This is a genomic window from Moorella humiferrea (genome assembly GCF_039233145.1).
Classification (GTDB): domain Bacteria; phylum Bacillota; class DSM-521; order Neomoorellales; family Neomoorellaceae; genus Neomoorella; species Neomoorella humiferrea.
The window spans coordinates 331,610-389,280 of sequence record NZ_CP136419.1 but is presented as its reverse complement, the minus strand read 5'-3'; the positions used below and the strand labels follow the sequence as shown (position 1 = coordinate 389,280).

The window sequence follows — 57,671 nt, the reverse complement described above, 5'->3', positions numbered from 1 at the left end:
CTGCTCAAAGCTGAGCTTGGAATAGGTATTATCGCTGGCTTTATTACCAATACTCATCCCGCCGTTACCGTGGTCGGTAAAGGCCACCACCAGGGTCTGGCCGTCTTTTTTGGCAAAGTCCAGAGCTTCCTTCACGGCGGCATCAAAGGCCAGGGTTTCGCTGATGACGCCTACAGGATCATTGGCATGGGAGGCCCAGTCGATTTCACTCCCTTCAACAAATAGGAAGAAACCGTCGGGATCCTGGGACAAAATTTCGATTGCCTTGCGGGTCATCTGCGCCAGGCTGGGCTCTTTAGCCGGGTCGCGGTCAAAGTCATAGGCCATGGCATCGTCGGCAAAGAGGCCCCACACCTTAGAGGCCTTAGTTTGTAGGAGTTCCTGGGTATTGCTGACAATGGTGTAACCCATATTTTTCAGCTCATCTAACAAGTTTAAACCATCTTTGCGTGTACCGCCCTGCTCTTTAGGTAAAAGGTACTTTTTACCGCCACCAAAAGCAACATCTATCTGTTCGTAAACCTGCTGTTTCCCAATTTCTTCGTAATTACTGCGGCTGTGCCAGTGGGAAGAGAAGGCTGCCGGTGTGGCATGCTGCAGGTTGGAGGTGGCAACTAAACCTGTCGCTTTGCCCAGGAGTTTGGCTCCCTCAAGAACGGTAGCCAGGGGCCTGTACTGGTCGCCGGCGTTGAGGGAGGCCGCTCCCGGGACGGTAACACTAGCGGCGGCAATACCGATAAATTTGTCGTTTGACTTATAGCCGGTGGCAAAGGCTGTGGCTGCCGGGGCGGAGTCGGTTATAAGAGATTCCGCTGAATAAGTACGGACCGCGCCGCTGACCATCTCATCAAGGGCCAGGGGACCACCCTTGTACCAGCGGGCCAGGGTCGTATGGCTGGCACCCATGCCGTCCCCAACCAGGATAATGACGTTTTTGGCCGTTGCCGCTGCTTCAGCCGGCATCAGGGGCAGGAAAACAGCAGCAAGCAAGGTAACTACCAGGACCAAGGAAAACAATTTTTGGTAACAACTACGAGTAACCCGTGGGCCGCAAAAGGGCATTGACAAAAACCTCCCTGTTAAGATTTGGTGCCTATATCATAGCAAAGGGAGTTTAAGATGGAGTAAAGCCGAAGTTGTCCCGTTTTAAAAATAAGGTAAAATATTTGTTAATTGTCAGCCTTACAGCCAGCTTGCGGGTTAAAATTAGTTAAATCCATTTCAGGTTTTAAAGGAGGCTATCGCTTGCTGCAGCCCGGCGGACATTTCCTCAAGGGTACTGGTTTCAGTATGTAACTGGCGTACAGCCTCTTCTTGATGTTCCAGAGCCGCCATTACGCCGGCAGTTAACCCGGCTGTTTGCCGGGAGATGGCGGCTATTTCTTGCACTGCCTGCTTTAGTTCCTGGCTGCCGGCCGAAATCTCCTGGATGGAAGCCGATATATCTTCTACCTGCTGCAGGACTCCTCCCAGGGCGGAACGGATGTTGGTAAAATCAATTTCTGCCTGCCGCACTACCTTGCCACCAATTTCCACCTGCCGCCTGGCTGCCGCCATGGCATTTACCGTATTACTAGATTCCTCCTGGATTACCTGGACCTTACGCGTAATATCCCGAGCTGCCTGCCCCGCTTCCTCGGCCAGCTTCTTTACTTCTGCGGCCACCACGGCGAAACCCCGGCCCAGTTCTCCTGCCCGTGCTGCTTCAATGGCGGCATTCAGAGCCAGGAGGTTGGTCTGTTCGGCAATACTGCCAACCACGCCGACTAAATGGCTGATTTCTTCCACCCTGCCCGTCAGGCTGGTGATAAATTGCCCCAGGTTGTCCTGCTGCGCCTGAATGGCATCCATCTGGCTGGTTACCTGGTTCATGCTCCTCGCCCCCTGGGCAGCAATATCACCCATCCGCGAACCTTCCCCTGCTATGGCCAGGGCGCGGCCGGCAATCTGCTCCATGCCAGCGGCAATTTGATTTAAAGTCTCTACAACTACGTTTACACCTTCAGCCTGCTTCTCTGCACCTGCTGCAACCCCGGCCAGAGCCGCTCTTACTTCACCGCTTGCCTTTTGGACCGTCGCTGCGCCGCTAGCCAGCATCCGTGCCACACCGGTTACCTCGCTGGCACTGTCGCTAATTTTCTTAACAATCTCTTTTAACCCCCCAACCATCAGAGCAAAAGTAGCACCGAGCCTGCCGATCTCGTCTTGCCCCCTGCTTTCAACCTCGACATTTAATTCTCCTCTGGCTACCCGGCTCGAAACTTCCACCAGGTTTTCCAGGGGGCGCATCAGCCTGCCGGCCAGGCTTCTGGCCAGCAAGAAGGCAAAAATAGCAATTATACCTAGCGCGCTCCCCAGAAAAATGCTTATACCCTTGGCAGCCGCCATAGCTTCGGCTACCTTTCTTTCTACCACCACGCCCAAGCCGATTTCTTTCAGGGGTAAAAAAGCGCCAAACACTTCCTGCCCCTTGTAATCACGGTACCTTCCCGTCCCACCTCTACCGGCGGCAATTTCACGAGCTGCAAAGGTTTGAAAACTGGTATCTGCCACCTCCTGGCCGGAGATCAATAACTTCCCTTGTCCGTTTAAAAGGTAGACCGAAGATATATCAGTATGCGCGCCCTTCAACACGTCTTCCAGCGTCTTAAGGGCAAAGTCGCCCAGAAGTACACCCTTTATCTTCACGCCGTCAGGGTTAACGGGTACGGCTATAGTAAGAAAAGTTGTCCCATCAGGGGTCGTTTCCTTGATAACCGTTTCCCCCTTTAACGCCCGCTCTACCTCTTCTCTACCCGCCAGGCTGGCCCCATCATTTCTGTCTGTGGCCGCTATAATCGAACCATCGTCCCCTACCAGGGTCAGGGTTTCTCGCTACCTGAAGATAAAAACCCTTCGACACGCGAGCTTTTTGAAAAAACGCAGGCTTTTCGCGAGAAGGCCCAACAATTACTAAACCGTAGATGCCGGGAAGTAAAAATTAAGCTGCATGCCGGTTACGCCCACCTTGCTCCTGGTCCTGGCCAGGAAGTTGAAAGCCGGATTTATGGCCCGTGCCAAAAGTAATACCGCCCTGGGCTGGGGCAACGGTGACGACAGCATGCTCCCGACCTCATTGATATGCTGCTCAAGAGGGGCCGGTAAAATGAAAGGCGGGGTCCCCATTCTGAAGCCGGACCCCGCCGTTATGTTTTTTTATGCAACTTTTTTACCCCCGCTTTGCTGCTCTTTCCTTATCTCGGCGATCTTTCGTTCTACCTGCTCCTGCATCTGCCGCAGCTCATACGGGGCGTCTACCACCTTTTCCAGCACATACAGGCAATCTTTGAGGAGGGTTACCAGTTTTTGCCGCATATTCATTACCTCCCTGGTAATTTGTTCTTGGCAATTTTTATTGTAACCCTCCCAGATTAAAGACAAATAAAGTCTGCGTTATATCTTGTTTAAAATTTTAAAGTCCTTATCGGCGATACCTCACCCGCGCCGCCAGTCGGGAACGCCGCATGAAGTAGTAGGCTAAAAGTAGTATGGGAGGTGTGGTAATCTGGGTGAGGGTAAAGAAACCCAGGCCCCAGTGGGGAACGATATATCCCCAAACATCCAGAGGATTGTCCCGCACCGTTTCTTCAACCACGGCTCGCAGTATCTGATGATAGAAAATGAAAGACCAGAACTGGTAGCCGGGCGGAGGATTTTTACTCTGGACATAAAAATAGCGGGCTAGAAGAAGCAGGCCTATGGCCGAGCCGATGACCTGGGCCGGCCAGCGTCCGAACCAAAAATCGGTGGGCCGCCCTAAAACCTCCTGGTTAAAGATGTTGGCAATGCGTACCAGAAAATAGCCGAAGGACAGCCCGGGGACCACCAGATCCGCCAGCAGGTTGGCGTCGACCCTTTTAAAGCGGGCGTAAAGCCATCCACCTAAAAAGCCGCCCAGAAGACCGCCGTGCCAGGAGAGGCCTCCTTCATATATTTTCAGTATTTGCAGGCGGTCGGTTACAAACCATGAGGGGTAATTAGCCAGGACGAACATCAAACGCGCGCCGACGACGCCGCAGACGATGATAATTATGGCCAAATTGAGGAGAAAATCTTCATCCAGCCCCCGCCGCATCCCCTCCCGGTAAAGGTACCAGGAGCCTACCAGGAAGGAAAGGGCCATGAAGATGCCGTACCAGCGCACTGCTATGGGACCTATCTGGAAGGCGATGGGATTAAGATCTACTAACAAGTTTATTCCTCCATTGTTAATAATTGGCTCACAACTAGTATAATCCGTACCGTTTTTTAAGGCAACCGGCGAATTAAATAATTATATCGCTTTTTTTGTCGTTACGCGCGGCCACCCGGCCGCCCTTGATGACACAAACCTTCTCCACCTGCCCGATGATGGCTTCCGCCGGACTGCTTGCATCCAACAGGACCAGGTCCGCGCGGCCACCTGCTTTAATCCCGTAATCATTAAGACCAATGGCGGCGGCGGCATTGTAGGTGCCCATTTCCAGAACCTTTTTCAATTCAAGGGGCGTACCCATCTGCAACACCTGGGCGGTGATCAGTGCTTCTTCCAGCATATCGGCATTGCCAAAGGGACGGAAGGCGTCGCGAATGTTGCCGGAAGCGTAGGCGACGTTCACCCCCGCCGCCTGCAGCTCCCCGACCCTGGTGACGCCGCGCCGTACCAGACCCCTGTCCTGGCGACCCATCAGGTAGAGCTCGCAGGAAGGTAAAGTAATGACGCTGATGCCCGCATCCTTTACGGCGGCGATGGCTTGAGCGGCCCTGGCGTCGTCCACGGCCGCCAGACCGCAGCAGTGGGAAGCCACCACCCGCCCCTGGTACCCCGTCTGGACGGTTTTGGCCGCTATATATTCCAGGGATGCCACCGTTGGGGCATCGGTTTCGTCAACGTGGAGATCGATGGGGACGTTATACTTCCCGGCCAGGGCAAAGATGTAATCCACCCACTCACGCATGCCCTCCGAAAGGTAGGGAGCGCCCCCCAGACCGTCGGCGCCGAGGCGCAGGGCCTCTTCCAAAAGTTCCTGCAAAGGCGAAGCCGGTACCGGCTCCCCCTCCCCGGCCATGGCGAACACCTGGAGTTCGACCTTGCCGGCAAACTCTCTTTTAAGCTCTAAAGCCGCTTCTATCCCTCTGAGGCCCAGGGCTTCGCTTACCGTGATGTGGGCGCGCATGGCGGTTGTGCCGTGGCTCAAGGCCATCTTCAACACCCGACGGCCGCGGTCAAGAAAATCGTTTTTTTCCATCTTCCGGCTGCGCCGCTGGAAGTCTTCAATGGCTTCCGCCAGGGAAGCGACGCCTTCTCGCGAGGCCGTCAAGGCCTTATCCAGGTGGGTGTGGGCATCGACAAAGGCAGGTATCAAAAGCCTGCCTGCCGCATCAATCATCTGCCGGGCGGACCCGGCCACTCCTCCCCCGGCGGCAACGATGTAGCCGTCCTTGATGGCCACATCGACGGTTCCCGGCTCATCCATAAGCCGGGCGCGCCTGATTAACAAATCATTCAATCTTTATCTTCCTTCCTGACAATTATATTGGTTTACACTTAATCCAATCTTAATCCTACCACAGGAAAATTTGACGGTCAATAAACAAGGAGTTTCTCGTTTTTTGCCGAATTATGCTAGTTAACCTGGGAAACTATGGACGGATATGGAGAAAGGTGGTATAGCAGTTTGGATCTGAACGTCATCCTGGGATTGATTATCGGCTTCGGCTCCTTAATCGCCGCTTTTATCCTTGAAGGCGGCGAGCCCGGCGCCCTTCTGGCCGTTACGGCGGCCATGATCGTTTTCGGGGGCACCATCGGCGCCACTATGATCGGTTTCAGCCGCGACGAGATTATGAACGTCCCCCGTCTGCTAAAAATTGCCCTGAAGGAAAAGCCCTTTGATCTGCCCAAGGCTATCGATACCATCGTCAATTATGCCGTTTTAGCCCGCAGGGAAGGCTTTGTCCGCCTGGAAAAGGAGCTGGAAACCATCGACGACTCCTTTCTGCGTACCGCCCTGCAGCTGGTGGTGGACGGCACCGATCCCGAACAGACTCGCAATGTGTTAGAACAGTATATTTACGCCACCGAAGAACGCCACGCCACCGGCATCAGCATCTTTGAAGCCGCCGGCGGCTATGCGCCCACCATGGGAATCATCGGCACCGTCATGGGTCTAGTTCACGTCCTAAGTAATATCAGCTCGCCGGATAAACTGGGGCCTTCCATAGCTATGGCCTTTATCGCCACCCTCTACGGCGTTTCTTCCGCCAACCTTTTATGGCTGCCCCTGGCCGCCAAACTCAAAAACAAGGCCGGTAAAGAGCGGATTTACCAGGAAATGGTCCTGGAAGGGGTGCTGGCCCTGCAGGCCGGCCGCAACCCCACCCTCATCCGCAGCACCCTTCTCGCCTTCCTTTCACCGGAGGTACAGAAAAAAATCCTAGGAAGGAGCGGCGGAAAGGAGGAAGGGACCGGTGGCCAGGCGCGGCGGCGAAAAGGTTAAACACGACAATAAAGAACGTTGGCTTTTGACTTATTCCGATCTCATAACCCTTTTAATGATTTTTTTTGTGGTCATGTACTCCATCAGCAGCCTCAACGCCCAGAAAATGGCCGCCCTGGCCAGTTCCCTGGCCCAGGCCTTCCTCGGCGCGCCGGCGTCTGGAATTTTTCCCGAAGGCGGCCTGCCGTCCCTTGTTGCCGGTACGGAGCCGGCCATGGACAGCGGCACTGGACTAGAAAATAACGAAGAATTAACGGAACTAGCCGGGGTAAAGGCTAATCTGGAACGATACATAACCCAGGAAGGCCTCCAGGATCAGATTACCCTGACCAACCAGGAACGGGGCCTGGTTGTCAGCATGTATGATACCATCCTCTTTCCCCGGGGCTCCGCCGAATTAACCCCCGAGGCCCGCGCTCTGCTCCGCCAAATTGGCAGGGCCCTGGCCGGCTTGCCCAATTACCTGCGGATCGAGGGCCACACCGACAATCTGCCCATTCATACCAACCTCTATCCTTCCAACTGGGAGCTGTCGACGGCCCGGGCCATCAGCGTCGTTAAAGTGCTGATAAACGACGCCGGCATTAACCCCGAACGCCTTTCAGCGACGGGCTACGGCGAGTACCGCCCGGTAGCCCCCAACGACGGGGAAGCCAATATGGCCCGCAACCGCCGCGTCGACATCGTTATTTTAAAAGAGGCCTACAACGTTACCGAACCCCACCAATAAAATTGCAAAGCGCCGGGTCGAGTACCGGCGCCTCTTTTTTACTATGCTCCTGCTCGCTTATTCCTGCGGCCCAAATTGGGATAGAGGATGGTGCGTTTTTCCCACGTCCGCAGCACGACATGATCTTCATTACGGGCCAAAACGTACTGGGGTAAAATGGGCGTCTTGCCCAGCCCATGGGGGGCATTGATTATATAGGTAGGTACGGCCAGACCGGAAGTATAGCCGCGCAAATGCTCCATTATCTCCACGCCTTCTTCAATGGTAGTGATAAAATGGGTCGTGCCTTTGACCGGTTTGGCGTGGAAGATATAATAGGGCCGTACTCGGATCTTCAACAGTTCCTGATTGAGTTTTTTCATTATAAAGGGATGGTTGTTGATGCCATTTAACAGCACCGCCTGGTTCCCAAGGACCACCCCGGCCTGCACCAAGCGGTCGCAGGCAGCCTTCGCCGCCGGCGTAACCTCCCGGGGATGGTTAAACTGGGTATTGAGGTAGATAGGCGGGTGCTTGGCCAGTATCCGGCATAATTCCGGCGTGATACGCTGGGGCAAGGTGACCGGTACCCGGGTGCCTAAACGCTTTATTTCCACATGGGGAATGTTGTCCAGCTCCGTTAACAGCCAGTCTAAGGTAGCATCGCTCAACATCAAGGCATCGCCGCCGGTGATGAGGACGTCGCGTATCTCTTCATTCCGGCGAATGTATTCAATAGCCTGTTCCAGCTCGCGGCGGCTGCGGCTGCGGTCTACCTCCCCGATGTTACGCCGGCGCTGACAGTGACGGCAGTACATGGCGCACTGGTTGGTGACGTTGATGATCAGCCGGTCGGGGTAACGACGGGTTATAGCCGGCGCCGGTGAGGTCAACTCTTCGTCCATGGGATCGAGAACTCCTACCTCATCCTCCAGCTCGGCCGCGCCCGGCAGAGCCTGGCGGCGAATGGGACATTCGGGATCATTTCCCATTAAGGACAGGTAATAGGGCGACACGGCCCAGCGATAGGTACGTTCGACGCGCAAAATAGCTTCTTTCTCTGCTGCAGTAAGGGGGATTAATTCCTCCAGGACGGCCACCGAGGTAACCCGGTTCTTTAACTGCCAGCGCCAGTCCTGCCAGTCGTCTTCCGTAGCGCCGAAATATGCCATTATCCGCCGACGGTTGGCCTCAATTTCATCAGCCGCTTCGAAACCGCTGGGGATGGAAGCCCTGGCGTCCAGGTAATCTACAATCCTGGCCTTCAACTCGGCCGCCCTCTGAAGAGCAATTTCCCTCTTGGTCTCTCTACTCATCAGCCTCCCTTTGCTGGGGTAAATACTCATAATGTTTACCTCCTTTCACAAAATAAAACCCCGGTTGAACCGGGGTTTTGGGCGCACGAAAATTAAAGGGGTACATTACCTCTTTCACTTTCCACGCTTACGAAGTTAGCTGACGGGTTCGGGTCGAAAGCTAACCCTACCCCGCACCCGGTTGGTTTTAAACCGGAGGCGGGGATTCACCCCAAAGAATTGGTTCCCCCGTTCCCTCGATCAAGGGATTCAGCGTTTACGTATTCTGTTGTTAAATAATTTTAACATATATCCTTATACTTGTCAAAGTAATTTTATACCATTTATTTCCATGAACGGCGCCAGCAATAATACAGCGAAGCGACGGTGACCGTCAATGCCACCAAGATGAGAAGGGCATCCAGCCACCAGGTGGCATAACGGCGGTAAAGGTGCCACCATCTAAAGATGAAATGGGCTCCCTTCCAATTGGCGTATTGCCAGGCCAGGGTCCAGGTGAAGGCGCCCAGGGCCGAATAAAGGGCATAGGGGCCCAGATTCATCCCTACAACTCCTGCCGTCAAAATAGTGGGCGTCCTGATGGGCCCGAACCAGCGAGCTAAAATTATAACCGCCGCGCCGTAACGGCTCAGCCACTCCCGCGTCAAGGCCAGGCCTTCCTCTTTCCAGCCGCGGCGAAAAAGGCGTGTCATCAGGCCCCGCCCGGGCCTGGCCCCCAGCCAGTAGCCCAGCAGGTTGCCCAGGAGATTGCCAAGGCTGCCGACAGCAACCGCCGCCCAGAAATTCATTTCGCCGCGGTCGATTAGATAACCGGCGGCCAGGAAGACGGGCTCAAAGGGGACCCCCGGAACGCCCATACCCTCGACGAGGAGCAAACCGAAAAGGGCTATGTAAACATGCAAAGCGTTCACTGCCCCGCCCCGCCCGCTCCCCGATAACGCGCCACCACCGTCCGGGCGCCGTAAACCTGTTGACCGACCCGCACGGTGATCTCCACGTCCCTTGTAAAAATTATCAGGTCTACCTGGGACCCCCGCTCTATAAAGGACACCTTCTGCCCCCGGGAAACGACCTGGCCGGGAGTGATGAAACACCGGATCTTGTTGACAAACTTGTCGGCTATCTCCACTAGGGCAATTTTAACGTCGCTGTTCTCGAGAAAAATGGTCATCCTTTCATTGACCAGCCGGTAGCGATGGGCAAATAAATCAACTGCCCGGCGAAGATAGGTCAAACGAATATATTCCCATAGATCTACCATAGGTAAATTTATCTTCGCCGGGGTATGGACCATGCCCTCCACCCGGGCATCGATGGGGGCATAATTGAAATGAACGTCCAGGGGCGACATGTAAATGCCCACGATCCAGCCCTCTTCACCAAACCCCGGCGCTTTCATTATTTCCGTAATGGGAATGGGGCGTCCCAGTTTTTCCGCGACCACCCGGCCGTCGGCAAAGGGTTTGACGTAGACCACTTGGCCGTCGGCCGGGGCAAGAATAAGCCCTTCTCCTGCAGGCGCTATGCGTAACGGATCGCGATAAAACCATACGTGGCGCAGGTACCAGAAAAGCACCCCAACGGCAAGAACGATGACCACCAGGATTTTTCCCAAAGTTACCATTCCGACCACACTTTCTTTAAATTATACGGCATTTTGGGAAGGTAATAACCGCAAAAACCGGCGATCATGAGCGGCCATCTCACTTTATACGGCTTCACCGGACGGGGAACAAAAAGACCGTTACGGTAGCCGTTGTCCAGGGCAGAATACACGGCCAGGGTTCCCTGCCGCAGCCAGAGGTCCTTGACGGCTTCGGCCGGAGGATGACGAAAGAGGTCTTCCGGCAGGGGAAGCAGCCGGGTTAATTCGCGGTAAATCGGGCGCAGTTCCTCAACATATCCCTCCTTGGCCGCTTTTAAGCGCAGACGGTTATAAACCTCTATATCACCGGGATAATCAGCGTCGACAAGTAATATGGCCTGAATGCATTCCAGTAGAATCCGAATGCGGTCTAAATCCCATACCGGGTCGAAGACGCGTATTTCCAGGGTACCCAAGCGTTTAGATTCGATTAAATCCTGGAAGCGGTAGCGCCTGTCTTCCCGCAGGGGCCCGATGGCAAAAGCCTCGGCCCAGCGATAAGAACAACCGTAAAAGCGGTTGCCGGCAATGGGCGAATTAACACTCAACAGGGCCAGAAGGGGTAAAAAATAGACGAGGTTGCGGTAGGCCCGCTCGCGGTCGGGAAAACCGCTTATATGAACATGCATGCCGCTAACGTTGGTGGGCTCCTCCCGGTCAAAAAGGTGCCCCACCGGAACGATGAGACCCGGACAAACGCCCGCCAGTTCCCGGCGGCGGCGGCGCAAGTCGGCTAAAAGGTCGGGTATGTTTCTAAAGGTGCCGGTGGAAATCTCTATACCGCTCATCAGGCCGAAACGCAGGTCCTTGCCCCGGGTAAAATTGCAGGCAGTGTGGGTATAATAATCGGCCGGGTCCTGCCAGAGGAGCCGGGACAGGTAATACAGGGACTGCAGGGTCGGCCGCTCCGGCTCGGTGATGAAAACTTCTTCTTCCAGACCAAAGAGGAGGGCGGCCATCTATGCGGCGCCCCCGTTCACGTGTAAAAGACGCCAGGGAATACGGTCGAGGGGAATTTTACCCACGGAAGTGGCGGCTTCAAGCATCAAGAAATGCTCCCCCGGCGGGAGTAAAGCCGGCAGGGTGAGCTCAATGCCGTTCTCCCGGTAGGTAACGGCAACATCGACAGGGTCGTACTCCTGGGGCCGGACCAGCCACATAGCCTTCTTGCCGCCCGCAGGTACCTGCAGCACAAAACGCCGCAGGGGGCCTTCGGCATTTATCATATAAAGACTGATGGTGTACCTCACCGGGAAACCGGGCCGACCCCATGTGTCCAGGCGCAGGCGAAGGGTGCTGCCGTCCTGCAAAAGGTAAACCGCCTTTAAATCGCCTCCCTGTTCGAGTTTACGGACCAATTGATCCCCGGCGGGGTCGGTGGCTATCCGGGCCGCTTCGGACCAGGTAACGCCGCCGTGGGCATGGGAAACCTCTCGATTTTCCACCCGGGCAAAAACCTCATTGGGCCGTTCGAAGTTGGCCATAAAGGTCGGTATAACCAGGGCCTGGGATTTATAAGCGGCAATGGCCTTTTTTTTACGCTCCAAATCCCCGGACGCCAGGGGTAATTTATACCAGGTCATATTCCCGGCAAAGAAATAGCGCGGGGGCAGTAAGGGTTTATCTTTACGTTCCATTACGGGGAACATCTGCCAGGAACCGCTGTGGATGATAAAGGTATACACTTCCGGCCGAAAAGAAGGATCTTCCCCTTCCACCCTTCCCACGGCGGCCAGGGTAAAGGCACCCGTCGCCCAATGGTCCGAATGGCTGTCGCCGGTATCGGTTACGTATATAGCGGTAGGCCGGTATTCTTTTAAGATGGTCACCAGGTTATCCAAAAGGGACGCGGCGGTGTATGGCTCCCCGGGGGCAAAGGCTAGTTTATAGGCCACCCTCGCCTGGCGGGTACAGGGCGACGTATACGGCCTGTCGCCGTCCCAGAAGTTCAGCCACAGGGAGGCGAGACCGCCGTCGGGATAACCTAAAAATATGACGTCTTCGCCTTTAACGCCCAGGATTGCTAGGGCGTTTAAAGCTTCCTTCTGCCGCAGGAAGCCGTACTGCAAAAAATCGGCAGGCCCCGCCGGCAAAAAACCGTTGTATTTCTCCACGCCCCGCCGGAAGCCGTCCCCATTGGTCATAAAAACAACCTTGACGGCATCGCCCCGCTCCCTAGCCTGGGCTATAAGGCCGCCTGCCCCGAGGGTTTCGTCGTCGGGATGGGGGGATATGACAAGCAGGCGCTTGGCATTGTCCTGGAGCTCCAGGGCAGGCAACATGCGCGCTTCGGCTGCCGTAGCCCGCACGGTCAGGAAGTGGTAGTTCAAGGCCATGCCGAGCAGGATTGTCAAAATAATGAGCAGCGCCGGACGGGTCTTAATTTTTCTGCCCGTCAACCGGAGGAGGTAGACGAGTATATCCTTGTACATGCCCAAGCGGGCGACAAGGCCGCGCCACAGGCCCCGCTTTTCTTCTTTCATTACGTGAGTCATGTTAACTAAGGGGACTTTCTTCACCCGCCATCCCCTGGCCCGAGCTTCGCCGGTCAAAAGCACTTCGATCTCAAAGCGGCTTTTTTCCGCGCCTACCGTTAGAAAAAGCTCTTTACGTATGGCCCGCTGCCCGGAAAGGTGGGGAGCCACCACCTGGGCCAGGTCGGTGAGGGACCTGCCCCGGCTGAAGATGCCCACCGTCATATCGGCGCTTCCGTCCAGCAAAGGCGCGATTAAGGCTTCTACGTGGGCCGCCGTCAAGCCTTCCAGGTCGGCATCCAGGAAAAGGAGGATGTCCTCCCGGGCCGCCCGGGCGCCGACGGCCATGGCCGCCCCTTTACCACCGTTGGTCGCCAGCTCGATAACCCGGGCGCCGTGGCGGCGGGCCACCCCCGCCGTTGCGTCAATGGAGCCGTCGCTCACCACGATAATCTCGGTAATGTCGGTCACCTGTTTCAAAGTTTCGATGACTTTGCCTACGGTGGCCGCCTCGTTGTAGGCCGGGATAACGGCGCTGACGCCCTTTCGCGTGCTGCTTTCCATTTGGTTCTCCCCTGAAGAAGGGTTCGTATTATATAGGTCCCTAGTATTTTCGCCACTGGCCTAAGAATTTCCTTCTTCAGACAATATTATTGCCCTGGAATTGCTCCAGGGCAACATATTTAAGCTATTTTTAAGCTATTTTTGCCTGTTTCTCTTGTCTCTCTCCGGCCTTCAACTCGCGGTACCAGCGTCCGTGATGCTCGCGGGCAAATTTGGCGGATACTTTACCGGACAGCATACCGTTTATCGACTCGCGGGAATTGGGGTGACCCAAGGCCAGGTAAACATGGCCCAGGAGAACGCCGCCCATAAGCAGCGCTCCGGCCGAATGCAGGGGCAGGGCCCAGGAGACCACGGCCGGTGAAAAACTGTCCCTGAGGAGCAGGATCCAGCCGGTGGCGGCCATCAAGATAGAACCGAAAATGGTAAGGAGGGAATTGAGTTTTTCGCCGGCGTTGAACTTGCCCTGCTCTGGTAGTTCCGCTTTAAGGCCGAAAAACTCCCGGGGAAAGGCGAAGATAAATCGGAAATCATCCCGTCCCCATGTAAAACATTCGCGCAGCCACTGCAAAAACGTCCGCGGCGTGCCCAACAGAAGAATGATTACCGTTAGGAAGGTAAAGGGATAGGCCATGGCGTGATGGATGCCGCGAAAGAGGCGCAACCCGCCCGGTCCCAGCAGGCCGGCATAGCCGCGGAAGACCAGGGCCAGCCCGGTGAGGAGCAGGACCACGAAGGTAATGCCATGACTCCAGTGACCCAAACGCTCAAATAGATTAAAACGTTCCACCTTTTCCTCAGTCATTCTTGCCGCCTCCTTTGATATTGTTGATGACCAAACCGGCGATAACGGCGCCGGCCGCCAAACCCATTACGGTCTTGCCCCCGGGATGAACGATGTCCTGCCAGACACGCACGGCTCCCGGCTCTTGGAAATTAGCCGGCAAGAAGGAGGGATCCAAATTACGCGGTGGGACGTAGTATATGGAAGTGCCTTTAATCTGCACGGCTTTTTTCGAGGCTATGGCTTTGGATATTTCACTTCCTTTATCCTCTAAATCGCCGAAGATCCTGGCCGCGGCCATACAGGTCGCCACACAGGCCGGCTGCTCGCCTTTTTCGATAAAATCGTAGCAGAAATAGCATTTTTGCACTATTTGGTCCTCGGGATTAAAGCTGCGGGCGTCATACGGGCAGGCCTGCTGGCAGTAACGGCAGCCTATACATTTTTGCTCGTCGACTACCACTATACCATCGGCGCGTTTATAGGTGGCTCCCGTAGGACAAACTCGGGCACAAGGGGGATCGTCGCAGTGCATGCACTGGGTGGTTATCACCCCGCCTTTTACCTTGGGAAAGGTCCCAACTTCGTAACGATGCACCCTGGTAAACTGTACTGCAGGCAGCAAATCCCATTTGGTCTGGCAGGCCACGGTGCAGCCGTGGCAGCCTACGCAGCGCGTCAGATCGATCAGCATTCCGTATTTAGCCATCTACACTCACCCTGCCTTCCGCACCGTCACCAGGGTTTCACACTGGGCCGCCGCCCCGGAAACCGGTGCCGTGATAATGGGGATTAAAGCGCCGCCGTTGGCCCCACTGTTATAGGCCAGTTTCCTCAACGGGACACCGCAGCCAAAGCCGTGGGCCAGGAACACGGCCTCGGGGTGAATACACTCGGTGACCCGGGCCTTTACCTTGACGCTGCCTACCTTGGAGGTTACTTCCACAACATCCCCGGTTTTAATGCCCAGCTTGGCGGCCCGGGCCGGGTTAATCCAGAGTTCATTCTCCGGCATGAGGGCATGGAGGTAGGCATTGTTGTCGGTAGTGGTATGGGTGTGCATGGGCACATGGCCCTGGATGAAACGAAATTCATTTTCCTTCGGCTCCACCAAAGGCGGTTCCCACGCCGGCGTTAAGGTGCTGCCGGCCTTGACAAAGGCCTGACAAGCCAGCTCGATTTTGCCCGACGGCGTCTTGAGTTTGGTGTAATCGGGCGGCTGGGCTGCTACTTCGGCCACACCGGTACGGGCAAGTTCCGCCTGGGTCAATCCCAGGGGAGCCAGCATGGCGTCGTTGTACTGTTCGAGGGTAAAGTTGAAGTACTCCCCTAAACCGGCCGCCTTGGCTATACCACCGATAATCTCCTCCGCTCCCTTAGTATCAAAGAGGGGCTGCACCGCCGGCTGGCGCAAAATCACCTTGTTGCCCGCCGTCATCAAGGGGTCATAGCGCTCCAGGTAAGTGGCTTCGGGGAGCACATAATGGGCATAATAGGCCGTATCATTCATCTGGATGTCGATGGCGACCACCAGCTCTAACTGCTTCAAGGCTTCAATAAAGGCCGCCGAGTTGGTGCTGGAGCGTACCGGGTTGAGATGCTGGATGACGACTGCCTTAACGGGATAGGGTTTATCCTCCTTGACCCTTTCGGGGAATATCTGAATTATGCCGTGGGCTTTATTTAAAGGCCACTTTTCACCGCCGGCCCCGTCCCAGCGCGGCGCCACCGCCGCAGGGGGCTTGGGGCCCATAAGGGGTCCGGGATCCCCGAATTTAATGGTAGGAGGAAAGCTCAGGCCGCCTTTGGCGCCGAGGTTACCCAGAAGGGCGTTCAGGGCGGCTACGGCCCGGGCCGTTTGGACACTGTTGTAGTACTGGGATCCGGTAACGGCATGCCAGCCGGGATCTACGGCAGCCGCCGGCTTGGCCGCCGCCAGCTCCCGGGCGATGCGGGCGATGGTCGCTGCGTCGATCCCGGTTATTTGGGCCGCCCATTCGGGGGTGTAGGAAGCGACTCCGGCCTTCAGCTCTTCAAAACCGACAGTCCGCTCGGCTACAAAGGAAGCGTCATACAGGTTCTCCCGAATGATGACGTTAATCATGGCCAAAATCATGGCCAAATCGGTGCCGGGCCTGATGGGCAGCCACTCGTCGGCAAAGTAGGCAAAATCGTTAAAGCGTGGATCGACGGCCACCAGATGGGCGCCTTCTGCTTTGGCTGCCACGATTTTTTGTATATCGGGGTTTTTAATACCCCCGGTGAGGTTGCGGCCGAAGGCGATGTAGTACTTGATATTGCGGTAATCCACCCCGGGAACGCCGCCGTACATTTGTTCAAATGCCACATTTCTGCTGCTGTAACAGGTCGGACCATGGCCGGTGTAATTGGGTGAGCCGAAGGCGGCCATAAAATGCTTCTCCAGAGGGGAGATGAGTTCCGGATGGGCCAGCCACACGAGGGTTTGGGGGCCGTAACGCCCTTTAAGTTCTATGAGCTTTTCTCCTATTTCCTTAAAGGCCTGTTCCCAGGAAATGGGCTCAAATTTGCCGTCACCGACCCTCTTCAGAGGACCCTTTAAGCGATCGGGATCATACAAGGTTTTGGTACCGGCATTGCCCCGGGCGCACAAGCGACCGCCGCTCTGGGGATCTTTGGGATTTCCGGTCAAACGCCAGACGCGCCCATCCTTCACATGGGCCAAAACACCACACTTTACCCCGCACATCTCGCAGATGGTAGGTACGACTTTAGTGGCGGAGGCTTCCGGCGCCTCAGCCGCTTCCGCCCCTTTCAAAGGGACCAAACTGCCGCCGAAGGCGGCCACGGCCCCGGCCACCAGCGAGCCCTTGATAAACGTTCGCCTGCTTATCTTTTGTTCTAACATGCCTTCACCTCCAAGTTCTGCTAAGAAACTGTTGTTATTAACACTTAATTTAAAGCCAGTGATTGCCCTCAGTGTTACTTTCACAATATATTTTATTGCTTTCGTCCCGCTTCTCCTGCAGCCGGGCCAAGGGGCATTAAAGCCCGAGGGGAGCTGCGGCAGCTCCCCTCGGGCAAAGAATCATGCGGCCTCACGGCCTTTTTGTAATTCAATTGTCTAACGGTATTTTCGAGGGCCATCAGACTATTCGATAGTTATCACAATTTAGAGCAGAAAACGCAGCAGCAACCTGCTTCCCACATATGCCCCGCTGATCAAACCCAGGCCAAAAAGCCACCCGTGGAGGGAGAAAGAGGCTATACCGTTAAAAAAGGCGCCGATATTGCAACCCATGGCAATCCTGGCGCCGTAACCCATAAGGAGTCCTCCGGCCACGGCCGCCGCTATCAGGGGCCACCGCCTGGGCCGATGCAGGCGGAATTCCGAACCTGCAAGGGACCCTAAAAAAGCGCCTATCACCAGCCCCACATCCAGGAGGGTACGGGGTTCCCCCAAAAAACCCATCTCCAGGGCCTGTCTGTGGGCCGGTAAATTGTAATAATACCAATCGGGTAAAGCCCCCTTAAATATCTGCCAGATCCAGGCCCCCCAATAGCTGAAGGCCGTAGTAATACCCCAGGGCTGCCCGCCGCGCCAGGTAAGGAGGACATCCAACACAGCCAGGGCTATTCCCCCGGTCCAGTACGACCAGGGTTGGGCCCACAGGCGGCGCAGCTGGTAGGGCTGCCGCTCCCGTGGTGCCGGAGTGAAATCGGGAAAAAACCTTTTTTCCAAACCCATAAGGGCCAGATAAATCGCCCCCAGGGCCAGGAGCTGGAAGGCTAGCGCCGGCCCCCAGCCAATAATGTGGGGGAAAAATATTATCGGCGAACGGCCGATGCTCGCCCCCTGCCACCACTCGAAATCATGGCTTCCCCAAAGGGAACCGCCGATAAAGGCGAAGAGTACAATCCACTGCTGCAGGTGACCCTCGCCCACCCGCATTAAATTGCCACTGGCGCACCCCCCTGCCAGGACCATCCCCGTACCGAAAAGAAGCCCGCCGGCTAAGGTATGCCACCCCGCCGGGTGGACATCGGCCAGGGGCAACCCCGTCCGGGCCACCAGGGTCATACCTATCACAGCCGTCATTAAGGCGATTACTACCGCCCTGGCGACGGAGGTGTTGCCGGTGATAAAGGGATCGCGGAAGGCGGCAACGAAGCAGAAACGGCTGCGCTGGAGGACGAAGCCGAAACCCAGCCCGAAAATCCATGCCTCTCCTAGGCCCGGGCCACGGCTCTTTAGCCACCAAAAGACCGCCAACGCAAGCAGGGCTGTAATGAGGGCATAAGGTTCCTGGGAGCCGAGAAGCCTGCCCTTCATCCTTTCTTCGGCCATGCTTATCCCGCCTGTTTCAAAGATGATATGTTATAATAAATATGATAAGCAGCCGGCAGGGAGGCCCGTTCCATGAATCTCAACCATCTGAAAGCTTTTTGTACGGTAGCCCAGGTTAAATCCATTTCCGAAGCAGCCCGCCTCCTGCACATGTCCCAATCTTCCTTAAGCTATCAAATTCAGCTTTTGGAAAACGACCTCGATGTCGAGCTTTTCACCCGTACCACCAAAGGAGTAGAGTTGACGGCCCTGGGGGAAATAGTTTATGAATACGGCCAGACCTTCCTCCAGCTGGCCGAAAACCTCAAACGGGACCTCAACAACTGGAAGAGCGGCCATGAGCACCTCGTCGTCGGCGCCAGCAGCAGCATCGGCAGCTATGCCCTGCCCTGCACCATTTACAGCTTTAAAGAAAAATATCCCGACGCCAACATTAAGCTCCTGGTCGGCAACCGGGAGGAAACCATCCAGAAGCTACTGGACAAAACCATCGACATCGGCCTCATCGAGGGGCCCGTCGATCAGCCCGGCCTGGCCACCCGCGGGATCGCCGAAGATGAGTTGCTCTTAATCGTTCCTCCTGCCTGGAAGGGCCCGGAGCGTGTTACCCTGGAAGAGCTATGCCGCCTGCCAATGTTCCTCAGGGAAGAAGGTTCCGGCACCCGCGGGGTGATTGCCCGCGCCCTGGCCACCCAGGGCCTGACGATAGCCAACTTGAACGTAGTCCTGGAATTAAATTCCAACGATGCCATTAAATCAGCCATTACCGCCGGCCACGGCGTTTCCCTGCTCTCCCGTTTGGCTATCAGACGGGAAATTCATGCCGGTACCTTAAAGGCCCTCCAAGTGGAAGGTATCTCTTTTCGCAGTACTTTTCACATCGTTTATCAGGCAGGCCGGCCGGCTACCGGGTTGCAAAAAAAATTTTTTCGCTTTCTTTTAACCAACAAAAAGGCCTTTTGTTGAGTCTAAAGGCCTCTGCCGTTTTGCTATACCTTCTCGATTACTACCTCCCAGACGCCATGGGCCACCTCCCTAACCTCAACACGGTGGCCCATTTTTTGCACCGTCTCGGCCAGGGACCGGCTGGTGCAACTGTGGTCGCTGGTGACGATCAACAAATCGCCGGGCTGCAATTCTTTGAGCTTAACCTTGGTGCGCACTATGGGTATGGGACACATCTCCCCGCATGTATCCAGCCGGTAGACAGCCATACAATCGTGCTCCTGCGAGTTTTAATATAAATTCGCTACCGGGATACCGAAATCCTCCCCAAGCATAGTTCTTCCTCAAAAGACCCTTGTCGCTTAAAAATATACATCCAGCCTTACAGGCACGGCATCGGCCAGGCAGGCCGCCTTCAGGCTGATGCGGCAGCGGTAAGCATAAATTTCTACCCCGGCTTCGGCCGCTTGCCGCAGGGCCCGGGCAAAAAGGGGGTCGGTGGATTCATTAGGAGCAAAAAAATCCGCATCCTCCCGTTGGATAATAAATACCACCGCCGCTCTGCAACCCCTATACTTTAGACCCATCAGTTCTTCCAGGTGACGGGTGCCGCGGGCTGTGGGAGCATCGGGGAAAAGGGCAACATTGCCATCACTTACCAGGGTTACCGACTTTACCTCTACATAACATGGCGGAAGCTCCGGTTCGCTCCCAGTAAGTAGAAAATCAAGGCGGCTGGAGCCTGTTTTGACTTCGGACGTCAGCTCCCGATAACCTATAAAGGGTACCAGTTTACGGCCATGAAAAGCGGCGGCAAAGAGGCGATTCGGCAGGCGGCTATCGAGGGATATAAAAATGCCGCCACGGTAGGCCAGCACTACATCATAGAGGGTCTTGCGCCCGGCAGATTCTTTAGCCGGAGCCAGGAAAAGCTCGGTTCCAGGCAGTAATAATTCTGTAAGACGTCCGGGATCGGCCAAAAAGGCCGTAAAGGGCCCTCCCTCCCCTTCCGCCACTACGGTAAAACGGTTGGGTCGGGAAAGAAAACGGGCTTTAACCAGATTTTCAGGCAATTTAACCATAGGCCGCCTCGAACTATTTTATAGTAATATTCCGGCTGTCACTGACGATGATGACTGTACCGTGTTCATCGGTGCGATAAATCTTTACGCCCGCCCTTTGCAGACGTTCCAGTACTCGGGGATCGGGATGGCCGTAATCGTTGCCCTTGCCGACGGATATGACGGCGTATTTGGGCGCAACTGCCTTTAAAAATGCTGCCGAAGTAGAACTGGCGCTGCCATGATGGCCGACCTTCAAAACATCGGCCTTCAAGTTATAGCCGGCAGACAGCATCTCTTCCTCAGAAACCGTCTCCGCGTCACCTGTGAAAAGAAAGGCCGTATTCCCGTAAGCAATCTTAAGGACGGCACTGTAATTATTGAGCTCATCATATGAATTACTGTTCGGCGCCAGAAACTCAGCAGAGAGACCCGGTATATCCATCTTTACCCCGCCCCTGGCCCGGATCCTCGTAGCACCGCTTGCCTTTACGGCATTGATAAAATCCTCAAAGGTCCGGGTCGTGGTGACGGCATTGGGCATATAGACGGCCGCCACCGGAATCTCCTTAATTACGCTGTCAAGGCCGCCTATATGGTCCTCATGGGGATGGGTAGCCACTACGGCCGCCAGTTCTTTAACGGCCTGGGATTTTATGTAATTAACGACCTTTATACCATCGTCATTATTACCGCCGTCAATCAAAATGGCCTTCCCTGCCGGAGTTTGTATGAGTATGCTGTCCGCCTGCCCCACATCGATAAAATGGACCTTTAACTCCCTCCCATCCCCCGGAGGAGGTGCGCCAACAGTTCCTCCGGACGAACAGGCCGTCAAAAACAATATAAAGGCCAGCAGCGCAAAAATGATAAAACGCTGAACTCTATGCATCAAAAAAATCCGCAAGTAGATTTTGAACTCCCCTTTTCTTTTTTTCCGTCGCTTCGCGGTCGACGGTAGCCGTAAGGATTATAACGTCCCCTTCCCCGGCGTCCCGGGGCAAAACACTTCGCGGCAGGTTAAAGGTCATGCCGTCTTCAGCTGCAATTACCGCCCATCTTCCTTCGAAGCGGTCAATGATAAACAAGTTTTGGCCCCCTTTCTTACGATTTAAGTATACCATAAGTTCGTTAATTATTAAGTCCCTGGAAACGTCGGAAGTAGATATGTCCAGTTAAATCAACCACAATTGCCTTTATTTGCCTGTATTTGACTTTATTTGACTTTGACCTTTTTTGACTTTGAACATAAAATGAAAGTGAAACTAAAACAAAATCTTTCAAGGGGGGATGAGGCTATGTTCGGTTTAGTACCTTTCTACGGCAGGAGAAGGGGTTTAAGGCCCATGTTCTCCGAGATTGAAAATTTTATGGAAAGGATGTTTAACGAGGATCTCTTTTGGATCCCGGTATTCGGCCAGCCCTTTAAAGTAGATATTAAAGAAAATGAACGCGAATATGTCCTCGAGGCCGAACTGCCGGGTTTGGAGAAGGAAAATATAAATATTACTTATGAAGACGACACCCTAACCATTTCCATCAAACGCGATGAAATCGTGGATGAGGCACGGGAAAATTTTATTCGCAAAGAGCGACGCAGCGGCAGCATCGAACGCAGATTTTATCTGGAAGGTGTCGACGAAGAAAAAATAACCGCCAAATACAAAAATGGCCTCTTAACGGTAATTTTGCCCAAAAAAGAAGCTGGCTTCAAACGAGGCAAAAATATACCCGTAGAATAATCTAAAACCCAAAGGCGGCTTCCTCTACCAGGAGGCCGCCTTTTTATTACTTTAAGATGCTTCCTTGGCCACCCCGGCCATCAACAGCCCCAAGGTGCGTTCGTCGGCTTCTTCGGCCTTTAAAACTTGCATTATCCGACCCTCATATATCACGGCGATACGATCTGATAGACTCATAACCTCCTCCAGGTCTTCCGATATCAGCAGTACTCCCATGCCTTCGTCGCGGGCTTCCATCAACTTTTTGTGGACGTATTCGGTGGCGCCCACATCCAGCCCCCGGGTCGGATAAGCGGCAATCAATACAGAAGGTCTGCGGGTGATTTCCCTGGCCAGAATCAGGCGCTGGATATTCCCACCGGACAGCCTTCCAGTCGGTGTATCCAGGTTAGGAGTCTTTATCCCGTAACTTTCTACCAAAGAAGCCGCCTGCCTTCTTATGCTCTGATTCTGAAGGAAGATGCCTCGGGCGTAGGGCGGCTGGGCATGATCCTTTAGGATTAGATTTTCCCAGATGGTAAAGGAGGGGATGGTCCCTACGTGCAAACGGTCTTCGGGAATAAACCCCAAACCCTGTTTGATAATCCTTTCAGGTGCCTGGTTGGTAATCTCTTTGCCGTTCAGGACAATCTGGCCTTTATCTGCCCTTCTCAGCCCGCTTATAACCTCGGCCAGCTCTTTCTGGCCATTACCTGATACGCCGGCTATTCCCAATATCTCGCCGCCTTTGAGTTCCAGGGAAAGCCCCTTAAGGGCCGGTGTTCCCTTATTCCCAGTAACCCACAGCTCTCTTAAACTAAGCACCGTTTCGCCAGCCGGGGTTCTGGATTTATTTTTCTGGAAGGCGAGTTCTCGTCCTACCATCAGGCGGGCAAGTTCTCTGGAAGTAGTTTCGGCTGTTCGGATGGTAGCCACTACTCGGCCGTCCCGCAAAACCGTAACCCTATCACTTACCGCCATAACCTCGTTTAATTTATGGCTTATAAATACAATAGGGCGGCCCTGTTTAGCCATATTTTTCAGCAGCGCTATAAGCTCACCGGCTTCCTGGGGAGTTAACACGGCGGTAGGTTCATCGAGGATGAGAAGGCTGGCGCCCAGATATAATGCCTTAATAATCTCCACGCGCTGCTGTTCCCCTACGCTTAACTGCCATACATACGCATCCGGAGATACTCCCAGACCATAATTTCGCGAAATTTCCTCGATGTCCCTGCGAACCTTTTCCAGGTCCACAAATATCCCTTTGCGCGGCGGGGAGCCCAGGGCTACGTTTTCGGCCACGGTAAGGGTGGGCACCAGCATGAAATGCTGGTGCACCATCCCTATACCCAATTCCATGGCCTTACGGGGAGAGGTAATTTGGACGGGCTGTCCGTTTATCAAGATTTCACCGTCGTCCGGCTGATACAGACCATAGAGGATGCTCATCAGAGTGGTCTTGCCGGCTCCGTTCTCACCCAACAGGGCCAGGACTTCACCTGAATTTATCTCCAGATTTACATTATCGTTGGCCAATACACCGGGAAATCTCTTGGTAATGCCGCGCATTTCCAGGTGTTTAATTTCCTGCATGTGGCTTCCCCTTTACTTCTGTTGCTGTTTCTGCCCTTGTTCCTTGGGAAGTTCGATCTTAAGTTCCCCACTTGCTATTTGCTGCTTTACTTTCTCTACCGCGTTCTTGGCCTCTTGAGGAATTTTATCCGCCAGTTTGCTGTTAAATTTAAGCTCCAACGTTCCATCGCTGAAGGAAAGCGTCAAGTGTTCGCCACCAAGTACGCCTTGTTTTCGTAATTCTATCATCTTGGTAACTACTTTTTCCCAATTATAAGCCTGGGCCGCCAAGACTGTATCGGGTGCCAGGCTGCTTTGGTCCATATCGGTCGACAGCCAGTATTTCCCGCGCTCGGCCACTGCCTTAATGGCACCGACCGACTGCTGCGAGGATCCCGTCAATATATCGGCACCGGCATCCATATGGACTTTGGCCAGCTCTCCGGCGCCCACAATATCGCCAAAAGAACCGGTATAGGCAATGCGTACCTGGGCTTTGGGGTTCACGGCCTTAACACCCTGCTCGAACCCATAATTATACTTAATTGCGTCTCCGGCTTCCACAGGGCCTACAACCCCTATTATTCCCGTCTTGGTCATATACCCTGCCAGCATACCCAGTAGGTAGGCTCCTTCCTGGGCCTGGGGATCATAGGCAAATATGTTGGGCGCCGTCTGGAAACCGGTTCCATAGGCAAAGGTGGTTTTAGGAAAATCAGCGGCGATTTCCCGCAGCACACTCTGGTACTGGGCACCATGGGCGATGACTATATCATACCCCTGGCTGGCATATTGTCTGATTGCCGCGCCGGCGTTTACAGCGTCTCCCAGCCTCTCACTAACGGCTATTTCTACTTTATCTTCTCCCATCTTTTTCTGCACGGCCTTTAGGCCCTCATACATGGACTGGCTCCAGGCCATATCATCCACAGTACTGGCGACTACCATAGCGATACGCACCTTTTGGGACTGCTGGGCCTGTCCTCCATCTTTTTGTCCCTCTTTTTGACCCTGCCCTGACGGATTGCCCCCGCACGCCGCAACCAGGGCCATCATAAACATCAACACAAGTACACCTATAACCTTTTTCCACTTCTTCATCTTTGGACCCTCCTTAAATTAATATATAAAATTTGCCTTTTACCCTCGGGTTCCGCGTTCATAGGGCTTACCCAGGGCGGCCGGCGCCCAGACGCGTCCGAAGGATACAGCCAGGGCAATTATAGTGATGACATAGGGCAGGATAACTGCCATCTCGTATGGCACCTTAATACCCAATACCTGAACCCATAATTGGAATGAACTGGCTATGCTGAAAAGAAGGGACCCGGCCAGAATTCCCAGGGGACTCCAGCGGCCAAAATATACAAGGGCTACAGCGATGAAACCCCGGCCCGCCGTGATATTATCGGCAAACATATTAGCCTGTCCCACAGTCAGAAAAGCTCCGGCCAGTCCTGCCAGCATTCCCCCTAAAATAAGGCACTGATATCTTATGCTATCAACGCTAATGCCCAGGGTATCTGCTGCTTCAGGGGTGGTACCTACGGCCCTGACCTTTAGCCCCCAAGGGGTCTTATACAAAACTATCCAGCTTACAGGCACGAGAATGTAGGCCAGATACACCAGCCAATTGTGTTGAAATAATATGGCACCAATATAGGGGATATCACCTAAGATTGGAATTTTCAGCGGCCGCAGACCTTCAATCGTGGTAATGAAGCCAAGGTAAAGCCGGAAAAGAAGCCCCGAAAGGCCCCATCCAATCATATAAAGACCAATGCCGCTAATGCCTTGTTCTGCTTTAAAGGTTATACTGACAACGCCCATGAGAGCGCCCAGCAAAGCCCCGACAGCTAGACTGACCAGTATTCCTAAGTAGTAATTCCCCGTCTGTAAAGTTACAAAAAATGCCATGAAGGCCCCCAGGAGCATAATGCCCTCTACTCCCAGGTTGAATACCCCTGAACGCTGGACGAACATTTCACCGATGGCGGCCAGTAAGAAGGGAGTAGCCAGGCGGATGCCCGTAGCCATAATACCAACAAGTAGTCCTTGACTTATAACCGCATCTCCCATTACGCCTTCGCCCCCCCTTCACCCGTAGATTTGGAACGAGCGGCACCACGCCGGCACCAGAAGCGCTGCAGCAATTCAGGTTTACGCATTATGAGGTCACTGGATACAACGAAAAGTATGACCAGCCCCTGGATAGCCATAACAATAGCTGCCGGGACCCTCACGGACCGCTGCATCATGTCCGCTCCCAGTATCAGAGCGCCCATAAGTATTGACGCCGGTATCGCTCCCAGTGGATGCAGGCGCCCGAAAAGGGCGGCCACAATTCCGCTAAATCCATATCCGGCCGAAAGGGACTCTAAGGAACGATGATGGACTCCCAGTACCTCCACCGTACCGGCCAGCCCTGCCAGGGCACCGGAGAGGGCCATGGCCAGTACCAAATAGAACTCGACTTTGATCCCTCCATAACGCGATGCCTCCGGACCGGCCCCTACAGCGCGCATACGATAGCCAATAGTAGTACGCCACAGGAAGATATAAACAATGGCGGCGAGAATAATGGCTAAAATAAAACCGACATGCAAGCGCGTTCCTGGAATCAGGCGGGGCAACCATATATGCTGTGGCACCATCGCCGTTTGAGGTACACCCGTTCCATATGCTAATTCCTGAGGATCGATTAACGGGCCACGGATGAGATAAGTGTACAGTTGAAGGGCGATGGAATTTAGCATAACGGTACTTAGAATCTCATTGACGGCCAGACGCGCTTTAAGCCATCCGGCTATTCCTCCCCAGATTCCTCCGGCCACACACCCTACCAGAAAAACTACAGGAAAGAGTAACACCGCCGGCCAGTGGGAAAAATATAGGGCTACCGCCGAGGCAGCTACGGCGCCCATGAGTATCTGCCCCTCGCCGCCGATATTTAAAATGCCGGCGCGGAAGGAGATAACTATACCCAGACCGACCAGGAGAAGGGGCGTAGCACGCACCAAAGTTTCGGTAATCCCAAATTCACTGCTAACGGGACCGCTAAACATCACCCCATAAGCCTTAAGGGGATCTGCCCCGGCAACCAAAATAAGCACCGCCCCTGCCAAGAGGGCGGCAACCAGGGCCCCCAGGAGAACAGCTATTTGTACTAACCATTTTTTAAATGACCAGTCGATCCCTCACCACTCCTTATTAAATTATGCTAAATTAAGAGAAGAAGAGATTTAATTTAGGTAAAATTTAATTTATATTTATTCGACATTAATATTTTAAATCCTGCTACAACGAAGCTACTTTTAAATATTTTTATGTGGAACTACTTCCAATATCCCTCATGCACTTTCACGGCCTCTTCTTCCAATTGTGGCAGTGGCCCGACTACAATGATATCTTTCTGGCCGCTGGCAAACACCTGGCGGCAGGGGAGATCAAGGGTGGGATTCTGGGGATGGCTGCCGGTTAATTGCCGCAACCGTTTTTCACTTATGACGTACACCACTCTACCTACATTGCCCCAGTAAATGGCACCCGAACACATAGCGCAAGGCTCGGCAGACGAGTAGAGGGTGCACTGCCAAAGAAAGTCTTTACTATACAGTTGAGAGGCTTTACGCATGAGGGCAGCCTCGGCATGCCCGGTGCAATCCCTTTCGGTTATTTCAATGTTTTCTTGTTCAAGGAGGATATTCCCATTAATATCAACCAGCAGGCAGCCGAAAGGAGTGTTGCCATGTTCCCTGGCACACCGGGAAATGGCTATAGCCCTCAAGACATACTCCTTTTCTTTCTCCCAATCAAAGCCCTTCCAACGCCTGTCTTCCAAATATTATCACCCGTAAACAGAAAGTTTGATGTGGCAGCCGTTTTTTATGATAACACGCCTTAAAAGAATTGCAAATAGCCAAGTCTAAACCCGGCCGTAAAAATTTCAAAGGAAGCATTACTTAAAAAGCGGCTCCCCCTACCAGGAAGCCGCCTTTAACAGAGCATTAAACCTTATTGCATGCTCCAGTTCGTCGCCCATTGCCAGAAAATAAGTGTCTCTGACCAGTTGATCGGTGCTGGAAACGATAATTCCTTTATAAAAATCTGCCGCCTCCAACTCATCCTTAAGGGCCTTTAACAAACCGTCTTTATAGGTGCGGTACTGAACGGGTTCAATGTTATATTGGGGTATCCTGTCGGTAAAATGCTTATATAATCTGGTGAATGCTTCTAAATGTTCTAATTCATCTTTGTAGGCGTGATTTATAAAGTCCCTGTGCATTTCATCCGGGGCTTCCCTCATCAGGCGAGAATAAAAATCCGCCGCGGTAGCCTCGGCGACGATAGAATCGTATATATGCTGCACCTGCTTCTGAAAATCATGGGGTCCCAGCACCGGCATTTGGGGAATCATGAACTGCCATTGGTTATAAGGTGGTATCCCAGGTTGGTAATGTTTCATGATAAACCCCTCCAGGATAATATCTACTTCTTATATGAAGTATATGCCGGTGCCGCAATTGTGTGCTTTTAGGCCACCCTCATTAAAAACGCCTTCTTCTTATTCACCGCCTTATGCCGGAGGGTTGTGGCCGTCAGCCACGCCCGCAGGCACGTGGGGAAGTCTGGCCGACGGCTAACGGCCGGAAGGCCGGGAAGCGCCGCGGCTATAAAGACTCACGGTAACATGTCAATGGCCAATAAATGGAAGAGACGGGACCGAGGCCCTTAACAGTAGTTAGGGTCTGAGGAGGGTCACTCCTTTATAATCTAGGCGTTAAACTCCCCCAAAATTTTCGTTGCCTATAATGAAGAAGCGGCCAATGCTGCTCAGGTGGCCTTCCCGGAAAGGATTTTAATCATCATGACACCATCTGCTTCAAGGCATTTTTGAGGGCCTTTTTAGCTCAGGGAAAGGACAAACGCTTCACCTGTGTATTACGAATTCGGTATGACCTAATAAGCGAAAACCTAACAAGGGTAACGGATTACTTTGGATTACCTTGTCCCAGCCAGGTTAAAGGAAAACCCATTTTAACACTGGCATTCTTAATCTCCGGATCACCCGTCACTATAGCAGCATTATTTTTTAACGCCGCAGCAATGGCATAGGCGTCGGCGTAAGATAAGGCACAGGAAGCCTTTACTCTGGCGGCCACCAGCGTTAAATCTTCGTCACCTGCCAAAAACTCCACTGGCCAGTTTTTTACCGTTTCCAAGACCCTTTCAGCTTCTATTTCCCCATATTTCCGGTGTACCCGGTAATATACTTCACCTAAATTTATCCACGTCATGAATAGCCGCACGATGTTATCCCCGGCCTTTTTTAGTAGCGAAGCTACTTCATCAGCTCCAGTTTCGTCTTCCAGGTAACAAATGACAGCATAAGCGTCAAGGACAAAATTTTTATGGTAACTGCTGTTCATGGTCTTCCTCTAATTTACGTTCTTCCCGCTTATAGGCGGTATGGGTTTTTGTCAATGATTGTTTTGCTTTCAACATGCCTCGCGCCCCTCTAACCGGGTCAGCCGGGGCAGGGGTAATAACGATTTGACCTTCCTTCTCTGTAATTATGGCCCTTCCAGGTGCTTGGAGGCCATATTTCTGGCGTAAATGAGCAGGGATAACCACTTGACCCTTAGCGGAAATCTTCACCATCGGCATTAACCCTCACCTCTCTTTTGTTTTACCTCTAAATTTATTGTAAAACTTAATGATGAAAAATACAACCTTAGATCTACATTGTGCGTGTCAAAGGTTTATAGGCGAGGGCTCCGAAGGCACGCATAAAATCTATGTTTGCGGGCTTGTGCAAAAAGCAAAAAGTGTTTGAATACCGTGCTTTGCTGCTCCTCTAATTCTCTGCGAGTAATCTTAAACCTTTTAAAACGAATCTTTTGCTATGTTTGCCTGTAAAAGTTCTTCTGCAATCAATTCTGTATACAACTGCTGGCTCGCATCCCTTGTTTCCCCTCTCCAGTTAATGAACGGCTGCTGGTACAACTGTCCAATATTTTGCATAGCCACCCTCGTTTCATAAATCACTCGCTCTTTCGTATAAGGAGCCGGGGGCCAGGTAATGCTTTTGTATTCGTCCCCGAAATAAGCAGTTATTGAGGCAAAACGCTCAACCGGGAAATCATTGTATGCCAGAAAGACAAAGCCCGAGCCGTAAGGCAATTGATCCGGTTTTAAGCGTTCCTTGCCGTAAGGCATGCACGCCATATATAGAAAAGCTCGCAATACTTCTTTATCCGTTTCCTGATTGACGCCCTCTACCACAATCATCCCCTGGTTTTCAGGCCAGTAGAGAGGCTTCTTGCGTTGATGATAATCTCCTCTGATATCTTCAACATTTGCCCCGTTTGCATTAAAAATTCTGAATTCCAGTCCCTGGTCGTTGGCAAATTTTTTCAATACCCGGAGCACATGTTCTTTGCCTTTAGCATCCGTGTTGATTACCAGCATGCGTTTAACACCAAAGACAGCAGACAAAAATGTTTCTAATAGTTCATCGGGAGATGTTACAACCCGAATCTTAGAACGATCAACTTTAGACCACCTTTTGATTATCTCCTTTCTTCTTTCATTATCCATTTTTGAAGCCTCCTTCGGTTGAACCTATTCCTGGCTCTTACTCCCATAACCTTTCTCTAGTTAAAAGGAAAAAGGCCTTCTCTTGCTCATCATAGCCGATTGGCTTGCCGATGCGTTCCAGAATTCTTATGTCACGCTGGACCGTGCGCACAGAAACCTTAAACTCCTTTGCCAGTTCCCTGGTCTTAACAGGCCCTTTTTGAAGCCTTTTCAATATCATCAGGATACGGGAAATCCGTTCTTCGCACTGCCTGGCAATACGTTCCTGGCGATTTGCAGACGTTTTCTGTTTGAGGATGCTCAACCGCAACTTCTGCAGGTCTGCAAACAATCCAGGATCAACTTTTACACATGACGGCAGCGGCGACGGCCAGTGCGAACATGGCTTCTCGACAAATATAACTTTAAACTCGCTTGAGTCGTGTTCCTGCCACAACTCAAAAAGAAGTGCCGCGTCTTCCTGACTTATCTCCTGAGGATTTACAATTGCCATAAACGCTGGTATTGCTATCAGGTCCTCAATAACACTGCATTCATATACTTTTACATTAAGCTGTGCGGCCACATCACAAATCTGGGCGCTGAAGTCGTTTTCCAGGCCAAAGATAAGAATTGTGTCAGTTGCTGAATAGTATTCATCCCATGCAAAGGGTTTTCCTGTCATTGGATTTAACATCGGCAGTCGCCTCAATCATCCAAAATCTTTTCTTTTTTATACCACAACATGGCGACATGGTTTTGGCGTAAAAATGTTACAGAAAATAATACACCCCACACTTCGGGAGGAACTGGCCGGGCACCGTTAGACGCCCTGGGTGAAAAGGGAAACCTGTCTTATTTCAACTACCACGCAGGGGACGCCGTTCTTTGGCCCCCGACCGGCACAAGACGAAGCCGTGCTGGAGAAGCGGCCGGGCGGAGGCCGGCTACAGCGGAGCGCGGGGCCGGGGCCTGTCGGGCGTCCTAAAACGAGGAGTAAACCTTGAGACCAGGCCGTGGGCGGTACCTAGTGGGATGTAAAGGTTTTCATGCTGGGGAAAGGGGTAAACTTGCTTTTTGTCCGCCGCGACAAAGATAGAGACGTAATCTGCTGTATGAGAAGAAATAGCACTTCAACTTGATTGTTGTGCGCAGCGGCCAGGGAAAAATCGTGGACGCCATGCCGCCGGGTTCGAACTACTTCGAACTACCTTATAGTTAAATAAAATTGTCGTCTAAATCATCTTCCGTTTCACTAATTGGTATTCGTAAAAGACTTAGCACCATTCCCAAACGCTCAAAGGCTACAGACTCTTCCACTATTACTACATCTTTTGGCGCCCCCTGGCACCAAGCAACTGCCGGTAGTTGTTGTGGCCCAGAAGATAAAGTTCCCTGGACAAAATATTCGTAGGCATAAGTCCATTCGTGAAGTCTACCTTTTTTAATCCAGTAGGGAAAGGTTTTGGATTTAACGAACCACTTAACTTCCCCTGCTTCTGAAAGGATTACTGCTGCCTTCTCAGAGGTTAATTCTATTATTTTTATCGCAGTTGCTGCTAAAGAGGTGCCGTACACTTCGCTTATTTCTTTAATGAGATTAAAGTCAGGTGGATGTTTAAGGTATTTCTCTACTTCGACTGCCGGCAAAAGAAACTCGGCCGCAAATTCATTTGCCTCATTCTCTATTTTCTTATTGGTACGAAAGGATTGGAGATCTTTCGGTAAGCAACGAAAAATTTCCGCTTGATGATGGGGTATGTAAAAATGGCCTATCTCATGAGCTATAGTAAAGCGCTTACGAGGTTTATAGTCAATTTTCTTGCTTATAAGGATGCGGGTATTGTTATTCTTCTGCAGAAGATAACCATCAGCATCCAGGGGCTCTTCCGAAACTTTAATTTGCAGTCTCTCAGCAACCTCCCAGGGGTTTACGGGACCGGAAAGCTTGAGCTGGAAACGCAATTCCCGTGCATAATGAAAAGGAGGTAAGGACAAGATGCCTACCCCCTTACCTGACCCATCTCGGCCAGGTGTTTTTGAATTATTTCAGTGTCATTGGCAGAGATGCCGCTTCCCCCCACCTCACGAGCTGCTAAACCTACTGCCTGCTCGAAAAAATCTTCTCCTTTAACTAACGCTAGAATTTGCGTGCGGGAAAAGCGCCACTCCCGCCCGATTTTAGTGGCCGGCAGCTTGCCGTTCCTGACCAGATTATAGACCGTCTGGTTGCTTACCCGCAGCAGGTCGGCCACTTCCTCGACATTCATTATTTCTGGATACTCGGCCTGTTTAAGGGTGCCCTGGATCAGGCCCTGCATCAGGCGCACGTCTTCCGGTTCGTAAGCCTGTTCCCCACAGGCTTCACATACCCAGGCATCCATACCTCGAAAGATAATGGTGCGACCTTTCCAGGTAGCTTCCACGTCTTTCTTGATTTTTTTCATTTCGCCACCGCAGACATAACATTGCATTAGTTAATCCTCCTAACGCCTTTTCTTGAAAGGCCCTAAATCCTCCCAGGCTTCCTCCCGGAAGCGGCATACAGTTACGATAACCGGTCGGGGGAAACTCAGGGCCACCACCATATAAAACTCCTGGCCTTCACCGTCAACTCCCTGAACTAGAACCTTGAGGTCCCGGCCATGATCCTGGGTTTCTAATACTTCTCCCTCCAGCGCGCACCGCAAAATATCCTCTTCCGCAATGCACCGTTCACCCATCCTGCGAAAAGCATGGTGGGAGATGATATAGCCATGCCCTTCCTTCCCGGCCCTACGTTCCTTAGCAGCTTTACGGAGAAGAACTATCCAGGCAGTCATATTATACCTCTTCCTATAAGATATTATAAGTTATTATAAAATACAATAGGATAGACAAGTTATTTTTTAACCAGCCTGTCCCATGCTTCCAAAACCAAGCGCCTGGTGCGGTACTCGCCGTAGCGGCGGGTTTCATTTTCTTTCAGGACGCGGAAGGTCTCGCCGGGGAAGTCCGGGCCGTAGACGTCCTGGGGGTCCAGGATGTAGCGCAGCTCATCCCGGGTGAGGCCGTAGAGCCTGGCGTAGTAAGCGTCCAGCTCGGCGCGGATGAGGGCGCGGCGCTCTTCGTTCCAGCGGTAGGGGTAGAGTTGGAAGTCCGGTTTTTTATAGTCGATTTCGAAGGGCCGTTCCCCCTGCCAGCAATCCTCCCAGCGGCGGATGATCTCCCGCCGCAATGCTGGGTCGGCATCCCGCCACACATCCCGGGCAAAGGGTTCCAGATCGAAGGTTGTGTAGATCAACTCCAGGGCGCGGGGGACGATAAAGGTTAGGTCCTTCCCGGTGTAGGCCGTGGGCGGGAGGACGGGGAGTTGCTTTACAAGAAAGAAATTGAGATGTATCCCTCCGATTTTCTGCCTTGCTATATAATCAAAAACAAAAACACTAAAGTTAGTAAGCAAACATGTTATTAAAAATGAATTACCTCCATTAAATAGTAGCAAAGGAGCATTATTCCCTACCCCTACTCTGGGCAAAATACTAAATATAGCTGTACGCTCATCTGTTGCACGTGCTATATCCCTGAATCCTAAAAACCACTCCGGTGCTAGCCTGCGCGCAAGTTGGATCAAGGCTTCCAGGCCACTTTTAGCCCCGGCGATTACCTGGAGATCGTCTTTTGCAAGGGGATATTCCTCTTCCATAGACCGGGCTTCTTGTTCGTTAACTGTAAATTTGGGTCTTCCCTTGCCAAGCGAAGCTGGCAAATCAACCCTACGTTCATGGTTAGCGCTATAACCAGCCAGCCAGTTGGCCAAGGCCTCCACGGCGTCTTCTTCATCCCCTGAAGCCAAAGCCGCCGCAACCATTTCCGGCACCCTGGCGGTCCTTGCCAGTACCTGTCTCTCCTCCACCCAGTAACGGGGCAGGACGGTAAATCCGGGATCGGCATACTGCTCCAGCGCTGGTGTAGGCAACTGGTGAGTACTGACGGAATCCACGGCAACGCCCTCGTAAGTGCCGAAGCGGTGGTCGTACTGGTGGATCATCTTGGCCTCGTAGAGGGGCAGGTAGACCTCGCCATCCCGGACAAAATATTGCCCCGCAGGCTAAAGCCTTGATTTTTTAGTTCTTCACTGGTCTTAAACAGGTGGCTGTCGTTGGACATATCCAGCATCCGCAGAAATGCAATCCCCCACGGGTTTTCCCCGGTCCGCTCGTTCACCAGCACCGGCACCCGCCGGTAGATCTTCCTGGTCAGCTCGGCATCGGCCCTGGTGCGAAAAACCGGGCAGGTGCGGGTATTAGGGTTCAAAAGGGCCAGATCGGCGGCGCTCAAGGCAAAGACGCGCTGCTCGTCATTCAACTGTTCCGTGCGGATGAGGAAGAAGGCAAAACGGGGCACTTCTATATTTTTATTGCCCGGCCCGGCCAGGGTCAGGAGGCAAAACTTCTGTAACGAAACTACGGCAGGAAATAGTTTTTCCCGGTTCTCAAAGTCATAGAGCCCGGTCAGGAGGTTGTTATCCATCAGGTGATTGAAAAACTGCTTGCAGGTGTCATCCGTAGCGATGCCGGTGGGCAGCACCATCCCGCCCCTGCCGCGGGGCGCCAGGAGTTTCGTGGCCAGCTCAGCAAAAAGGGCGTAGTAATTGACATCGCCGACTGCCGTTAACGGGAAGCGCCCGCTCTGGCGGACAAATTTACTGATGGCTTCGTGATCATGCTTGGCCCGGTCAAAAGCGGCCACCCGCGCCTGAAGTTTAGGATCGTTACTGCGACGGTATTCAGCAATGCGCCGGGTGCGCTCGGCTTTGTTGGGGGCACGGCATATATAAGGATCATCAGCCCAGTGTTCTTCTTCCTGCAATTTGATCCGCTCCCACGGCGGGTTCCCCAGCACTATGTCAAAACCGCCGGCAGCAAAGACCTGGGGGAATTCCAGGTGCCAGTGGAAAAAGCGGTGGCGGACAGCCAGTTCCCAGGCATGGCCGACTACCTGCCCGGAGACGCGGGCGGGATTCTGGAGGTAGTCCTGCAGGGTCTGGAAAGTAGGCACCGGGACACCTGGCCTGATTTCGCTGAAAAAGGCCGCCGTCCACAGGTTGGCCGCCGTATTTTCCGTCCACCATTTCGAGTCGGCAGACCGTATTTGCTGGTAAATGGCGGCCTTGCGCTGCACGTTATTATAGCTATCTTCTGCCAGGGTCTCGAGGGTATTATAGGCCGCCGCCAGTTGGTCAAACTCCTCCCCCGTCGCCGCTATAAATTCTTCAAAAATAATCTGCCCTCGTTCCCACTCCTGCCGCTCCTGGCGATTGCGCCTTTTTAATGTCCGGGCCGTTTCTTTATCGTCTCCGGTAACGGCATCAAAGGCAGCATCGGGGATACCTGCAGCTATTGACCCGGGCATTGCTCCCACCAGACTGTTGCCGCACTTAATGTGGTGGTCGAGGAAGGTCAGGGGCATGCCGCTAACATGTCCCTCCAGCCATAAGGCCAGCTTGCAGAGTTCCACAGCCAGGGGATTCAGGTCAACGCCATAAATGCAGTGGGTGATGACATCACGCACGGCCCGCCGTACCTCAGCAGGCCCGGGCTGATCTTCGCCAGCACGCACCTGGGCCAGAGCATGACCGATTCTTCGGGCCGCCGCCAGCAGGAAGTGGCCAGAGCCGCAGGCGGGGTCAACCACCTTTAAAGACAGCAAAGCTTTTTCCTTTTCTTCCCTGGTTGTTGCCTTCTCCAACCGTTCGGCAATAACCGGGTCGACGGCGCTTTTTATCAGCTCGTTGACCAGTTCCAGGCGGGTGTAATAAGAACCAGCTCTTGCGCTCAGTACCGCTGAGGAGTTCAAACTGGAGCCTGCCTTCCGGGCCAGCTGTCACTACAGGATGGTAATCAAGGAGGCTTTCATAAACGCTGCCCAGCTCTTCCACGTCCAGGGCGGCGTAGTTGACCCGGCGCAGGTTCCTGCCTTCTCTATACAGGGAGAGATGGCGAATAGCCTGCAGGAAATCGATATTGGCCAGGTGGGTTCCCTCTAAATCGGGGATGGCCTGGGCACTAAAGAGGTCACCATCTAGGACGCCCATACCCAGGCGACAGGCCAGCTCTTCCCTGGCAAAAAGGCGAAAGGTAGTTAAAAGGCCCAGCCAGAGGTCACAGTAGCGCCGGGCACCGCTGCTGTACCCTTCTGCAAGTTTGCGGAGGCGGGACACGCTGTAGAATTCATTATAAATACGGCTCTTTTCCGGGTCATACCGGGCTCCTATTAAGCCGCGTTCCTCGGCGACCATGAGAAAGAGCAGCCGGTAAATCAGCCGCAGCAACTGGCGGTAATATTCCAGGGGTGTCAGTTTGCCTTCCTGGAGGCGCTGCCGCAAATCCTTATTGGCAGGGTGGGCCAGGAAACCATTGGCGAGTATTTTCAGGGCCTCTTCAACGCCCTCCCGCAAGTGCTCCCGTACCCGTCCCCCGGCCTCGATGCCCTGCTGATAGTATTATTCGAGGAGGCATTGGGGGGCTTCGGCCAGGGACCGGGGCAGGCGGGTGCGGTGGACTAGGCGGTATAAAAGGGCAAAATCGTTAAACTTCTCAGCAGCAAGCATCTGTTCCAAATCAAATTCAATGTAGGCCAGGCGGGTGAGACGCGTCGAATCCCGCAAGATTCGCAGCACCCGGCCATTGGTCACTATCCCCCAGAGGTGTTCTGAGCGGTTTAGGTATTCCTGGACCAGGGCATGGGGCGAAAGGCGGGGGCGGCCCGAAGGAGGACGACGGTCCAGATCGGCCCGGAAACCAACCACGTGGACCGGCGGCGCATCCTCAGCGGAACCGGCACGATGGGAAATAGCGTAAGTCTGCCCGGCAATCTGCGCTGCCCTTGACATATACGTTATATCTTCATACCCCAGGGTCCGCAGGAGGGGTAAGATCCACTGTTCCCTGGTTGGTGTTGTCGCCGGATCGTCTGCCGGCAGGCGCAGGAGGGAACGCTGCAAGGCCTGCCAGAAAGCCCGGGCGTCGCTCCAGGCCGCAGCTATCTCATCAGTAAGGCGACGGTTTTGGGGCAAACCAAAATCCCTGGCTTGCTGGCCAGGAGCCTCGCCGGCGCCAATAGACGCCAGTATATCAGCCGGTATAAGGCCGCCTTCTACTCTAATACACGTGAAATTCATCGAGCTGCTACCCCCTTCGGGACCGGCATGAGGACATATATGCCCAGAATATCAGGAGGTAACTGCGGGCGCACGACCAGGCGCCCTTCGCGGGTGATGCGGCGCACCCGGCGATGGGCCTGGTGTAGCTTTAGCGCCCGTTCCTGGGCTAAATCCTGCAGTAACGATGAAAGCTCTTCCAGCCAGCCTGCTGTTTCCTGCAGAATACGCATCCGCTCTTCTGTACTTACATTGGCTTCTGGCCGGGAATGTTCCAATAGTCGCAGGGCTTCCTCCTGCTCCAGCCGCTCTAGCTGTCCCGGGCGGCCACGCCAGCCGGCTACCACAACTTCCTCAGCCAGGAGAGGGGCGGCCTGGTTGCTGGCTTCCAGCAGGTAACGCAGCCGCAATAAAAGCAGCGTCGTCCGCCTTGGTACTAAGGTAGTACGAATAACACCACTGCGAGCGATGATCTGTCCATCACCGGCCGGGTCCAGAGCAGAGTTAAAGAGATACTCAGCCAGGGCGCCGGTCAAGGGGTGGTTCCTGCCCACAAAGACAAACCCTTCCGGCGCCGGGCTATCAAAGGACAGGCGTAGCAGGCCAGACGCACCCAGACGTTCCCGGATAGATAACGGCAGGGGTGATGGGTCGAGCAGCCACCCTCCTTTTTCCCGGCGTATAGGAGCGCCTAAACGCTCGCAGGCGGCAACAATAAAGGATTCTACCGCCCTCTGGTCGCCCAGGACGGCGTCCGTCTCCTGCAGTTCCTGCAACACTTCTTCTGGATGAATGGCATGCTGGGCAAACCTGGTCCGGGACTCGCGCTCCCGCTCCACGGCTTGATCCCAGGCCCGGTGCACTTGCGGCAGTTCAGGGGCCAGGTCAAAGATAGTAAGCTGCTGGATCTCCTGGACGGGACGGGTATGCAGGAAAAGGGACTTTAAGACCGCCTCCATGACCGTTTCGCTATCCACTGGTACTGGCACTGAAATCCCCAGGGTACGACGGATCTGGACTGCCTTGCGAATTAAGACCTCAAGCACAGCACCATCGACCGGGTTATCGCGGCCATAGAGAAGCACGGTTTTTACCCGGGCCGCAGTCTGTCCAAAACGGTCTACCCGCCCCTCCCGCTGTTCCAAGCGGTTGGGGTTCCAGGGTAAATCATAATGGACAACAGCATTGAAGTGTTCCTGGAGGTTGATCCCTTCGCTCAAACAATCGGTGGCCACCAGGACGCGTTGCTTTTGGGCTGCCAGCTCCCGCACCCGTTCCTGGCGTTCCTCCTCCGCCAGTTCCCCGGTTACAGAGATCACCTGGAGGTCCGGCCATTTCGGCCCCAGCCGCCGTTTCAATTCTTCAACCACATAGTCGGAGGTGGCAATATAACGGCAGTAAACTATGGGGTGATAACCTTCGCTTAAAAGGCGGTCTATTATTTCTGCCAGCCGGGCTACTTTGTTATCTTTATCTCCTTTCAGGGCCGCTGCCCTCCGGGCAAAAGAGCGCAGGCGGCGACGCTCATTTTCCGGAAGGACAGCTTCCCCTTCGTCTACCACGCGGGCCGGGGCGACGTCAATCGCCACTTCCTCTGCCGCCGGGTCGTAAACATAACGGGTAAAAAGGTCTTCGTCTTCTTCTCCCAGAGCATCTTTCTCTTCCAGGTGCCGGACCCTTTCCAGTAAAGCCGCCTCGGCGGCTGCCGGGCTGGACATTACGCACCGCAGGAGAGCCAGGGCCGTCCAATAACGAAGGCGCTGGCGCCAGCCTGACAGGGTCTCACCTGAGCGGACGATCTCACCGGCAAAACTATAAACGTCCTTAAATAAACTCATATAATCGGGGGAGAGGTCGTAAACCTCCTCTAAAGAATCCCGTTCCGGAAACGGCGTATCCTCCCCCAGCCATTTCTTCACATCGGCCCGGCGCCGTTGCACCAGATGCCGGGCCAGTTCGGCCCGGTTTTTCTCCGACAGGGCCTGCAGGTTAAACGATGCAAACTGGGGTTTAAGTAAGGCTAACAGGGACTGGAAGGATTCCTCCACCCCACTGTGGGGAGTGGCCGTTAATAGAATAAGGTGTCGCCCGGGGTGGGAGGCCAGTTCTCTTAAAAGCTCGTGGCGCTGCTGCTGGGCCGCCTGTTTTGCGGCAGGCTGGGCGCAAGTATGGGCCTCGTCGACAATCACCAAATCGGGACAGTGCAGGAGAAAAGAGGCCCGGTAGCGTTCCGACTTGATAAAATCAACGCTGGCCACGAAGTGGGGATAATACTCGAAAATACTGGTATTGCCCAGAGGTATACCACGTTCTAACTGGGCCACAGTACCCGAACGGATTACTACTGCCTGGAGGTTGAACTTGCTGGCCAGTTCTTGCTGCCACTGCTCACAGAGGTAGGGAGGACAGATTACTGCCACCCGCCGGATCTCTCCGCGGTCTAACAACTCGCGAGCGATCAACCCGGCTTCAATGGTCTTGCCCACACCAACGTCATCGGCAATAAGCAGGCGCACCGGGTCTAAACGCAGGGCCATGAGCAAAGGTACTATCTGGTAGGGCCGGGGACGCACTTGCAGGTGACCCAGGCTCCGGAAAGGTCCAGCACCGCTACGCAAATTCAAACGGGCGGCCTGCCACAAAAGCCTGGCCGCCGTGGCATCCCCTGACTGCCGGAGGTCAGGCGGCGGGAAGGAGGCCGGTTCTACAATTTCTGCATTCAATGGAAGATAGATACCGGTAACTTCATCCTCGCTGCCGCCCAGGGAGCGTAGTAACAACAATTCCTCATCCACCGATGGTAATACCACCCACTCCCTCTCCCGGCAGCGGACAATAGACCCGGGGCTAAATTTAATCATGCTTTCCCCTCCCCGAAAACATCCGGATACGCGGCCACCTGAGCCTCTAAATCCTGATCGTAGCGGATAACAATTACCCGGTAGCCTAAATCTTCCAGTTCTGCCCGCACCTCATTATCACGGGCGCGTTGTTCTGGGCTATCGTGGATAGAGCCGTCGCAAAAAACACAGACATGACCTTCCTCATAATAAAAGTCGGGGCAACAGTAAATATCCTCCAGGTTGCGCTGGGCGTAATCCGGCAGGCGCCGGCCAGTGAAGTAAAGGTGATCGAGGAAGCGACGTTCCAACTCCGAGCGGGTATCGGTTAATCCCCGCAGCCACTGGTAATGCTGTTCGTAATCCCGCCCTCCATGACCACAGCGGGAGATGCCCCGGGTCAGACGCATAAGAAGGTCTTTGGCCAGGTGGCGGTTTAAAATAGGATGATCCGGCTGGTTATAATAAGAGAGGAGACAATCGTAGCAGGCACAGGCACATCCGTCCTCACCGGTCCTTAAGTCAGCCCCGGAATCGGGGTCAAAGTGACAAATAACCAGGGCCTCGCGTGCCACCCGGGCCAGGGCGCCAGGTTCTGCAACTAACCGGCCCAGGACGCCGACACCACCCTCAGCCGCCTCCCACATCAGGATCGCCTGGTGTTCGCCCTCGCCAATGCGCTCGGAGGCGATTTCATCCTCCTCTACCTGGAATAAGGTCTGCAAACCACGCTGCAGGGCATACTGCAAAGCTGCCAGAGTGGCGTTTTCCCTACCTTCATTTTGAATAATATTCCGCGGGAGCTTCAGAAGCAAGATGTTATGGGTATCCCGCACTAAGAGCCTTACCCCGGTCAAGATATTTTCCTGGCCAAGCCCGGGTTCTTCGTCGTCCTGCTCCGGGCGACCGGACCAGTAACCATTCGCCGTATTGAGGGTAAAGCCTACTTCTCGTGAACGCTTCCAGCCGTGATTAATTCGCCACAGGGTGGCTGCCGGGGCATAAAGCATCTCCAGGAGGGATTGACCGCTGGCATCTACCACTGTAGCCTTGATGACCCGCGGTCCACCGGGCCCATAGGCAAAACGGTAATGGGTGGTCACTTCATAACCTTCACGCACCCGCTCTTCTTCATCGCTGGTAATGCGCTCTACCCGCCGGGTAGCCACGGTGGTCATTTCAAAAAGGCGGGCAATATACTCACTCGTCTGACCGTCAAAGCGCGTACCACAATTGCAACAAAGGTCTAAATTTATATCGTCGCCTTCGTGGAAGTAACCACATACTTTGCAGAGCTTGGCACGCAAGAAACGGCTTTCAATGGTTCCCGGCGGCAACAGGCTCCTGACTACTTTATACTTGTTGCCTTCGTGATAAATAATGTTGCGCGGTCCAAATTCCTTTAAGGCCAGGAACCGGGGCCGGACGACAAATTCCCCTTCTGCACCCACTAGCGTTGCATAAAGAAAAAATAAACTTGTCAAGGGAAATAACGCCCAAAAAACAGCCAAATTCCTGAAATAACCTAGCCTTGCAAGAAAAAACTCCTTATACTAGAGATTGAGGGTAGTCCTTGCCCCAACCTCTAACATAAGGAGGCCCAAATGCAAGGTAAGGATACCACATTATCCACATTTCATCAACTGTTTGCTCCAGTTTCTAACGACTATTTTTGGCAGTTAACCGCCGGTATGGGGGTCGATAAGTACGCTAAGAAGCTAAATTCCCTTCAACTCATTAAACTAATAGCCTTCGCTCAGCTGGAACAACTTAATGGCTTGCGGGATATCAGCAATAGCTTCAATGACCCGCAATTTAGCCTGGCTATCAATTTAGAGAGTATCAGTTTCTCCCAGATAGCGCGCCGTTTAAGGGATTTATCGCCGCAATTCATCCGGCTATTATTCAGCCATCTCACCACCCGGATAGGCCGGGAAATCGGCTTTGAAAACTTAAGAAATACCGCAGGACGTATTTACCTCATCGATTCCACTATCATTAGTCTCTGTTTTACCCAGTACCTCTGGGCCGAGTTTCGTAGGACTAAAAGCGGGATAAAACTCCACCTGCGCTTAAAGTTCTGTGAAGAAGAGGTTCTACCTGATAAAGCAATTGTCACCCCGGCCCGGAAGGCAGATAAAACCCAGATGGATACCCTCGTAGTAGAGGAAGAAGAAGCCTTAAACGTCTTTGACCGCGGCTATGTCGATTACAAGAAGTTTGACAGATACTGTGAAGAAGGCGTCCGCTTTGCCAGCCGCTTAAAGGGTAATGCTCTGGTAGAAATAATCGCCGAGTTGCCGGTAAACCCTGACAGCAAGGTTAAAAAGGAACAGCTTGTTTACCTTGGCAAAGATGGAGTTACCAAAATGAAGCACCCTTTACGGCTGATAACAACCGAAGATACCCAAGGGCAACCGGTAATTATAGTCACCAATGATTTCGAGTTACCGGCGGAAGAATTAAGCGAGATTTATCGTAAGCGCTGGCAGATAGAACTCTTCTTCAAATGGATGAAACAACACCTGCAGGTGAAACATTTTTATGGTAAAAGCGAACAGGCTGTAGAAAACCAGCTCTTCATAGCGCTAATAACCTACTGCCTGATGGTTATGCTGCAATTAAAGGCCGGCTATCAAGGACCATTGCTCACTATTAAACGTTTAATCCGCACCTGTCTATATGAGCCCTTTACCTTCTTCGTCCAAAGCCTGCACCGTAAACCCAAACGAAGGTCTTATGGGCGGCACAAGATAGACTATGAAGGCATCTATCAGGATTTAGTAAAGCAAGTTTTAGCTGGCGAAGCTGATTATTTAAACGACGTAACTTATGACCCCTTAGTTCTTTAAGCAACTTTATATGGCAATATGTGGATAAGGACTACCCCTGATAACCTAAGTCCTTTGGCCAGTGAAGGAAGAAAATGCATGGTTGTATACACCATTAATGTTATTATATAACATATTCTGCCTTCCATATATTGCCTTGCACTGTGCTAAAAATTTTTATGCAACGCTAGTGTTCTGCACCCTTAGGTATATAGGCCCTTAACGGCAGACGGGGGAAATTATAGCCAGGCAAAAAGCCTTCACTGGCCAGATAACGATAGGGATAAAAGTCGGATTCTTCTGGACGGGTGTTTTTGCAACAGAGCAGGTCTTTTTGGCGTAAAGCCTCCTGTTCCCGCTGGCGAGCCTCTTCGACTTGCTCCCGGGGGATCGCCCTGCTAACGTGCGAACGATCGATAATAGCCCGCGCCTCTTGAAGCTGGCGATTGGCAGTGGCAAACATCTGGCGCCAGCGGTCAAAGGCGCGGTCGAACTCCGCAGGGGCCTGACGCAAAACCATTTCCAGCCATTCCTCGGAATACCACTCTGCAGCGCTCAACTCTTCGCCACAGGAAGCCAGCACCTCGCGGCAGGAGGTAAAACACTCCTTAAAACGTTGCTGGGAAAAGTTTAACTGGGCCTGGACATTATCCCGGAGGGGATAATTCGCCGCAGCGTTTTCGGCATCTAAGATATCCGGTATAGCCCTCTCCAGGGAAAGACCGGTATAAGCCAGCCAGATGGCATGAACATGGGCTTTTACCAGCTCTTCGTTGCCTAGATCCAGTCGCGGCGGTGCCACGGCCCCGGCTACCATCAGATGGGGTTGGCGGAAGAAATACTGGTCGTGACCACTGCTGGCGCCGCAGTAACTTAAAACTAAGGCCGGCTGCCCACTCCGACCGGCCCGGCCGCTACGCTGGGCGTAATTGGCCGGCGTGGGCGGTATATTACGCAAGTGCACCAGGTTGAGATCGGCAATATCTATGCCTAGTTCCATTGTTGGTGAACAGAAAAGGCAACTCAGTTTACCCTCTTTGAAAAGTTTCTCCCTCTCCTGCCGGTCTTTTATAGAAACCTGGCCGGTATGCTCCCGGGCCTGGAGATCGCGCAGGTGCCAGGCTGTGTGCTGGTAAAAATCGCGGAAAAAAGCATTAACGGTGCGGCTTACCTGGGAGCTGGTTGCCGTCTCAATACGCCGGCTCCAAACGGGATCTGGCTCTAGCGGGGTACCATCCCCCAACCGCCAGATCAGGCAGTCGCTCCTGAGCTGTATAGCCCTGCCTTCTGAACCATCTATATACGTTATAAAGCCTGCCCCTCTAAGCACCGCCAATAGCGCTTCCAGGAATTCCTGATAGGACGCTTCCGAAAGGTTGGTAGCCAAACCCAAGGTCCTCTTATCACGCAAAAAACGGCCCAAACTGCTGCGCGGCCCCAGGCTGAATTCAATTTCTTGCCCTGCCGTCTGGTAACCCGGCAAAACAAAACAAGCAGCCTGCCTTAACCGTTCATTCTCTTCAAAGGTCCAAGGCTCTTTTAAAGCCTCCCTTACCCGGCGCCGCAGGCTCTCTTGATAGCGGGGCTGCAGGCAATCGGCATGGATAGCCAGCTTGCGCCGCAGGTAGTTTAAAAAGGCATAGATGGCCTTAAACCGTATTTCTGATGAAGATTGGGCCAGGACCGGATGGTTCTGCCAGGAGAAGTTATCCCGGCAAGATCTTCTAAACCATCGTAGTCGATACGTAAAAGACCGCACTGCTCCAGGTTGGGCTGCACCACCCTCCATCCGCGCCGTAAATCCTCATAAATGCGGTATTCAATTAAAGCCTCAAGGATTTCCCGGTTGCGGCGGGCCAGACTGCCGTAAGTACCAACTTCCCGGGCGTAGGCGGCTTGATCGAGGGCCAGGGCGTCGGTCACCTTCATGGCAATATTGGTATGGTCAAGGGCTTGATTCTCTTCCAAAGCCTTGTAGATAGAAGAACGCAGCAGAGCAACCTCAACAAAATCATTAAAGTGACCTGCCTGCAGGGAAGCGTCCTGGCGGTTATCGGTAAAACTCAACAGCTTCTGAGCATTTTCGGGAAAAAGGTTCCGCCGCCGGATGTTGGTAATAGCTGAAATGCTAAGAAGGGTGGTAGCGGTACTCCGGCCCTCACTGGAAAGATGGGCGAGTTTCCGAAATTCATTCCGGTTTCGACGCGTATATACTTCACCACAGGTCAAGCAGAGCAGGAAAGGACGCGGCAAAAACCAGCAGGGTACATTATCAGCCCCCGGTTCCTCAACAATTATGCCGTCTGGCTGGATAAAAAGGCGCCGGGGGACAAAGGGTTGATACTCCCTTTTTAGGCGTTTCTCGCCCCGGTTAGTTATATTAAACCAATTCTCCGGTAGCAGGTCGAGGTCATCCGTCCAAATACCTTCTTCATCCAGGAGCAGGTAACCATCTTCCGCCTCTTCGCTGGTAGCTCCGGTTTCCGGCGGTCGGGGTATCACCCTTTTCTCTTGGGCATGCAATTCCACCAAGTAATACTCCTGCCCGCATTCGCGGCAAAAGACCAAGGGAAATAAAAGTTTCTGGCCGTCTGGGGCGTAATGCTGGGCTACCAGGGTGAGTTGACGCTTGGCTTTGGTTTCCAGCGTAGCATAAACCGAGCCGCCCTGGGAAATAAACTGGTGCAACTTAAAGGCAAAAAGAGGGTTGCCGTCGGGGAGTTTAATTTTACTTCCAAAAAGAAGCATATCCTGCAGGCGCCGGGCACAGGTCTCTATCTCAATACCGGTTTCCGCGGCAAGCCGGGCGGCACCCTCCTGCAGGGTTATGGGAACGCGGCGTTTTAAATAACCTCCGATTTCTTCTAGACCAAAGGTCCTTTCAATCCAGGCTGCCAGGGGCGACTGCAGAAACTCGGCTTCATTCTGCGGTAGAGGCCCTAAAACTGCTGCCGCCAGTTGTTGCCGGGTGTAGGATATAGAGAAGACGGGCTTCAAGGTTTCGGTAATTATATTCTCAGGTTTGACGTCAACACCAAAGATCTTCCTGGCCACGCTGGCTACAACCTGTTGCTGATCGGATAGATTTCCACCAGTAATCATAGTGGCGCTGGTGCCAATGTGAATTAAATCGGGATTACCGCAGCGTTCCCGCAAGCGCCTTATCAACAGGGCTACGTCTGCTCCCTGGCGCCCACGGTAGGTATGGAGTTCATCAAAGACTAGAAACTCCAGTGCCGTAAACGTACGGTCGACAAAGGGGCGCTCCTCTGGCCGGGTTAGCATCAGCTCAAGCATAACATAGTTAGTGAGGAGTATGTGGGGCGGGTTTTCCCGGATGCTCCGCTTTTCCTCGTCGCTTTCCTGGCCGGTATAGCGATTATAAGTTATGGGAAATTGGGTTCCGGGATTGCGTTCATTAAAGCTTTTAGCCAGACTGTCAATGGCATTGAGTTGGGAATTGATGAAGGCATTCATGGGATAAACAATTATAGCCCGCACCCTGCCGTCTTCAGGATTGTGTTTAAGAACGTGATCAATAATGGGGATCAGGTAGGTCATGCTTTTCCCTGATCCGGTCCCGGTAGTTACTACGTAATTTTCCCGGCGCAAAGCCACTTCAATGGCCTGGTACTGGTGTTGGTAAAGCCGGAAGCCATGAAATATTTCCTTACATAATGGATGCAGCAGCCCCCGGGATACTAAGTCATTTATGCTGGGGCCGTACTCATAGGCAGGGTTGAGCTGCACCAAAGCATCCGGCCATAACTCGCCGGCATCAAGTTTTTCCTGGACGAATCTGGCTATGCTTTCATCCCTTATCTTTAAGAAGCTCTTTACATATTCTGCATAATCCCGGACAATATTCTCCCTTAAAGAAAACATAGGCCCGCCTCCCGGTTTCACCACTTTTTTTATAGCCATAACTTAATTGCCCTATTTAACAATTCCTCATGTCTACTTTTAACACTTTGTAAATCCCATACATCAAACTTATCAATCTCTTTAGTGAGTTGAAAATCGGTCATACTACCGCCAAAATAGCTTTTCTTCTTCTCCTGGAAAGGACGATTGTTGGCGGAAGAATTTTTCTTCCGGCTCAATAATACTAAATTCCCGAGCCTATTGGTCCATTCCCTCCGTGAATCCAGGTCAAATAATTGCATCCATTCACTTTTTTCATCTGGATTTCTTGGTAGTATATGTTCAACGGTAATTATTCCTTTATAATTCTTAGCTACATTAGCATTCTCAGAAAGAGATAAGTCGAGCCTGAGTAATATATACTTGCAATAACTTCTTACGTAAAAATCAACTGCATCTATGGCAGTAATAAATTCTCTTTTTCTGACACTGGTATCAAAGATCGAATCATTAATAACTTGATCTTCATTGCTAGAGGCATCAATTAGCTTAATTATGTTATAAATAGTTGTCATGCGTTGGGTCGGTGTATAACCTATAACCCAATCAACAACATAACGCTTTTCTAGTTTTTGGAGAAAAATCACCTTCTTGCTCTCGTTTGTAAACTTTGAGCTGAAATGCAAAAATGCCGGGATCCAATATGAAGATGGAAGATGATCGCGCATCAGCGATATTAGATTATGATATTGTACTTGTAAATCAGAGTTTAGATTTATTTGGCCGTTTAGTACTTGTTCTTGATAAATGATAGCTATTTTCTGCAAATACTTGATAAATTCTTCTCCCCAGGAAATTGCTCCACTGGAAAATATTTTATCTTGATATTCCTCGAACATAGTTCTTTGTGCCTTTTCTTTTACCCAAATATCCCTAATAAAAGCTATTAATTGTTCTAATTCATCTCTTCCTAATTCTTCTTCTAGATTTTCCCAGATATGAATATATTTTGGGCGCAAATTATCAGGTATAGCCGCTATATTATGGCTTTTAAGCAAATCAGAGGCTGCTAACGGCAGACCTCTGGTATTTAAAACTGCAAAAAGCCTAAACGCTGAAGTTAATTTATCTGTTTTTACGTAAGCAAATACGCAATTATTAAGAATGTATTTGCTCATATTAACGAGTAATTGCTCATCAAGATTACCGTCACGATTGAATTTATCCTTAAATAAGTTAACTGCTGTTAGCATATTTTGTTTGGCTTCACTTAAAGCATTAAAGCTATTAAGGCTTTTTTCAGTACCACCTTCCTGAAGAACATGCTCTTTAAAAAAGTCCTGTTCTTTTTCCCATACCAAAAGCCTTACAGCTTCTTTTTTGCCAAGTAACTTAGCCTCTTTCTGATAAAGCAAGCTTTGAATTTGACTGGCATAATCTCTTTCTATCTTGCTTAAAAAATCTCTAATTACTGCAAGAAGAATAATAAGGGAAGTGATTCGTTGTTGACCATCTACCACATCATATAAGCCACTACCATCGGCATGTTGTTCAACGGTTTGTAAGATAATACTCCCTAAAAAATAATTTTCCTCGTTATTTTCCATACTTTGCTTTATATCTTCAAATAGGTCATCAAAATTGTCCTTATTCCAAGTAAAAGGCCTCTGATATCCCGGTATACGAAATAAAAATTTATCACTCAATAAATCTTTAATTAATATTTCTCTTGCCTCAATATTAGCCATACAAAAACCTCCTTAAATTGAAATAAAATGGTAAACCGTATAAGCTAGGACCTTATTGCCTTAAGGCTCATCTAGGTTCGTACCAGGGACAGTTGCTGCAGATCTTCATGGAGACTTCTTTAGAAACTGACAGCCTGACCCTCCCCCGATTTGTAGGACACAGAGTTAAGAGTGTATAATCAGAGTAAGGAGGCGTTGTGTCCATGGGGGAGCAAAGAAGAAAATATGACGAAGAGTTCAAGCGCAATGCCGTCGAGCTATGCCGCACCAGCGACAAAACCGCCAGCCAGATTGCTTATGACCTGGGTATCAACAGCAGCATGCTCAACAGATGGCGCAGAGAACAAGAAAAGTATGGAGAACGAGCTTTTCCCGGGTTAGGGAAACAGATGCGCGGCACCGAACTTGAAGAAGAAAACCGCCGCCTGAAAAAAGAACTGGCCATCGTCCAGGAGGAACGAGACATCTTAAAAAAAGCAGTGGCCATCTTCTCCAAAACACCGAGATGAAATATCGGTTTATCCGGGAGCACACGGGAACTTTCCGTGTCGAGACGATGTGCCGCGTATTAAAGGTGTCCCGGACAGGATATTACCGCTGGTTAAAAAAGCCCGTAAGCCAGCGTAAAATCCAGGATGAAATTATCAAAGAAAAAGCAGAGCATATCTACAACAAGAGCCGCAAAACCTATGGCAGTCCCCGTATTCATAAACAGCTCGGCAAGGAAGGTATTCATTGCGGCAAAAAGAGGGTAGAGCGGCTGATGCGCGAAGCGGGCATCCAGGCCATCCAAAAACGCCAATTCAAGGTGACTACCGACTCCAGGCATAATCTGCCGGTAGCCGAAAACATCTTAAACAGGGAGTTTACCGCCAGTAGCCCTAATAAGAGATGGGTAACGGATATAACGTATATCCCTACCGAAGAAGGCTGGCTGTACCTGGCGGCGGTTATGGACCTCTATTCCAGAAGGATTGCAGGTTATTCAATGCAGAAATATCTAACCCGGGAATTGGCGATTGAGGCCTTAAACAATGCCGTCACCAACCGCCGGCCGGGCCGGGGACTAATAATCCACTCCGACCGCGGCAGCCAGTATGCGAGCCATGATTATCAGCAATTGCTGCAGCAATATGGCTTTATCTGTTCCATGAGCCGAAAGGGAGATTGCTGGGACAACTCCCCTATGGAAAGTTTCTTCAAGACATTGAAGACGGAACTCGTCTACCATCGCCGTTTTAAAACCCGGGCAGAAGCCAGAGTGGAAATCTTTGAGTACATTGAGGTTTTTTATAACCGGTTCAGGTTACATTCTTCCCTTGGGTATGCGACACCGGAAGAATTCGAGAAAAACTATGAGAACCTGAGAAATGTGGCTTAAGTTGGTGTCCTATTTATCGGGGGAAGTCCAGCCACGTAAAGTCTATAATGTCATTATTAGTTAATAATTCTACGGTTTCCTGGATTATCCTGCATCCGGATCTATTTGAGAGCAAATGGTATTCAGCTGCATAATATACACATCATAACCTTCGCTCCTCAGTTTCTTCGCCAGTGTCTCAGCGTTCTCCTTCTCGACGAAGGCTCCTACCTGGACCCGCCAGAGTCGTTCAGTCCAAATTGTTTTTTATATGGACATTATGTGCTAAAATAACTTTATAGGAAATTTATGATAGGTGAAGTTTGTGGCTGACTTTAAAGAACGTCTTAAAGAATTAAGAGAAGAAAAACAGATTAGCCGTAAGAACATGAGAAGAGAAAACGAGAAAAGAAAGCAAAAATAATAAACCTGCTACTGTTAAAGTAATTAAATAACCTTAAACTTATTTCCTCCAACAATACTTAAAGAAAGGATGACTGTAATTGGGCTGGAGATTTCGAAAAAGCGTTCGGATTGCAAAAGGGGTTCGTCTAAACTTAAGCAAACGTGGCGTTGGTGTAAGCGTTGGAGGAAAAGGCTTTCGAGTAGGTATTGGTCCTCGGGGCGCCTATACCTCAACAAGCATTCCAGGGACAGGGCTTTATGCAATTAACTATTTTGGGAAACAGAAAAACAGAGAATTGCCGAAAGTCATGCAGAAGGCTTCTGATCAGTCAGAAAGTGAAGGTTTTAATTTTGAGATTCCTCCAGAGTTGGCCAGTAATTCAACTTCTTCTGCCCTTGGCTGCTTATGGTTCTTAATATCCGTAATATTTTTCTTTATTTGGTGGCCCTTAGGTGTTGTAGGCATTATAAGTCAAATAGTATGGGCAGCCAAGTCCTTAAATTCACCCACAGGTAAGGCTAAAAATTACTTTCAACAGGGTAAGATAGCCCTACAAAAAGGTGAATGGCAACAAGCTTTAGACGCCTTTTTGAAGGTCTTGGAAGTTAAACCAGAAGTTAATTCATTATATCGCGAGATAGCGTTGTTGTATCGGCGCTTGGATAATCCGGAAGAGGCAATAAAATACTTTGAAAAATATCTTGCACATTATCCGGATGATGCCGTAACTAAGTTGAATTATGCTGTTACGTTAGGGACTGTCGGACAATACCAGAAGGCCATTGAAGTCTTACAAGGCCTACCAACCGAAATGAAACAAGAACTAGTAGTAATAAATGCATTAGCCTCTGCTTTTCTCGGTTTAAATAAGCCCGAGTTAGCGCTGGAGATTCTAGAAAAAGGTCCTGTTCGTAGTAGAAAAACCATGAATGAACAAATGAAGTTGTTCCGTTATTTGTTAGGACTGACTTATAAACAATTAGGTGAAACCGAGAAAGCTTTAAAGCAATTTTACAAGATATATGCCGAGGACACCGATTATGAGGATGTCAGAGATCTTTTAAAAGAGTTGAGCCCTTCGTTTGGAGGGTAACTACATAAGAAAATCCAGGGTTGAAATGCAAATGTTTTCCCTTATCAAAAAGAAACCCAAAGTAACCATGAAACCGGCCCCAGGGGAATGCCCGAAATGCGGCAGCTGTAGGTCCTTGCAAATTGAACCATCGGCCGCCATGTAGCGGCAGGCGTCGACGGCTTCCATCGCACCGTGGGTGGTGCGGGAGTTTTCCCGGCTCCTTTTGGGCATCAATTGGCCAGCGGAAACACTGATTTAAAAACAAAAAAGCCTCCCGGTAAAATCGGGAAGCTTTCTTTTTTGGTGGAGCTAAGGGGAGTCGAACCCCTGACCTCTTGAATGCCATTCAAGCGCTCTCCCAACTGAGCTATAGCCCCACAGCACTGTCTATTATACTGGCCCCCAACGTGTTTGTCAAGGGCCGTCTTCATCTAAATATAAAATTTCTCCCTTCGTATCGTAACCTATGATCCCCGCGTATCTGCCCCAGTCCACTAGGGTTTTAAATAGCACTTCGGCATCTTCGTCGGACATCCTCCTAGCAAAGCGGTCGACAACCATCTCCCGTCGCACCTGACGTCCCCGCCTGGAATTAATCAGGTCGAGAATCTCTTTAAAGGCCGGCAGCTGCTGCAACTGGCCGGCTACTATTTCTTTTCGCTCATCTATGTTGGCGTTTAATAATTGATTGCCCAGACCGGTCAAGGTAATATCGCCGTTGGTAGTTTCTATAAAACCTAAGACCTTCGCCGCTTCTATGACCGGACCGATGTCATCGAGTTCCATAGAAAGGCTGCCGGCTAATTTAAATATATCTTCTTTGCCCCGGACATCCTCCAGCATCTCCAGCAGGCCGATAACCATCCCTATGCCTACCTGGGGTAAAGGCCCGGCGTCCACAGTGGCTATGACCCCCTATCGTAGGATACGACGTTTCTGGCATCATTATTGTATCATATTATACCAGATCTTAGAACATACTTCAGTGCCGGATATGGACTTTTATTGCCGAAATTCAGCCCCAAAAAGGCGTTAAGCGTGAAACTGCTCCCGTATTTTCGTTCAAAGCCCTTCAGGCTTTAATAAGGTTGCAGGAAATTGAATTTAGGTGAAGAATATATAGAGGATATTCAACCTTATTTTGCGGAGAAAGGGTGAACCGACATGCAGACGAACGATAAGACTTATATCGAACGTTTAGCCGCATTGGCCGAAAAAAATAACTTCATTGAGCCCTCTTTATACGAGCGCTACAACGTTAAGCGAGGCCTGCGCAACAGCGATGGTACCGGCGTACTGGTCGGGCTCACAAATATCGGCGAAGTCCACGGTTACATCCTCGACGAGGGTGAAAGAATCCCCGATCAGGGGCGCCTTCTCTACCGGGGAATAGACGTCTGGGATATAGTTAAAAATTTCCAGAAAGAAGGACGGTTCGGCTTTGAAGAGGTTTCTTACCTTTTAGTATTTGGGCAGCTACCCACCCGGCAGGAGCTGGTGGAGTTCAACCGCCTGTTGGGGGAAAACCGCTATCTGCCCGAAGGCTTTATAGAAGATATGATCCTAAAAGCCCCCAGCAACGATATAATGAACAAACTAGCCCGTAGCGTCCTGGCCTCTTATTCCTATGATAAAAACCCCGATGATTTAAGTATTCCCAATGTCGTCAGGCAGAGCATCGAGCTCATCGCCCGTTTTCCCGTGATGGTGGCCTATGGTTACCAGGCGAAAGCCCATTATCACGGTAATCAGAGTCTGTATATTCACCTGCCCCAACCAGATTTAAGCACGGCCGAAAACTTCCTGTACATGATCCGTCCCGACAACCAGTACACCAGACTGGAGGCCGAGCTTCTGGACCTGTCCCTGGTGTTACATGCCGAACACGGCGGGGGCAACAATTCAACCTTTACCGTTCACGTTGTCGCTTCTACGGGGACCGATATTTACTCAGTCATCGCGGCGGCCGTCGGTTCCCTTAAAGGTCCCAAACACGGCGGCGCCAACATTAAAGTTATGGAAATGATGGAAGATATAAAGAACAATGTTAAAGACTGGGCCGACGAGGACGAGGTTAAATATTACCTGACCAAAATTCTCAATGGAGAGGCCTTTGACCGCAAAGGGCTGATCTATGGCCTCGGCCATGCCGTTTATACCCTTTCCGACCCCCGGGCCGTGCTGTTAAAAGCCAAGGCCGCGGAACTGGCTAAAGAGAAAAATATGGAAGACGAATTCGGCTTATATTTGACCATAGAAAAGGTAGGGCCGGAGCTCTTTGCTTCCATAAAGGGCAGCGATAAAATCCTGGCCCCCAATGTTGATTTTTATTCCGGCTTTGTCTATAAAATGCTTAACCTTCCTATAGAACTCTATACGCCAATATTTGCCATCGCCAGGATTTCCGGATGGTGCGCCCACTTACTGGAAGAATTGATAAGCGGGGGCAGGATTATCAGGCCGGCCTATAAGAACGTCATCGGTAAAAGGAAATATATCCCCCTTGAACAACGGTAAGGGGACGAGCTGTCGTCCCCTAATTTCTTTAAAACAAAAGGGAATATATCTTGTCCGTTACCTGGGCAAAAACTTCGTCCTTCATGTTGCGCGGCCGCGGCAGGTCGATTTTCACGTCGGCAAGGATCCGGGCCGGTCGTTTGGACAGGACGATTATGCGGTCGGCCATGAAAACGGCCTCTTCTATACCGTGGGTCACCATTAAAACCGATTTAACCGGCAGGGTTACGTCCAGCCACAGGTCGAGGAGTTCTTCGCGTAAGTTCTGGGCCGTAAAGGCATCTAGGGCAGAAAAAGGCTCATCCATACACAATAGTTCTGGCTCCATAGTTAAGGCCCGCGCAATACCTACCCGCTGTTTCATACCGCCGGAGAGTTCTCTAGGGTAGGCGTCTTCAAAGCCGTCCAGTCCAACTTTATCGATATATTTTTTGGCGATGGTTTCCCTTTCCTGCCGGGGTAGGCCTTTTGCTTCCAGGCCCAGGGTTACGTTTTCCATGACCGTCAACCACGGCAGCAAGGCAAAAGATTGGAAGACCATGGCCATCTTTTCCATCACGCCGTTAACTTCCCGACCGCGGTAGAAAATCTGTCCCCGCGTGGGCCGGTCCAATCCCACCACCATCCTTAAGAGGGTGCTCTTGCCCGAACCCGACGGACCTACCAGGCACACGAACTCTCCTTTATTTATGGTAAAAGATATATCGTTTAGGACTGTGAGGGAACGATTGGCATCCACATAGGTTTTAAAAACATGGTTTACTTCGAGAAGAACGGCCATACCCACCACCTCCTTAGGTCTCAATTTTAAAGCGCGTTACAGCTTCTTCATAGAGGCGCCGCCAAAAGAAACGGTTAATGAAGACAATCGTGATCATCATGGCTATCAGACTGAACCATATTACCTGAAAATTACCGGTGCCGTAAGTAGCCGTATCCAGCAGGGAACCAATGCCGAAGGCCGTGTAAGTTTGTCCCGCATACACAACATATTCGGCCACAATCAAGGCATTCCAGCCACCGCCCCAGGCGGTAATGCTGCCCGTAATCAATGACGGCACCATGGCCGGTAAAACCACGCGACTCAGGTAATGAAAACCTTTAAGGCCAAAGGCCGCCGCAACTTCCTTTAAATCCCTGGGCAAACTCTTCACGCCGGCCACAAGGTTAAAAAGCAGGTACCACTGCATTCCTGTAAGCACCAGCAACACTGCCGCCAGGTTCATTCCGCCTGTTAAGGTGACCAAAAAGAAAACAATTACGGGAAAAAGCGCCGTTGCCGGAACGGAAGCCAAAATCTCAAATATAGGCGTCATGATTTTATAAGCCTTATCGTTGTGCCCGATCCATATGGCCACCGGCAGCGTCCAACCCAGGGAAATGAAATAAGCAGCAAGCAGGCGTAAAAAGGAGAAAAATATAGCTTTGGGGATGCTGAAGATTTCCGGCTGCCAGGGGAGCAACAAAAGGCCGAACAGGGCGATGAGACCGCGAATGAGGGCATAGGCCACGAGCAGTAATAAAATCCAGTTAATCAGACTTCGTACGCCCGTCATCATGCGCCGGTAGAAATGCCAATTTGCCGTTCTCTTTTCTATCTTAAAGGCCCAGCCCTCGACAGCCTGGGATAAATAGGCTCCGACCTTTAAGACAATGAGCCTTACCTCTCGGAAACCCGGAGCCTGCCACCAGAGGCGGTAACCCCATCCTTCCGGGATATGGTTGCCGCCGCCGCCAAATTCATATTTATAGTTTTCCGCCCACGTAGAAAGGGGACGCCATATAAAGATGTTCATTAATGTGATCAAGGTAATTAAGGTTAAAAGCCCGACCATGGTACGGAAGAGCTCACCCCTCTCCGTGGTCCGAACAAGGTAACTGCCCAAACCGGGAAGGGAGTACTCCACCGGTCCCAGGGCAATAATTTCAGCGGCAATCAAGAAATACCATCCGCCGGCCCACGACATGATGCTGTTATACACCAGCTTGGGTATGCCCGCCGGTAAGTAAAGTTTGAAAAAGCGGCGCCATCCCGTTACTCCATAGGCGGTGGTCGCTTCCTTAATGTCTCGCGGTATCGTCGTCAGCGATTCATAAAAACCGAAAGCCATGTTCCAGGCCTGGCTGGTAAATATGAGAAATATGGAAGCCAATTCCACGCCTAGAATACTTCCCTTAAATAATGAAACAAAAAAATAAACGGCGGCCGGGAAGAACCCCAGGATGGGCACCGACTGGAGGATGTCCAAAACAGGGATTAGCCACCGTTCAGCTCGGGGATCGGTACCTGCTTTGTATCCATAAATAAGGGAGAAGGTTAAAGACAGGATGTAAGCGCCCAGCATTCTTAAAAAGGACCGGAAGGCGTAATACGGCAGAATGCCAATGCCGGTGACCAGTTCCGTTCCGCCCGTCAGGGTTACCGCCTGATGACCTTGATAGGCAAAATAGGCAAAAGCAGTTAAAAGGGCCGTCATCATCATCGTTAATGCCAGGTTTGTTACCCTCGCCACGGGGTTCACCTCCCAACCAATAAAATAGTCTTCCCAAGTGGGAAGACATAGAGATCAAAAAAACACTCTATTAACCCCCACTCGTTGAGCTTTGGCACGTGCATAGCTAGAGAAAAACTCTCAGCCACATTAGGTAAAACCTTAAGCCGGTAATACCTGTTGACCCATTGGCGTCTTTCGACGTTTCCGGGCAGTGGCGTTTGTCTATGCAGAAGCCTCACCTAACGAAGGTTGTCAGTTTAATTATAAATAGGCATTTTTTAAGTGTCAAGGATAAAGAATGGTAGGTATTTTTACTTTCCCGGCGAATATTTACAATAGCATCTTGCCATGGAGGTCAGAAAATGAAACGCATCGTCATTGCCCCGGATTCCTTTAAAGAAAGCCTGGATGCGCCCGCCGTAGCGGCGGCCATCGCCGCGGGTATTAAAAGGGTGTTCCCCGACGCAGAGACGGTTATGGTGCCGATGGCCGACGGCGGTGAAGGTTTAACCTCCACCATGGTGGCGGCAACTGGCGGCCGCACCATTACCACCACGGTCACCGGCCCCCTGGGTCAGCCGGTACAGGCCACCTGGGGCATCTTAGGCGACGGTACTACCGGAGTGGTAGAAATGGCCCAGGCCTCGGGCCTCCCCCTCGTGCCGCGGGAAAAGCGCAACCCCCTTTATACCACTACTTACGGTACCGGCGAGCTTATCGCCCAGGCCCTGGACGCTGGCTGCCGGCGCCTCATTGTGGGCATCGGCGGCAGCGCCACCAACGACGGCGGCGCCGGTATGGCCCAGGCCCTGGGCGTTCGGCTTTTGAATGCTGAAGGGAAAGACATCGGCCGCGGAGCTATAGGTCTTGAGGAACTAAATCGTATTGATATAGAGGGCCTCGATCCCAGAATAATGGAAACGGAAATCCTTGTAGCCTGCGACGTTGATAATCCTTTATGCGGCCCCAGGGGGGCGTCGGCCATTTACGGACCCCAGAAGGGTGCCACCCCGGAAATGATCCCCCGTCTGGATGCCGCCCTGGCTAGACTTGCGGATGTCATTAAACGCGACCTCGGTAAAGACGTCCGGGAACTGCCTGGAGCCGGTGCCGCTGGCGGCCTGGGAGCCGGACTGGTAGCTTTCTTAGGCGCTACCCTGCGCCGCGGTATCGACC

At 52.0% G+C, this 57,671-nt stretch carries 54 protein-coding genes, 1 tRNA gene, 1 pseudogene and 2 riboswitches (2 of these 58 running past the window's edge); of the genes and pseudogenes, 9 read left to right on the top strand and 47 right to left on the bottom strand.

What is annotated here, in order from left to right; translation table 11 throughout:
- The 6 genes from MHFGQ_RS02025 to MHFGQ_RS02000 all read right to left on the bottom strand — a co-directional run.
- On the bottom strand, positions 1-1,062 hold the 5' portion of the coding sequence (locus MHFGQ_RS02025; RefSeq protein WP_106005610.1) for an alkaline phosphatase. 588 nt of this gene lie to the left of the window's left edge; only the first 1,062 of its 1,650 coding nucleotides appear in the window; the start codon lies at positions 1,060-1,062; the stop codon falls past the left edge of the window.
- Positions 1,063-1,221: 159 nt separating this feature from the next.
- On the bottom strand, positions 1,222-2,835 hold the full coding sequence (locus MHFGQ_RS02020; RefSeq protein ID WP_425463818.1) for a methyl-accepting chemotaxis protein: 1,614 nt from the start codon (positions 2,833-2,835) through the stop codon (positions 1,222-1,224).
- 117 nt (positions 2,836-2,952) lie between these two features.
- Complete coding sequence (locus tag MHFGQ_RS02015) at positions 2,953-3,102, bottom strand: hypothetical protein (protein ID WP_170066296.1); 150 nt, start codon at positions 3,100-3,102, stop codon at positions 2,953-2,955.
- A gap of 93 nt (positions 3,103-3,195) precedes the next feature.
- Positions 3,196-3,354, bottom strand: coding sequence for a hypothetical protein (locus tag MHFGQ_RS02010; protein ID WP_170066297.1), 159 nt, complete (start codon positions 3,352-3,354; stop codon positions 3,196-3,198).
- Between the two features lie 106 nt (positions 3,355-3,460).
- Positions 3,461-4,231, bottom strand: coding sequence for a prolipoprotein diacylglyceryl transferase (locus tag MHFGQ_RS02005; RefSeq protein ID WP_106005613.1), 771 nt, complete (start codon positions 4,229-4,231; stop codon positions 3,461-3,463).
- A 73-nt stretch (positions 4,232-4,304) separates the two neighbouring features.
- A complete protein-coding gene (locus MHFGQ_RS02000) occupies positions 4,305-5,528 on the bottom strand; it encodes an amidohydrolase family protein (RefSeq protein ID WP_106005614.1) in 1,224 nt (407 codons plus the stop codon).
- A gap of 168 nt (positions 5,529-5,696) precedes the next feature.
- On the opposite strand from MHFGQ_RS02000, the gene MHFGQ_RS01995 reads away from it, so the two are divergent.
- Together MHFGQ_RS01995 and MHFGQ_RS01990 are read left to right on the top strand one after the other, a co-directional pair.
- Positions 5,697-6,518 carry a flagellar motor protein gene (locus MHFGQ_RS01995; protein ID WP_245907850.1) on the top strand — a complete coding sequence of 274 codons (822 nt, stop codon included), beginning with the start codon at positions 5,697-5,699 and terminating at the stop codon, positions 6,516-6,518.
- Positions 6,490-7,248 (top strand): OmpA/MotB family protein, encoded by a 759-nt coding sequence (locus tag MHFGQ_RS01990; RefSeq protein WP_106005616.1) that lies wholly within the window; start codon positions 6,490-6,492, stop codon positions 7,246-7,248. The genes MHFGQ_RS01995 and MHFGQ_RS01990 overlap by 29 nt, the downstream gene beginning before the upstream one ends.
- A 41-nt stretch (positions 7,249-7,289) precedes the next feature.
- Here MHFGQ_RS01990 and eam read toward each other — a convergent pair whose 3' ends face one another.
- From eam to MHFGQ_RS01945, 9 genes are all read right to left on the bottom strand, one after another.
- The gene (gene eam / locus MHFGQ_RS01985; protein WP_170066298.1) at positions 7,290-8,573 is read right to left on the bottom strand and encodes a glutamate 2,3-aminomutase; all 1,284 of its coding nucleotides are present in this window, start codon (positions 8,571-8,573) and stop codon (positions 7,290-7,292) included.
- An 80-nt stretch (positions 8,574-8,653) separates the two neighbouring features.
- Positions 8,654-8,808: riboswitch (cyclic di-AMP (ydaO/yuaA leader) on the bottom strand.
- Positions 8,809-8,866: 58 nt separating this feature from the next.
- Positions 8,867-9,454, bottom strand: a complete 588-nt coding sequence (locus MHFGQ_RS01980) for a DedA family protein (RefSeq protein WP_106005617.1) — start codon at positions 9,452-9,454, stop codon at positions 8,867-8,869.
- On the bottom strand, positions 9,451-10,167 hold the full coding sequence (locus MHFGQ_RS01975; RefSeq protein WP_106005618.1) for a phosphatidylserine decarboxylase: 717 nt from the start codon (positions 10,165-10,167) through the stop codon (positions 9,451-9,453). The genes MHFGQ_RS01980 and MHFGQ_RS01975 overlap by 4 nt, the downstream gene beginning before the upstream one ends.
- The gene (locus MHFGQ_RS01970; protein ID WP_106005619.1) at positions 10,161-11,147 is read right to left on the bottom strand and encodes a hypothetical protein; all 987 of its coding nucleotides are present in this window, start codon (positions 11,145-11,147) and stop codon (positions 10,161-10,163) included. Before MHFGQ_RS01970 ends, MHFGQ_RS01975 begins: the two co-directional genes overlap by 7 nt.
- Positions 11,148-13,226 (bottom strand): PIG-L family deacetylase, encoded by a 2,079-nt coding sequence (locus MHFGQ_RS01965; protein ID WP_106005620.1) that lies wholly within the window; start codon positions 13,224-13,226, stop codon positions 11,148-11,150. It abuts the gene before it with no gap.
- 130 nt (positions 13,227-13,356) lie between these two features.
- Positions 13,357-14,031 (bottom strand): formate dehydrogenase subunit gamma, encoded by a 675-nt coding sequence (locus MHFGQ_RS01960; protein ID WP_106005621.1) that lies wholly within the window; start codon positions 14,029-14,031, stop codon positions 13,357-13,359.
- Positions 14,024-14,719: a 4Fe-4S dicluster domain-containing protein gene (locus tag MHFGQ_RS01955; protein WP_106005622.1), complete on the bottom strand. Its 696-nt coding sequence runs from the start codon at positions 14,717-14,719 to the stop codon at positions 14,024-14,026. The genes MHFGQ_RS01960 and MHFGQ_RS01955 overlap by 8 nt, the downstream gene beginning before the upstream one ends.
- A gap of 6 nt (positions 14,720-14,725) precedes the next feature.
- Entirely contained in the window at positions 14,726-16,897 is a 2,172-nt protein-coding gene (locus MHFGQ_RS01950) for a molybdopterin-dependent oxidoreductase (RefSeq protein WP_106005623.1), read from the bottom strand.
- A gap of 264 nt (positions 16,898-17,161) precedes the next feature.
- A complete protein-coding gene (locus tag MHFGQ_RS01945; RefSeq protein WP_106005624.1) occupies positions 17,162-18,337 on the bottom strand; it encodes a YeeE/YedE family protein in 1,176 nt (391 codons plus the stop codon).
- Positions 18,338-18,409: 72 nt separating this feature from the next.
- Here MHFGQ_RS01945 and MHFGQ_RS01940 point away from each other — a divergent pair, with 72 nt between their 5' ends.
- Positions 18,410-19,303, top strand: coding sequence for a LysR substrate-binding domain-containing protein (locus tag MHFGQ_RS01940; RefSeq protein WP_106005625.1), 894 nt, complete (start codon positions 18,410-18,412; stop codon positions 19,301-19,303).
- Positions 19,304-19,326: 23 nt separating this feature from the next.
- Here MHFGQ_RS01940 and MHFGQ_RS01935 read toward each other — a convergent pair whose 3' ends face one another.
- The 4 genes from MHFGQ_RS01935 to MHFGQ_RS01920 all read right to left on the bottom strand — a co-directional run bounded on the left by MHFGQ_RS01935 (position 19,327) and on the right by MHFGQ_RS01920 (position 21,431).
- Positions 19,327-19,551 carry a sulfurtransferase TusA family protein gene (locus MHFGQ_RS01935; RefSeq protein WP_106005626.1) on the bottom strand — a complete coding sequence of 75 codons (225 nt, stop codon included), beginning with the start codon at positions 19,549-19,551 and terminating at the stop codon, positions 19,327-19,329.
- 93 nt (positions 19,552-19,644) lie between these two features.
- Positions 19,645-20,355, bottom strand: coding sequence for a DNA/RNA nuclease SfsA (gene sfsA / locus MHFGQ_RS01930; protein ID WP_211292907.1), 711 nt, complete (start codon positions 20,353-20,355; stop codon positions 19,645-19,647).
- A 22-nt stretch (positions 20,356-20,377) separates the two neighbouring features.
- Positions 20,378-21,235, bottom strand: coding sequence for a ComEC/Rec2 family competence protein (locus MHFGQ_RS01925; protein WP_106005650.1), 858 nt, complete (start codon positions 21,233-21,235; stop codon positions 20,378-20,380).
- On the bottom strand, positions 21,228-21,431 hold the full coding sequence (locus tag MHFGQ_RS01920; RefSeq protein WP_245907851.1) for a DUF3006 domain-containing protein: 204 nt from the start codon (positions 21,429-21,431) through the stop codon (positions 21,228-21,230). Before MHFGQ_RS01920 ends, MHFGQ_RS01925 begins: the two co-directional genes overlap by 8 nt.
- 210 nt (positions 21,432-21,641) lie before the next feature.
- On the opposite strand from MHFGQ_RS01920, the gene MHFGQ_RS01915 reads away from it, so the two are divergent.
- On the top strand, positions 21,642-22,085 hold the full coding sequence (locus MHFGQ_RS01915; RefSeq protein WP_106005629.1) for an Hsp20/alpha crystallin family protein: 444 nt from the start codon (positions 21,642-21,644) through the stop codon (positions 22,083-22,085).
- A 51-nt stretch (positions 22,086-22,136) separates the two neighbouring features.
- On the opposite strand, the gene MHFGQ_RS01910 is transcribed toward MHFGQ_RS01915, so the two are convergent.
- The 19 genes and pseudogenes from MHFGQ_RS01910 to MHFGQ_RS01820 all read right to left on the bottom strand — a co-directional run bounded on the left by MHFGQ_RS01910 (position 22,137) and on the right by MHFGQ_RS01820 (position 41,683).
- A complete protein-coding gene (locus MHFGQ_RS01910; RefSeq protein WP_106005630.1) occupies positions 22,137-23,660 on the bottom strand; it encodes an ABC transporter ATP-binding protein in 1,524 nt (507 codons plus the stop codon).
- A 12-nt stretch (positions 23,661-23,672) separates the two neighbouring features.
- Complete coding sequence (locus MHFGQ_RS01905) at positions 23,673-24,740, bottom strand: BMP family lipoprotein (protein ID WP_106005631.1); 1,068 nt, start codon at positions 24,738-24,740, stop codon at positions 23,673-23,675.
- 39 nt (positions 24,741-24,779) lie between these two features.
- Positions 24,780-25,718, bottom strand: a complete 939-nt coding sequence (locus MHFGQ_RS01900) for an ABC transporter permease (RefSeq protein WP_106005632.1) — start codon at positions 25,716-25,718, stop codon at positions 24,780-24,782.
- Positions 25,718-26,752, bottom strand: coding sequence for an ABC transporter permease (locus MHFGQ_RS01895; protein ID WP_343105520.1), 1,035 nt, complete (start codon positions 26,750-26,752; stop codon positions 25,718-25,720). The genes MHFGQ_RS01900 and MHFGQ_RS01895 overlap by 1 nt, the downstream gene beginning before the upstream one ends.
- A 221-nt stretch (positions 26,753-26,973) precedes the next feature.
- Positions 26,974-27,417 carry a nucleoside deaminase gene (locus MHFGQ_RS01890; protein WP_425463817.1) on the bottom strand — a complete coding sequence of 148 codons (444 nt, stop codon included), beginning with the start codon at positions 27,415-27,417 and terminating at the stop codon, positions 26,974-26,976.
- 201 nt (positions 27,418-27,618) lie between these two features.
- Positions 27,619-28,104 (bottom strand): ferritin-like domain-containing protein, encoded by a 486-nt coding sequence (locus MHFGQ_RS01885; RefSeq protein ID WP_106005634.1) that lies wholly within the window; start codon positions 28,102-28,104, stop codon positions 27,619-27,621.
- 526 nt (positions 28,105-28,630) lie between these two features.
- Entirely contained in the window at positions 28,631-29,068 is a 438-nt protein-coding gene (locus MHFGQ_RS01880; RefSeq protein WP_106005635.1) for a type II toxin-antitoxin system VapC family toxin, read from the bottom strand.
- Positions 29,049-29,306 carry an AbrB/MazE/SpoVT family DNA-binding domain-containing protein gene (locus tag MHFGQ_RS01875; protein WP_106005636.1) on the bottom strand — a complete coding sequence of 86 codons (258 nt, stop codon included), beginning with the start codon at positions 29,304-29,306 and terminating at the stop codon, positions 29,049-29,051. The genes MHFGQ_RS01880 and MHFGQ_RS01875 overlap by 20 nt, the downstream gene beginning before the upstream one ends.
- 219 nt (positions 29,307-29,525) lie before the next feature.
- A complete protein-coding gene (locus tag MHFGQ_RS01870) occupies positions 29,526-30,239 on the bottom strand; it encodes a hypothetical protein (protein ID WP_106005637.1) in 714 nt (237 codons plus the stop codon).
- A 37-nt stretch (positions 30,240-30,276) separates the two neighbouring features.
- Positions 30,277-30,915 (bottom strand): HTH domain-containing protein, encoded by a 639-nt coding sequence (locus tag MHFGQ_RS01865; RefSeq protein WP_106005638.1) that lies wholly within the window; start codon positions 30,913-30,915, stop codon positions 30,277-30,279.
- A 521-nt stretch (positions 30,916-31,436) separates the two neighbouring features.
- Positions 31,437-32,216 (bottom strand): ImmA/IrrE family metallo-endopeptidase, encoded by a 780-nt coding sequence (locus MHFGQ_RS01860; RefSeq protein WP_106005639.1) that lies wholly within the window; start codon positions 32,214-32,216, stop codon positions 31,437-31,439.
- A 5-nt stretch (positions 32,217-32,221) separates the two neighbouring features.
- Positions 32,222-32,692: a helix-turn-helix domain-containing protein gene (locus MHFGQ_RS01855; protein ID WP_106005640.1), complete on the bottom strand. Its 471-nt coding sequence runs from the start codon at positions 32,690-32,692 to the stop codon at positions 32,222-32,224.
- 12 nt (positions 32,693-32,704) lie between these two features.
- Positions 32,705-33,040 carry a DUF4258 domain-containing protein gene (locus tag MHFGQ_RS01850; RefSeq protein ID WP_106005641.1) on the bottom strand — a complete coding sequence of 112 codons (336 nt, stop codon included), beginning with the start codon at positions 33,038-33,040 and terminating at the stop codon, positions 32,705-32,707.
- Positions 33,041-33,099: 59 nt separating this feature from the next.
- A pseudogene (locus MHFGQ_RS13895) lies at positions 33,100-33,570 on the bottom strand (hypothetical protein); the annotation flags it as partial.
- A gap of 674 nt (positions 33,571-34,244) precedes the next feature.
- A complete protein-coding gene (locus tag MHFGQ_RS01840) occupies positions 34,245-35,984 on the bottom strand; it encodes an Eco57I restriction-modification methylase domain-containing protein (RefSeq protein WP_343105541.1) in 1,740 nt (579 codons plus the stop codon).
- The gene (locus tag MHFGQ_RS01835) at positions 35,887-36,657 is read right to left on the bottom strand and encodes a hypothetical protein (protein ID WP_106005644.1); all 771 of its coding nucleotides are present in this window, start codon (positions 36,655-36,657) and stop codon (positions 35,887-35,889) included. The genes MHFGQ_RS01840 and MHFGQ_RS01835 overlap by 98 nt, the downstream gene beginning before the upstream one ends.
- A gap of 45 nt (positions 36,658-36,702) precedes the next feature.
- Entirely contained in the window at positions 36,703-37,380 is a 678-nt protein-coding gene (locus MHFGQ_RS01830; protein ID WP_106005645.1) for a hypothetical protein, read from the bottom strand.
- A complete protein-coding gene (locus MHFGQ_RS01825; protein ID WP_106005646.1) occupies positions 37,377-40,220 on the bottom strand; it encodes a helicase-related protein in 2,844 nt (947 codons plus the stop codon). Before MHFGQ_RS01825 ends, MHFGQ_RS01830 begins: the two co-directional genes overlap by 4 nt.
- The gene (locus tag MHFGQ_RS01820; protein ID WP_146127155.1) at positions 40,217-41,683 is read right to left on the bottom strand and encodes a Zn-binding domain-containing protein; all 1,467 of its coding nucleotides are present in this window, start codon (positions 41,681-41,683) and stop codon (positions 40,217-40,219) included. Before MHFGQ_RS01820 ends, MHFGQ_RS01825 begins: the two co-directional genes overlap by 4 nt.
- Before the next feature lie 120 nt (positions 41,684-41,803).
- Here MHFGQ_RS01820 and MHFGQ_RS01815 point away from each other — a divergent pair, with 120 nt between their 5' ends.
- Entirely contained in the window at positions 41,804-43,051 is a 1,248-nt protein-coding gene (locus MHFGQ_RS01815) for an IS4 family transposase (protein ID WP_106005600.1), read from the top strand.
- A 166-nt stretch (positions 43,052-43,217) separates the two neighbouring features.
- Here the strand turns inward: MHFGQ_RS01815 and MHFGQ_RS01810 are convergent, their stop codons facing one another.
- The 3 genes from MHFGQ_RS01810 to MHFGQ_RS01800 all read right to left on the bottom strand — a co-directional run bounded on the left by MHFGQ_RS01810 (position 43,218) and on the right by MHFGQ_RS01800 (position 48,642).
- Complete coding sequence (locus MHFGQ_RS01810) at positions 43,218-44,360, bottom strand: helicase-related protein (RefSeq protein ID WP_245907917.1); 1,143 nt, start codon at positions 44,358-44,360, stop codon at positions 43,218-43,220.
- 299 nt (positions 44,361-44,659) lie between these two features.
- Entirely contained in the window at positions 44,660-46,915 is a 2,256-nt protein-coding gene (locus MHFGQ_RS01805; RefSeq protein ID WP_170066412.1) for a DEAD/DEAH box helicase, read from the bottom strand.
- Between the two features lie 29 nt (positions 46,916-46,944).
- Positions 46,945-48,642: a DUF262 domain-containing protein gene (locus tag MHFGQ_RS01800; protein ID WP_106006519.1), complete on the bottom strand. Its 1,698-nt coding sequence runs from the start codon at positions 48,640-48,642 to the stop codon at positions 46,945-46,947.
- Between the two features lie 203 nt (positions 48,643-48,845).
- On the opposite strand from MHFGQ_RS01800, the gene MHFGQ_RS01795 reads away from it, so the two are divergent.
- Positions 48,846-50,023, top strand: a protein-coding gene (locus tag MHFGQ_RS01795; RefSeq protein WP_106005281.1) for an IS3 family transposase whose coding sequence is annotated in 2 segments (ribosomal slippage) — positions 48,846-49,107 and positions 49,107-50,023 — 1,179 coding nt in all. Because the reading frame shifts where the segments join, the coding sequence is not laid out codon by codon here.
- A gap of 84 nt (positions 50,024-50,107) precedes the next feature.
- Here MHFGQ_RS01795 and MHFGQ_RS01790 read toward each other — a convergent pair.
- A complete protein-coding gene (locus MHFGQ_RS01790) occupies positions 50,108-50,263 on the bottom strand; it encodes an SPOR domain-containing protein (protein ID WP_106005718.1) in 156 nt (51 codons plus the stop codon).
- 242 nt (positions 50,264-50,505) lie between these two features.
- On the opposite strand from MHFGQ_RS01790, the gene MHFGQ_RS01785 reads away from it, so the two are divergent.
- Positions 50,506-51,501: a tetratricopeptide repeat protein gene (locus MHFGQ_RS01785; RefSeq protein WP_106005716.1), complete on the top strand. Its 996-nt coding sequence runs from the start codon at positions 50,506-50,508 to the stop codon at positions 51,499-51,501.
- Here the strand turns inward: MHFGQ_RS01785 and MHFGQ_RS01780 are convergent, their stop codons facing one another.
- The 3 genes from MHFGQ_RS01780 to MHFGQ_RS01770 form a co-directional block, all read right to left on the bottom strand.
- The gene (locus tag MHFGQ_RS01780) at positions 51,502-51,714 is read right to left on the bottom strand and encodes a hypothetical protein (protein ID WP_106005715.1); all 213 of its coding nucleotides are present in this window, start codon (positions 51,712-51,714) and stop codon (positions 51,502-51,504) included. It lies immediately after the preceding gene.
- A gap of 70 nt (positions 51,715-51,784) precedes the next feature.
- Positions 51,785-51,860, bottom strand: a tRNA-Ala gene (locus tag MHFGQ_RS01775).
- Between the two features lie 37 nt (positions 51,861-51,897).
- Positions 51,898-52,383: an AAA-associated domain-containing protein gene (locus tag MHFGQ_RS01770; RefSeq protein ID WP_170066309.1), complete on the bottom strand. Its 486-nt coding sequence runs from the start codon at positions 52,381-52,383 to the stop codon at positions 51,898-51,900.
- Between the two features lie 264 nt (positions 52,384-52,647).
- Here MHFGQ_RS01770 and MHFGQ_RS01765 point away from each other — a divergent pair, with 264 nt between their 5' ends.
- On the top strand, positions 52,648-54,000 hold the full coding sequence (locus tag MHFGQ_RS01765) for a citrate/2-methylcitrate synthase (RefSeq protein ID WP_106005714.1): 1,353 nt from the start codon (positions 52,648-52,650) through the stop codon (positions 53,998-54,000).
- 28 nt (positions 54,001-54,028) lie between these two features.
- On the opposite strand, the gene MHFGQ_RS01760 is transcribed toward MHFGQ_RS01765, so the two are convergent.
- Positions 54,029-54,781, bottom strand: coding sequence for an ABC transporter ATP-binding protein (locus MHFGQ_RS01760; protein ID WP_106005713.1), 753 nt, complete (start codon positions 54,779-54,781; stop codon positions 54,029-54,031).
- A gap of 13 nt (positions 54,782-54,794) precedes the next feature.
- Positions 54,795-56,513, bottom strand: a complete 1,719-nt coding sequence (locus MHFGQ_RS01755; RefSeq protein ID WP_106005712.1) for an ABC transporter permease — start codon at positions 56,511-56,513, stop codon at positions 54,795-54,797.
- Between the two features lie 69 nt (positions 56,514-56,582).
- A riboswitch (M-box (ykoK) riboswitch) is annotated at positions 56,583-56,749 on the bottom strand.
- 108 nt (positions 56,750-56,857) lie between these two features.
- On the opposite strand from MHFGQ_RS01755, the gene MHFGQ_RS01750 reads away from it, so the two are divergent.
- A protein-coding gene (locus tag MHFGQ_RS01750) for a glycerate kinase (RefSeq protein WP_106005711.1) crosses the window boundary here: on the top strand, positions 56,858-57,671 show its 5' portion. The gene runs 344 nt beyond the window's last position; 814 of the gene's 1,158 nt are visible here — the first part of the coding sequence; it begins with the start codon at positions 56,858-56,860; the stop codon falls past the right edge of the window.

Coding starts and splice junctions, on each gene's coding strand:
- MHFGQ_RS02015 (WP_170066296.1), bottom strand. CDS start 3,102: ATGCTGTCGTCACCGTTGCCCCAGCCCAGGGCGGTATTACTTTTGGCA.
- MHFGQ_RS02010 (WP_170066297.1), bottom strand. CDS start 3,354: ATGCGGCAAAAACTGGTAACCCTCCTCAAAGATTGCCTGTATGTGCTG.
- eam (WP_170066298.1), bottom strand. CDS start 8,573: ATGAGTATTTACCCCAGCAAAGGGAGGCTGATGAGTAGAGAGACCAAG.
- MHFGQ_RS01975 (WP_106005618.1), bottom strand. CDS start 10,167: ATGGTAACTTTGGGAAAAATCCTGGTGGTCATCGTTCTTGCCGTTGGG.
- MHFGQ_RS01970 (WP_106005619.1), bottom strand. CDS start 11,147: ATGGCCGCCCTCCTCTTTGGTCTGGAAGAAGAAGTTTTCATCACCGAG.
- MHFGQ_RS01965 (WP_106005620.1), bottom strand. CDS start 13,226: ATGGAAAGCAGCACGCGAAAGGGCGTCAGCGCCGTTATCCCGGCCTAC.
- MHFGQ_RS01960 (WP_106005621.1), bottom strand. CDS start 14,031: ATGACTGAGGAAAAGGTGGAACGTTTTAATCTATTTGAGCGTTTGGGT.
- MHFGQ_RS01955 (WP_106005622.1), bottom strand. CDS start 14,719: ATGGCTAAATACGGAATGCTGATCGATCTGACGCGCTGCGTAGGCTGC.
- MHFGQ_RS01950 (WP_106005623.1), bottom strand. CDS start 16,897: ATGTTAGAACAAAAGATAAGCAGGCGAACGTTTATCAAGGGCTCGCTG.
- MHFGQ_RS01945 (WP_106005624.1), bottom strand. CDS start 18,337: ATGGCCGAAGAAAGGATGAAGGGCAGGCTTCTCGGCTCCCAGGAACCT.
- MHFGQ_RS01940 (WP_106005625.1), top strand. CDS start 18,410: ATGAATCTCAACCATCTGAAAGCTTTTTGTACGGTAGCCCAGGTTAAA.
- MHFGQ_RS01935 (WP_106005626.1), bottom strand. CDS start 19,551: ATGGCTGTCTACCGGCTGGATACATGCGGGGAGATGTGTCCCATACCC.
- MHFGQ_RS01925 (WP_106005650.1), bottom strand. CDS start 21,235: ATGCATAGAGTTCAGCGTTTTATCATTTTTGCGCTGCTGGCCTTTATA.
- MHFGQ_RS01915 (WP_106005629.1), top strand. CDS start 21,642: ATGTTCGGTTTAGTACCTTTCTACGGCAGGAGAAGGGGTTTAAGGCCC.
- MHFGQ_RS01910 (WP_106005630.1), bottom strand. CDS start 23,660: ATGCAGGAAATTAAACACCTGGAAATGCGCGGCATTACCAAGAGATTT.
- MHFGQ_RS01905 (WP_106005631.1), bottom strand. CDS start 24,740: ATGAAGAAGTGGAAAAAGGTTATAGGTGTACTTGTGTTGATGTTTATG.
- MHFGQ_RS01900 (WP_106005632.1), bottom strand. CDS start 25,718: ATGGGAGATGCGGTTATAAGTCAAGGACTACTTGTTGGTATTATGGCT.
- MHFGQ_RS01885 (WP_106005634.1), bottom strand. CDS start 28,104: ATGAAACATTACCAACCTGGGATACCACCTTATAACCAATGGCAGTTC.
- MHFGQ_RS01880 (WP_106005635.1), bottom strand. CDS start 29,068: ATGAACAGCAGTTACCATAAAAATTTTGTCCTTGACGCTTATGCTGTC.
- MHFGQ_RS01875 (WP_106005636.1), bottom strand. CDS start 29,306: ATGCCGATGGTGAAGATTTCCGCTAAGGGTCAAGTGGTTATCCCTGCT.
- MHFGQ_RS01870 (WP_106005637.1), bottom strand. CDS start 30,239: ATGGATAATGAAAGAAGAAAGGAGATAATCAAAAGGTGGTCTAAAGTT.
- MHFGQ_RS01865 (WP_106005638.1), bottom strand. CDS start 30,915: ATGTTAAATCCAATGACAGGAAAACCCTTTGCATGGGATGAATACTAT.
- MHFGQ_RS01855 (WP_106005640.1), bottom strand. CDS start 32,692: ATGCAATGTTATGTCTGCGGTGGCGAAATGAAAAAAATCAAGAAAGAC.
- MHFGQ_RS01850 (WP_106005641.1), bottom strand. CDS start 33,040: ATGACTGCCTGGATAGTTCTTCTCCGTAAAGCTGCTAAGGAACGTAGG.
- MHFGQ_RS01830 (WP_106005645.1), bottom strand. CDS start 37,380: ATGAATTTCACGTGTATTAGAGTAGAAGGCGGCCTTATACCGGCTGAT.
- MHFGQ_RS01825 (WP_106005646.1), bottom strand. CDS start 40,220: ATGATTAAATTTAGCCCCGGGTCTATTGTCCGCTGCCGGGAGAGGGAG.
- MHFGQ_RS01815 (WP_106005600.1), top strand. CDS start 41,804: ATGCAAGGTAAGGATACCACATTATCCACATTTCATCAACTGTTTGCT.
- MHFGQ_RS01805 (WP_170066412.1), bottom strand. CDS start 46,915: ATGTTTTCTTTAAGGGAGAATATTGTCCGGGATTATGCAGAATATGTA.
- MHFGQ_RS01800 (WP_106006519.1), bottom strand. CDS start 48,642: ATGGCTAATATTGAGGCAAGAGAAATATTAATTAAAGATTTATTGAGT.
- MHFGQ_RS01780 (WP_106005715.1), bottom strand. CDS start 51,714: ATGCCCAAAAGGAGCCGGGAAAACTCCCGCACCACCCACGGTGCGATG.
- MHFGQ_RS01765 (WP_106005714.1), top strand. CDS start 52,648: ATGCAGACGAACGATAAGACTTATATCGAACGTTTAGCCGCATTGGCC.
- MHFGQ_RS01760 (WP_106005713.1), bottom strand. CDS start 54,781: ATGGCCGTTCTTCTCGAAGTAAACCATGTTTTTAAAACCTATGTGGAT.